The organism is Sphingobium sp. (assembly GCF_035511395.1).
Classification (GTDB): Bacteria; Pseudomonadota; Alphaproteobacteria; order Sphingomonadales; family Sphingomonadaceae; genus Sphingobium.
In genome coordinates this window covers 1-45,164 of sequence record NZ_DATKFP010000225.1, presented here as the reverse complement: position 1 = coordinate 45,164, position 45,164 = coordinate 1, and the positions used below count along the sequence as shown (strand labels likewise).

Genomic DNA, 45,164 nt, shown 5'->3' with positions numbered 1-45,164 from the left:
GGGGAAGCACTTGCCGGCGAACTGGGGGAGGGGGTTCGCTTCTCGCGCCTGAATGTGACCAGTCCGCAAGACTGGCAGCAGACTATCGATGACACCGAAGCCGCGTTCGGCCCGGTGGACGTCTTGGTCAACAATGCGGGTCATTCGGGTCACTGGAAGCCGCTTTCCGATCTCTCGCTGGAAGAATATCGGTTGGTCTGCTCGATCAACCAGGAAGGTGTATTCCTGGGCATCAAGCTGGTGATGCCCTCGATGATCAAGGCTGGTGGCGGGTCGATCGTCAATAATTCGTCGGGCTATGGCCTGGTGGGCGCGGCTAATAATATGGATTATTGCGCATCCAAATTCGCCGTCACCGGCATGACCAAGGCTGCCGCGGTGGAACTCGCGCAGTTCAAGATCCGGGTCAATTCAGTTCATGCGGGCGTGGTGCTGACGCCCATGGTCGAGGAGACGATGGCGCGCCTGGGATCGGACGCGGATATCTACATCGCGCGCATGCCGCTCAATCGCGGCGCGGCTCCGGCGGAAATCGCCAGCGTGTTCGCTTTCCTCGCGTCCGATGCGTCGAGTTTCGTGACCGGCGCCGCTCTGCCAGCAGATGGCGGCCTGACCGCGCAGTAGAGAGCACAAACATCAAAACGGGAGTCGGACGGGCGATCCAGAGGCCAGCATTATCCCGGCGGACGGCGTCATCTACTGTCTGGACAATGTAGTGGCGAAAGAACACTAGGCCTGACCTGAACTGTTTGATCGGGTCGCGCCTGGGGTGGCGCAGCGATGCGCCACCCCCTACAGACTTTCATGACCGCCGGGTGCGCCTGGTGAATGGGACCGCATCCGCACAACCCGGCGAGCGGCCCAACCATAGTCGCTTATCGCATATACACCGGATCGCCCCGATCGCGCCGGGGTCGATGCAGCAACAGGTCATATTGCCCGCCTGTCGCTATTCCGCTGTACGGGGCGACCCGGTTCCAGTCTGGAACGATCCTGCGCCTAAAGATGCGCCATTCCCCACCCCGCCTTTCGAACATGTCGATGTAGCGGCCGCCAAAGATGAACTCGATCACATCCCCGCCTGTGAAGCCCGCCCTGAGTGCATTCTGTTCCCCGATCAGGGCAGCACGGCTTTCGTGAGTCGGATGCGACATATGAAAGGCCGTCAGATAGGTTTCGACAAAGGCGCGATCATCGGCCAGCTCAATCAGGATGTTGGAAACGCTGTGGTGGCTGGTCGCCCACATGTCGCGGACCACGCCGTCCAGCAGGGATGGGATGATATTGAGCGCCGGTCCTTCCGCAGGCCCGCCGTCGAATCCGCCGTCTTCCCAGAAGGTGGTTCTGAACAGATCGGCATCCAGTCGGTCGGTCGCGCGGCAATATCGATGGATGACATCGCAGATACGCTGTCGATCCATCAACTCGGCCAACAGATCGGAGCGTTGGTCGATCATCCCCTCCGGTACGGTCTCGCGCACGGTCAACCGGCCTTCACTTGATCGCTTGTTCTGGCAAAATAGCTTTGTAGGCTGTCGACGATCGCGACATAGACGCCATGTAGCATGGCAGCCTGTTCTTCCCCAAGGTCAGCCGGCATGACGTCGAAGGTGGATGAAATGGTCATCAGGCATCCGCCATCGTCTTGCTCGTCCAAGGCCCAACTGGCGATGTAATTGCGGATGCCCGGCGCAAAGCCATCCGTCGCGTCATAATAGAGCCGATGAGCGACTGGGTCAGCCAACAGCAGGACTTCCCGGTTTTCCTCCGGCGCGCCCTGCTCGACGGCCCCCTGTCCACGTCCCATAACCCTGGTGCGGGGCACGACATCCGGCTGACCTTCCAGCCAGCTTTCCATCAGCCTCATGCCCTCGACATTGCTTCCATCGTCAAACCAGGCAAGGCTGCCCCAATCGGTGATGACGGCCCAGATCGCTTCGATGTCGGCGTCGATCTTCCCCTGATGATATCCGGAAACCCGGTGAACTTTTGCCACAGCCATATCTCCATCGTGGTTTGACGTTGTGAGCGACTGCTTTTCAAACAGCACGGCGCGCGGGCCATCGTCACTTGCCACATGTGGTAGGATATATGTACTAGGCAAGTCAATCTGTGGCGTCGGCCCGCCGTTGGATACCGAGATCGCTCAACCCATGTCAGCCCGACCCGACAATATACAGGCCAAAAAAAATATAGGATCTTTTGAATAGGGTTTATTCCGCCATGTCTGTCTTATCTTAACAAGCAGTGTCATCGCCGCAGCCAACCGAGCCGCTCGACGAAATACATTGGTTTTGCGTTGGGCAAGGCTCGGCCACGGCAGGCATATGTATTTGCTGAATTAACAAGGATAAGAATTATGGATCGAGAGGCGTGGCGCAGGCAAGTTATCGAGACGGCACTGGACCCCGATTTGCCGATCATCGATACGCATCAGCATATATGGATGGAGCCGCCGGGTGCGATGTGGGAACGCTATACCCCGGACCAGATGATGGCCGACATGGCGCATTCCGGTCATAACATAATCGGGACCGTCTATATTGACTCCCGCGCACACTATAGTGAGTTAGGACCCGAACATCTGCGATGTGTGGGCGAAACTGCGTTCGCCGAACAAGTCGCGCAAGAATCTTTGCGTCGTGGTGGCCGCGAAGCAGGGGCCTGCGCCGCGATAGCCACCTATGCGGACTTGATGATGGGCCACGCGGTTGGCGAAGTGTTCGATGCCCATATGGCGGCGTCGCCACGCTTTCGCGGCATCCGCTACATGACCGCCATGGACCAGGATCTGTCGTCCGATCATTGGTGGGCGCCGCAGGGTATCATGAAAGATCCCGTATTCCTGGACGGTTTCAGCGAACTCGCATCGCGCGACCTCATGTTCGATGCGTGGATTTATCATCCCCAGATTCCCGATCTCGTCGAACTGGCGCGACGGTTCCCGGACACGACGATCATTCTGGACCATTTGGGCGGGCCGCTGCTGATTGGACGCTATTCCGGGCGGGAGGAGGAATCCTTTGTCGAATGGCGAAAGAATATGGCCGCGCTGGCCGAATGTCCCAATGTTTCCGTTAAATTGGGAGGGGTGAACAGCAGCACGACTGGCTGGAGCGCACGCGATCTCCCGCTGCCGCCCTCGTCGGAGAAAACCGCCGAAATTCAGCGGCGGCACATGTTCACGGCGATCGATCTTTTCGGTCCTCGGCGCTGTATGTTCGAAAGCAATTTCCCAGTCGATATGGTGTCCATATCCTTTACGGTGCTGTGGAATGCTTTCAAGCGAATGACTGCCGACTTTTCGGATGCAGATCGGCGGGACCTGTTCGCCGGCACAGCATCCCGCGTCTACCGAATTCCTATTGCGGGGTAACATGGGGAGATCCTCTCCACATGCGATAGTCCAACGCGCCGATGCTGGACTGGGCAAGCCTGACATACAGATTTCTGTCAACGAGGTGTCATAGGGAGAGAGCCGACGAGCGTCGGCCACGAGAGGAGCGTTGAGTTGTGACCACCTTGCCTTATCCGGTGCCGGTTTCCAGCCTTTATATACCCACTATCGATCGCCTTCATCATCACCGTTCTTTCGCGGCTGGCCCGTTCGCCACGCGCAACGCTGGAAAGGCACATTCATGGGTTTCGTAATCGGTATCGATGTGGGCGGCACCTTTACCGACGTAGTGTGCAGCGACGGTCAGCAGACGTGGCGCGCCAAGTCGCCGACCAATCCCCAGTTGTTCGCCGAAGGCGTACTTAAAGGCTGCCTATTAATAGCTGAACAGGTCGGCCGCGATCTTTCCGACCTCCTTGGCGATACGGAACGTTTCGGTCTTGGGACGACGGCGGTGACGAATGTCCTTGCCACCAAGCGGGGCCATCGCGTCGGCCTTCTGACAACGGCGGGGTTCGAAAATGAACTTCATACCGCCCGCAACAAGCGCGTGAGCGAGGATGGTTGGTTGACGAAGCCTTGGAATCCGGTCGAGCGGACTTGGATCCGGGGTATCGACGAGCGCATCGACCGCGACGGCAAAATTCTTAAGCCGCTGGATGCCGACGAGATTCGCAAGGTCGTCAGCGATCTAACCGTCGATGAAGGCGTGAACGCTTTCGCCATATCGTTTCTCTGGTCATTCAAAAACCCTGAGCATGAACGCCTGGCTGCGGACATTGTCCGCGCCGAGCGGCCGGATCTGCCCGTTTTCCTGGGCTCCGAACTTCATCCGCTGATGCGTGAATATGAACGTACCACCCTTGCCGTCCTCAATGCATTTACCGCAACGGCGCTTGACGGTGTCGAGGACTTGGAAACGCAACTAAGAGATCTGGGCCTCAAGGCGCCCGTGCTGCTGCTCCATTCGGGCGGCGGCGCCATTTCCGTGAAAGAAGCACGCGCCACGCCGATCGCACTGGCATCGTCCGGGCCGGCCGCAGGGGCAGTTGCTGCGGCAGAAGCTGCAGTGACGGCCGGTATGCCCGACGTACTGTGCTGCGACATGGGCGGGACCAGCGTCGACGTGGCGGTGGTGCGCAACGGCGTGCCTGAACGGCGCCAGCGCGCGGAAATAGAGGGCATCGCCACCGCGCAGTCGGCGGTCGATGTGGAATCGATCGGGTCGGGCGGCGGGTCGATCGCCTGGATCGACAGTCGTGGCCTGCTGCGCGTCGGGCCGCAATCGGCGCGCGCCACGCCGGGGCCGGTTTGCTATGGTCGCGGCGGCACCGAGCCGACCGTGACTGACGCGATGGTCCTCCTGGGCTATATCGATCCAGCGTCCTTCATGGGCGGCCGCATGACGCTGGACGTGGAGGCGGCCAGGGAGGCGTGCGCGCGGCTGGGCAGCAGTCTGGGCATGAACGCGATCGAAGTCGCATACGGCATCCGGGAAATTGCCTTGGCGGAGATGGGCAAAGCCCTTCGTGCGCGCATCGCATCCGGCGGAATCGATATTCGCAAGTTCGGGGTCGTCGCGTTCGGCGGGTCCGGATCGCTCTTCGCGACCGCGATCGCGCAGGATCTGGGTGCACCGGTGGTTCTGACACCGACATCTGCATCGGTTCTATCGGCGTATGGCGCGGCCACCGCCGATATCCGGCGTGAACGCATGCAGTCGATCGATAAACTTCTGCCACTCAATGACGACAGCGCCATTGGAACCCTCCAAAAGCTGCTTTCGCAGGTCGACGCGGAACTTGAGGCGCAGGGCGTATCGCAGCAGGACCGATCGTTCATCTGCGAAGCGGATATGCGCTTCTATCGTCAGAAATCGGAACTCACCATCGCCGTGGAGAGCAGCGATCTCAACACGGACCGCTTGATCGTGAAGTTCCGGGAAATCTACACCGAAAAATATGGCGCGAACAGCTTGACGGCGAACACGCCCATTGAGTTATCGACATTGCGCGTCATCGGCATCGGCCGCACCATCCGGGCCTCACTTCCTTCCACAGGGCCAGCGGCCGACACGGCCTTCATCGCACCCACCCGTGAACGGCCCGTGTGGGTGGAGCGGGCCAAACAGCAGATGGTGCCTGTCTATGACACCAACAGCATAAAGCCGGGGCATGTGATAGAAGGCCCTGCGCTTCTGGATGCGGGCGACACTACGATCTGGGCGCCGCCCCGCACGAGTGTAACGGTGGCTGCAGGACGTACGTTCCTTACCCATCTAAACGCCCAATCATATCGAGGAGAAGTCGCGTGATCGATGCCATCGCCATCGAGGTGATACGCTGCAAGCTGGAATCCATCGCGGACGACGGCGCACGCACTATCGTCCGCACAGCCGTTAGCCCTGCAGTCAGCGAAGCAGGGGATTGTTCATGCAGCATCTATACTGCCGGAGGGGAGTTGATCGTGGGCGGCGGGCATGTTGTCATGCATTTCCACACCGGATGCAACGGCGTCGCAAAAATCCTGGAGGTGCACGGTGACACCATCGCTAATGGCGACATATTCCTGGTCAATGATCCCTATTCCGGGGGCGGTTTCCATGCGCAGGACGTCTTCATCCACATCCCTGTGTTCGTGGAGAATAAGCTGGTAGCGTGGGTTGGCTCCTCGGCGCATATGATGGACATGGGAGGCTCGGTTCTCGGCTCCTTCTCGCCGGCGGCGACCGAATGTTATCAAGAGGCGATACGCTTCCCGCCGGTGCGTCTCTCGCGAAAGGGGGAGGAGCAACTCGATATCTGGGCGATCCTCAGAAATAATATTAGATTGACCGATCTCGTAGAAATCGACATGCGCTCGCTGATTTCGGGTGCCTATGTCACGCAGCAGAACCTCGTTAACCTGATCAAAGATTATGGCTACGAAACCTTTACCGCGGTGGCCAGCGAACTGATCAACCTGACGGAGAAGGAAGTCGTAAAACGCATCGGCGAACTGGAACCGGGTGAATATAAGTTCGTAAGCTGGTCGGAATGGTTCGATGAATATTATAAGATTCCTTGTACGCTTACGGTAGGCGAAGATAAGCTACACTTTGATTTCACTGACGCATCGCCGCAATCGTCGCATTATTTCAACTCCAAGTCCTACGTTATTCAGAGCCTGCTTGGCGTTCAGATGGCCAGCACGCTTGCTTACGACCTGCCGCTTAATGAAGGCGTGTTCCGGGCTTTCGAAGTGAAGTGCAGGCAAGGTTCGATCCTGGACGCCCAGCCTCCGGCGCCGATCGGCGCGCCTCATCTGGAAGTCGGAATGAACGCAGCGGGCGTGGCGATGCATGCGCTCAACCTCGCCATCGCTGCATCACCGGATTCGCGAGCCCGCAAGAATATGGCGGGTCCTTCGGGAGGCTCTGGCATCGGTGTTGCGACTTTTTCGGGGACAGGCATCAAGGGCGATCCCGATGGATGGTTGATGATCGATCCTGGCTTCGTCGGTTGCTCGGCCGGTTACGATCGCGATCCGGGAGATACATATTTCGAAGCGCTCGGCGGAGGTTCCAGCGTCGAAATGATGGACGTGGAAGTCATGGAATCCTGGTATCCTGTCCGCATCGAACAACGCGGCCCCCGGCCCAGCACCGGGGGCGCCGGAGAATTCCGCGCCGGTTCCGGCCTGGAAATGACCTTTTCTGTCTATGGATCGGATAATTTGTCCATGGCTCTGCTGGGAAACCGGGAGCAAATTCCCATCGCGGGACTGGGCGGCGGACTGCCCGGGGCGCTGACGGCATTTACCCTCAAGCGTCATGACCAAGCTAAGGAAATATTGGGTTGCCATCAGCAGGGCATAAAATTGGGGGAGGGTGACTCCATTCACTTTGTCCTCGCCAACGGCGGCGGTTGGGGCGATCCGTTGGATCGCGCCGTCTCCAGCGTCGCCGCCGACGTCCGGTCGCACCGGCTGACGCCCGAGCAGGCTCGCCAACTTTATAACGTCGTAGTGGGAGATGAGCAGGCAACAGAGCGGCTGCGGGCAGACATGCTGGCAGAGCGACTGCGGTGTGCGGAACCGGCGAAGCGTCCATTGACGTGGACGGCGGAGATCAAGGCGGCCGCAGAAGGACAATGCCGACCTCTCTACATCGGTGTGGAGCAGCGCGGCTCAGTGGCCGTAAGTGAACGGACCGGCGCGCCCCTGGCGCTTAGCCCGGATCAATGGACCGATGGCTGTCCTGTCATTCATCATTTCATGCCTGCTGACGCCGGTGTCGATGTCGTGGCCTACCTCGATCCCGGGTCCGGTCATCTTCTGGTTGTCGATGTCGTTGTCGAAGGAACGGAAAGGGCCTTTGAGTCATCGCCGCTGCGCTGGATCAAATCGTCGGCAGGCGGTGCGACGTCCGACGACGTCGTTAGCGCTTTGTAAGCCAAAAGCGAGACGTGAAATAATTGTCGGTCATGGGGTGCGGGTCATCAGTGCGGATTCCTCCCCAAGCAATGCCTCAACATGAACTCTATCGAATTGGGAGAAGGACATGCCGTTGATCGAAGCTCAACTGGAGCAGCTATATGACGAGAAGCTTCTGCAGGACAATCTGATGCTGTACTGCCGTGCGGCGGACCGGATGGACATCGAAGGGGTCAGGGCAACATACTGGCCCGATTCCCACGATGACCATGGTGGCTATATGGGGCCCGGGCAACAATGGGCCGACGCGATTGAAGCCTACAGAGACAATTTGTACAGCTGCAATCATCACTGCAGCAACGTCCTGTGCGAAATTGACGGAAGCCGTGCAAAACGTGAAAGCAGTTTCCTGTGCGTGGCAGTATTCAAGAATCCGGACGTCACCATGACCCATGGCGGCCGCTATCGTGATCTGTGCGAGAAGCGTGAAGGTGAGTGGCGGGTGCTGCGGCGCACCTGCATCTGGGACTGGTGCGACGTCAGAAAGTACTCGACAGGTTGGGACATATCGGGCGTGCCCTACATGTCGAATTGGGGAGACCGTTATCCCAATGACCCGATCTACAAGGACTGGTTCGAAAGCCCCCCGACGCCGCGCCCTTCCCATCATGATACGGTAGAGAGGCCGTAAAGAGCGACCCAATGGGCCGTTCCATTCCAACCGAATACCGCAAGTCGCACGAAACGCAACTCAATGTCTTCTGGAGAACAAGATGTCCGATAGGCTGGAATTCAACAAGGGTCTCGTCAAAAGATATCTAGACGATGGCATGACCGAAAATCGCGTGGCCGTATGGAGCGAAATTCTTCATGAGGATTTCACCTTCTGGGGTGTACCGACCTCCCCAGCTTCGGGCACGCGCAATAGAGAGCAGATGTTGGAGGGATTCGGAAGTCTTTTCGATCGTATCGAGAGTGTCAACCTCTACATTGACGATATGATTGCCGAAGGTGATCGCGTTGTGGTCGAAGCTCATTCGCATTGCCCTTTGAAAAATGGCAAGGTTTACGAAAACGACTATGCATTTCTGTACAAGATAAAGGATGATAAGATCATTGAGATGCGTGAGTTTCTGTCTACCGAAGCATTGAATATTCTGGTTGATTAGGACTCTTATTCCATCATAGCGCAGAATGCGACGGCGCGGACTGATAAACTGCGTGCGAGTTTGCCCTATCGGTTTGGTATGCGACGAAATCCTTGAGCCGACAGAACACGGCTTTGACCACCTAGCGTTTGCGATGATGGTGGCGTTCGTCATATTGGGCCGCTTGTGGTTTCATCTGCCGCTGTATTTGGGCGAGACTTGGCAGGTGCCGGGATGACCCAGATGCGTGCCCTTGAGCTATGTGAACCTTGCGATGCAGGTGACATCTGAGGTGGTGCCGCCTTCTTGGACAGTTTGGCGGCGAAGTTAAGCTAATCCCGGGTGTGATTATGCCGCCAGTTTGGTCACCAGATCATGGGGGGCATGCCCCCCATGATCTGAAGCGTCGATCTGCCCATAGGCCTCTGCCGGGGTTCGCCCTGCCAGTCCCGAGTGCGGTCGCTGCGTGTTGTAATAGGTGATCCAGCGGCCAAGGCCAGTGCGCAACTCCGATCCGGTCTCGAAGGCGTGCAGATAGACGCATTCATATTTGAGGGAGCGCCACAGGCGCTCGATGAAGACATTGTCCATCCAGCGCCCGCGTCCGTCCATGCTGATCCGCACCTCGGCATCCCGCAACACGCTGGTGAAAGCCAGCGAAGTGAACTGGCTGCCCTGATCCGTGTTGAAGATCTCTGGCTTGCCGAAGCGCGACAGCGCTTCCTCCAGTGCCGCAACACAGAAGCCGGCATCCATGGTGTTCGACAGCCGCCAGGCCAGCACCTTGCGCGTCGCCCAGTCCATGATCGCCACCAGATAGAGGAAGCCACGCCGCATCGGGATGTAGGTTATATCCGCGCACCAGACCTGGTTCGGCCGATCGATCACCAGCTTGCGCAGCAGATAGGGATAGACCCGGTGCTGAGGGTTCGGGTCGCTCGTCCGAGGCCGCTGGTAAATGGGCGATAGCCCCATCCTGCTCATCAGCCGCCGCACACGCCGACGCCCAACATCACGCCCGATACGGCGCAGATGGCGGGCCATCTGACGGCTGCCATACCAGGGCATGTCGAGGAACGCGGTATCGATCACCTGCATCAGCGCCAGCGTCTCCCCGGTCTCGGGCACAGGCGCATAATAGAAAGACGACCTGCTTATCGACAGCAGGCGTATCCGCTGTTTTCTCCCCACCTTGTGGAGGTCGCCATGAGCTTTGATTGTCCCGCCCCTCAGACCCCAAGGTGGAGTGGACGGGATGTCATTGGAGCAGGTGATCGACGAGGGCTGTTGTCCGCAGGGAGGGCGCCGACGGCGCTGGTCGACGGACGAGAAGCGCGCGATCGTGGAGTTGTCGCTCGATCCCGAGTGCAGCGTGGCGGAGGTGGCCAGCTGCTTTGGTGTCATACCAGCGCAGATATACGGCTGGCGGCGCGAGCTGCGCGAACTAGAGGACGTGGACGACGCGGAGGCGCCGGTGTTTTTGCCGGCGTTGATCGAGCCGGTGCCCGCCCCAGCGCAGCTCCTGGAGCTGGAACGCAACGATGGTCGCCTGCTGCCCGACACGATGGTGCAGGTGGCGATGCGCGTGCGCGACGTCCCGGTGATGGTCGCGCACGGCGCCAACCCCATGGTGGTCGCTTCGGTGATCGCTGCGCTCAAGGCGGCACGATGATCGGACCCGGTAGCGATGCCAAGGTGCTGATCTACACCAGGCCGGTCGATTTCCGCTGCGGGATCGACACGCTGGTCGCCAAGGTCCAGCACGAGTTGCACATGAGTCCATGGGCCGGGGTCGTTTTTGTATTTCGCTCGAAGCGGAAGGATCGGCTTAAGATTTTGTGGGCTGACGGGACCGGTGTGTGGTTGATGACCAAGCGCGCCGAGTCCGAGCAGGGGTTCGCCTGGCCGCAGCCGAGCGACGGCGTTTTCCGGATCACGGCCGCCCAGATGGCGGCGCTGGTGTCCGGAATGGACTGGCGCCGACACCGTGCTCCACGCCGTGTGATCGGGCCTAAAGTCGAGGCTTGCGCCAGTGCGTGAGCCGATCGCGCCAGCCCGATTTCGACCTGCTGGACGGGTCGTTACGCATGTGATTCGATGCCGTTCGTGGATCCCGTGACGGCCCTTCCCACTGACCTTGCCAGCGCTCAGGCGCTGATCGCGACACTGACCGCGCAGATGGTCGAACGCGATCGCGAGTTGGCGGTGCTGCAGGCTGAACAAGAGGCCGCCGAACACCGGATTGCCGAGGCTGAAGCGCGCGAGCGGATAGCGTTCGCCGCCGCCAAGATGGTCGAGGCAGATGCCGCCAGACGGCTTGCCGGTGCCGCCGAGAGGCTCGCCAACATGGACAATGAGCTGGCCGCCGCGTTGCATGAGGTGAAGCGCCTCACTGACATCCTCGACGCGTTCAAGCGTCACCGTTTCGGCCAGAGCGCCGAGCGTCTCGATCCCGACCAGTATCAGCTCGTGCTCGAAGAGCTCGAGGCAGCGCTCTCGCACGCCGAGGCGGGGCTGGAAGCGCTGATCGACAAGCTCGACGGCAAGACCAGGGAGAAGCAACGCCGCCGCACCAACCGTGGCGCATTGCCCGCTCATCTCGAGCGCGTCGAGCAGTTGATCGATATCGACGACAAGCACTGCACGTGCTGCGGTCACGATCTGCACGTTATCGACGAAGACGTGACCGAGCGTCTCGACGTCGTGCCAACCATATTCCGCGTGCTCCGCACGCGCCGCCCACGTTATGGCTGCCGCGGTTGCGACGAGGCTGGCGTCATTCAGGCGCCGGCGCCGAGTTTCATTGTCGATCAGGGCCTGCCTACCGACGCGCTGGTCGCCCAGGTGCTCGTCTCGCGCTTCGCCGATCACACACCGCTCTACCGCCAGGCGCAGATCTATGCGCGATATGGCCTCGATCTCGACCGATCGACCTTCTCCGATTGGATCGGGCGCGCTGCATGGTGGCTCGAACCGCTTCACCGACACCTTCTTGGGCATCTGCGAAGTTCCGAGAAGCTGTTTGCCGACGAGACCCGGATGCCGGTCCTGGCACCCAGAACCGGCAAAACCCGAACGGGGCAACTGTGGGCCTATGCCCGAGATGATCGCGCGTGGGGCGGCACTGCGGCGCCCGCGGTGGTATACATTTACGCCACCGGCCGCGGCAGCGAGCATCCGGTCGATCATCTCGGCACGTTCACAGGCGTGCTGCAGGTGGACGGCTATGCCGGCTATAACGAGATCGCCCGTCGCAACGGCATCAAGCTTGCGCTTTGCCTCAGCCATGCGCGGCGCAAGTTCTACGACCACCGTGAGAAGGAACCCGTCGCGGCGGAGGTGCTGCGCCGCTTCACGCTCATCTACAAGCTGGAGGCCGGCTGGCGTGGCAAATCGCCTGAAGCACGGGTCGATGGTCGGCAACTCTACCTCAAGCCGCTGTTCGAGGATCTCCACGCATATTTGGTCGGGAAGCTTCCGCGATTCAGCGCCAAGAGCAAGATGGCCGAGGCGATCCGCTACGCGCTCAACAACTGGGACGGGTTGACCTATTGTCTCGCCGACGGCCGTGTCGAGTTGGACACCAATTGCGTCGAGAGAAGTATCCGCCCGATTGCGCTGTCGAGAAAAAATAGTCTCTTCGCAGGGTCCGATCTCGGCGCCCATCATTGGGCGGTGATCGCGAGCATGCTCGAGACGTGCAAGCTTTCTGACGTCGATCCGCTCGCCTGGCTTACCGACACGTTCTCGAAGCTCGCCAACGGTCATCCCGCCACTGACCTTGAATCGCTCATGCCGTGGAACTTCCGCAAAATCGAGCGTCGACCGGTGGCGTTGGCGGCGTGAGATCGCAGCCGCCCAGCGCGGCGTTCACCATCGCCCAGGTGGCCGCGCGGCTCGGGGTAAATGAAGATCTTCTCCACGAGATCTCGATCGACATGTTTTCGGAGCATGGCTGCATGTGGATCTACGACATCGATCGCGAGATCCCGGCATTCACTGATTACGGCATCGAGCATCTCGAATTCGAACTTGAACAATATCATGGCTGGAAACCGGCTGACCATCCCAACCGCCGACCATACGGCGTCCGGAAAATTCCGACGCTGGGATGCCCCCGCCGGAAATCATCGATTGACTGATCACCGACGTGTGCCGCCGCGGTCATCGCTTCGCCGCGCAAGGTGGGGAGAAAACAGCGGATACGAACAGGGCGATGGGCTGGAATCCATATTCGTCATGATGGGCATTGAACAATCGCAACTGCTGGCCGCCGTGCACGGCATCGAAGGTGTCATCGATGTCGAGGACAATGCGTCTGGGCACGGTGCGGAAACTCTCGCAGTACAGATCAACCATCGCTCGGCCCATGCGCAGGAGCGCACGCGTGTCGGGCAGGTTTTCCAGTCGTGAGATTGTCGGCTGCGAGCAAAGTGCACGGTCAGATGGAGTGAGGTCGAGCGCCATCTTGAAGACCGGGTCGATGCGCAGGCTGGAGGCGTCATTGCCGTCTTCATAGCCCGCCGCGATCATCATCAGTCGGAACCGGATAATGTCGACAAGGGAGTGCGTGATATGATCCGGCGCACGGGGATCGTTGATGCAGGCAGCTATGCGATCGGCTACCCCAAGGCGCTGCTCAACCTCGCGCAATAGCAAAATACCGCCGTCCGAGGAGAGCAGACCGCCATCGAATCTGGCGTCAATCCGCTTGCCAGAAACGGGTGACAAACCGGGCAGCGGCAGAGTAGAACCATCCATGGCGGGTGTGGCTTTCCTGAAATGACGTTGATCTGACTAGGCATCTAAATCATACGTTAAATCAGAATGTTACGCTACATCCGCCAACACGCGTGAATTTTCCGGGTTAGGTTCCGGAGCTTCGCACTGCGACCGATCTGGCGAAGCGGTTCGTCTCATTGCTTGGCGGCGCAGAACCCTCCAATCTCAGTACATGGCTTGAACAGGCTGCCAGCAGCGAACTTGCCAGCTTTGCCAATGGTATGGCCCGGGGACGTTGATGCGGGGAGTGCCAGGATTTCCGTGTGCGGGCGGGCATAATGGGTAAAAAGGGAGTCCCACTATGTCTCGACGCAAAGAGCCTGCCATACCGAATGAGCTTCTCGATCAGCTTTTGGCGGGCGCTGCCAGCGCCGCCTTCGAGGAGGGCGGTCTGATCGATTCGCTGAAGAAGGCGCTGACAGAGCGTGCCCTGAATGCGGAGATGGATCACCACTTCGCTGCCGAAGACGGCGCCGCCAACATGCGCAACGGCTACGGTCGGAAGACGGTTGATGACCGACACCGGCAAGTTGGCGATCGACGTGCCGCGCGACCGCCAGTCGAGCTTCGACCCGCAGTTGATCACCAAGTATCAACGCCGCTTTCCTGGCTTCGATGACAAGATCGTGTCGATGTACGCGCGCGTCATGAGCACCCGCGAGATCACCAGGCATCTGCACGATCTTTACGGCGATTACAACTCGCTGGACGACCAGCCCGGTCGAAGGCCAATTTATCAGAGTCAAAGCTATCAAGAGACAGATGTACGGTCGCGCGGGCCTCCCGCTCTTGCGCCAGCGCGTTCTGATCGCCGCTTAAAATCGGTCGGCGAATGGAACAGTCCCACTCGTCCCACCTGCACCAAATGTGCGGAAGACCCCAATCAAGATGAGAATCGCCACCATGCCAGAACTCGGATCGCTCGATAATAAGCAGCCCGCTCGCTCGCCGGCCTTGCCTCCGTCGCGCGACAGTCCGGCCAGTGGAAGGGAAATAGCTTCATCCGCGGCGGCAGGGCCAACGTTCGCCAAGCACTCTATATGTCGGCCCTAGCCGCCGCCCGCTTCAATCCGGACCTGAAGGCCAAATACCACCAGCTCGTCGCATCCGGAAAGCTGGCCAAGATCGCCATCACCGCCGTCATGCGAATGCTCGTCGTCACCGCAAATGCTCCGCTCAAAGCCGATCGCCTTGGGACACAAGATCGCACTTAACCATCACGGATACTCTCATGCCTTCCAATCGGGTGGCCACGACTGACGTCACACGGCGGAATCACCCGAACGGCGTAACGATAGCACTTACGTGGCAGCGCTCGCGGGTGCCAAAATTGCATCGGATAGCCTGCCTCAACCCTAAAAGATGACGATATCGATCGCGCTGTGTCCCGCCGATTCGGTCGAGAGACGACGATTTCAGAACATCTATAGCGGCGCATGCTTGCGAGCATCAAAACCGGGCGCGGAACCCGACCTTGAATTCACGGCCGAGCACGTCATACAGTGCCGCGTTTACGCCGGGGGTGAGGAACTGCTGGTTCTGGCCGGCCACCGGCACGGGGTCGGTATTGAGGACATTGTCGGCATTGATGAAGAATTCGGTCGTGCCGCCCATCCCCGGAACCTTTACGGTCACACCTATGTCTAGATAGGTGGCGCCGGGGATGCGATTATTCGCCAGCGTGGCGCTGGTGAACAGATGATCATAGACCCCTGACGATACGCTGCGGGTCGACAGATAACCTGTAAAAGCGCCCTGCTGATAGTTGACCGTGTTAACGATACGCCATTTGGGGACGCTGCCCGAATTCTCTCCGGCCGCCTCGTCGAGCAGCACCCCGTCGAACGTGCTGCGCGTGTCGATGTGGGTTATCAGGCTGCGCAGGGTCAATGAAGCATTCCAGCTTTCGCTGATCGCGGTGAGATCAGTACGGTAGCTGACTTCGATATCGAAGCCTTTCTCCCGCTCCACGGCCAGATTGACCGGGCGCCGGAATATCTGAGTGATGGTGCCGGCAGCGTTCCGCGTGATTTCCGCGCACAGGCCGGTATTGCCTGCCACACATCGGTCAACCACTTGCTGCGCCGTCAGTGTCTGGATGGCATCACGAATCTTGATATTGAAATAATCGAAGGACAGATTGAAGCTAGGCAAGAAGCGCGGTTGCAACACGACGCCCAGCGTCAGACTGTCCGCCCGTTCGGGCTGCAGATTGGGGTTGCCCACGGTGATTGCGGTTATGCCCCCCGTCTGCGCGCCGGTGGTGCGATCAACGACAGTCTGTCCGGCGGATGTTATGCCGGCCTGAAATAGTTCGCTCAGATTGCCGGCGCGGATGTCTCGTGAGCGGGTGCCACGGAACCGGATGTCGGGAATCGGCTCCCAGGTGAGGCCAGCTTTCCAGGTCGTAACACTGCCGCTGGTGCTGTAATGCGTCTTACGTAGCGCTCCGTTGAAATCCAATTTGTTCAGGAAGGGCATGTCCTTGGCCAGCGGCACGATCACTTCCGCAAAGCCTTCATAAACGTCGTAACTGCCGCGCGTCGGCTTGTAATTGCCGGTGAGATAGATGCTCGACTGGGACCCGGCGTCGACCGTGCTGGACACGCTTTCTTCGCGATATTCGCCGCCGATCGCGAGCGAGACTGGTCCTGCCCAGGTCGAAAAAGGTTCTCCCTGGACCGTGCCGGCGACAACCTTCTGCTCGATCCGCTGCCTCAACGAGGAGGTACCCGAGACGTAGTTAAGAGCCGCCGGGGTATTGACCCCGATGCCGAAGGGGTTGAACGGTACGCAGGAGGGGTCGGTGACAGTCACCTGGTTGACGCGGCATATGATCTGATTGCTGCCGTTGCGCACGGCGTCGATCGCGCGGCGCAGATTGGCGGGGATGGAATCGTGCCGGACATCGACGCTGATGTTGCTGCGACCGTAGGTTCCATAGAGGTCGTAGCGCCACGAACCGCCCAGATTGCCTTCCGCGCCGATCGCATAGCGCTGCAACTCACGGACGTTGAGCGGGCGCATGCGGCCGATGTCGTCGAACGTCGATCCGAAGGTGAAATTCGTCTGCCCGGCCGCTGTCATGCGCGCGCGCAGGTCGTCCGGCAGGAAGGCATTGTCGCGCTGGATCGTAAGATTGCCGAAATAGAAATTGGGAATGGAATCGGGAGTGGCTCTCGATCTGGCGTAAATCGCTTCGGCAAACAGCTTGAAGGCGTCGCTGACCTCGAAACTCGCGCGAGCGAAACCATTATATTGTTCGACGGGGACTTCCAGCGGTATCTGGAAGCCAAGGTCGTTTCTGTCTCCACCGATCGAATACATGCCCGATGCGACGCCGAAAATATGCCGTCTGGTTGCGCCGCCATTGATGAATTCCGTTCCACGCAATATGCCAGTCGTGATAAGGCCACCAGGCGCCGAATTGCCGATATTGACATTTTCGACGTTGATCAGGCTGGGCTGGCCATTATCGGGCGCGAAGGCCGGATTGCCGATGATCTTGCGCCCGCTATACCAGGGCCTGTCTGCTGCAGCCTGCTGCCCGCGCGCATCGGCATAGGTTGCGCTGATGATGAAATGCCCGCGTTGGTCGGCGAAATCGGTTCCGAACGCGCCGTCCGCGCGCCAGCGGAATGCGTCACCATAGGTCGAGATGCCGCTCTGCAAGCCGAGCTTCACCCCTTTGAAGGCCGTGTCTAGAACGAAGTTCACAACGCCCGCCACCGCGTCCGAGCCGTAGGCCGCCGAAGCGCCGCCGGTCACGATGTCGACGCGTGAAATGAGGGCCGACGGAAGGGTGTTGGCATCGACAAGGCCTGCGTCGGTTGCGCCGACGACCCGGCGGCCATCAAGCAGAACCAGGGTTCGGGTCGGCCCCAGGCCACGAAGATTGAGGAAGTTGGAACCGGCCGACCCGCTTGATATGTTCACCGTCGCCGTGCGGGGAGTGCTGCCGGCCGCGAGCTGGGGCAAAGTGTTGAGATAATCCGCCACATTGGGACGCGCCGCCGCCTCAATATTGGCGGTCGTGACGACCGTTTCCGGGGTCGGTGCGCTGTAGCCGTCGCGCTTGATCCGCGATCCCGTCACGACAATGTCCTGGACGGTTGCCTCGGTTGCCGTCGCTTGCGGGTTGAACTGGTCGGGACCGGTCTGCGCGGCCGCTGGTGAAACGAGCGCGCAGGATAGCGTGGCCAGTGCGACGCCTGTTGTCAGGCCGATTGAACGACGTGCGAGTTTCCTCATCATGCCTCTCCCTACGGCCCATTTTTTTTGATGGGCTCGTTTCCCCTGGTTTTTCGATGGCGGACCCGGGTCTATCCAGACCAAGGTTTCGGCCTCCCGGCGAGCCATAGCAATTTCTGATCCACGACATGAGCCATCGCCGCTGACGATCATTGTGATCTGCAGTCGATGCTATTTGACAGCGGGGGCGCTTGGCGACTGTTCTTCCTGGATGGAGGCTGAATGACGACATCATGTGAATTTACGACGGCCGATCTGTGGGACATCCATCATGAAACGGTGAAGATGATCCCGGTCGAATTTCGATCCTACGGCGGCATCAGTCGATTTAGTGGTCAAACTGTGACTCTTGCCACCGCGGACGATCATGACGCAGTGCGCGGCATCCTCGAAAAGCAGGGGCATGGGCGGATATTGTTCATTGATTGTGAGGGTGAGGTGGCCATCGCGATGATCGGGGATCGGCTCGCATCTCTTGCATGTGCCAATGATTGGGCAGGCGTGATTGTTCATGGCGCGGTGCGGGATTGCGAGGCTCTGGCGCGGATCGACATAGCTGTGCTTGCGCTGCGCACGACCGCGATGCGCAGCTTCGCGCGCACTGCTGTACACCGGTGCGGCGAAACGATCACGGTCGGGGGCGTGGCCGTGGCTGAAGGGGGCTGGATATATGCCGATCAGGACGCAATTCTGGTGTCGGCGCTGCCGCTCCTTGCCAGTTCAGCTTGCAGGGATGCTCGTTGAACTCGCATGCTTGGACAGACAAGAGCATAAGGGCGATGCTTTGGCGATTACAAAGCCTTCCAGGTGCCATCCTTGAGGCGCTGCGCCTCCGCGCGCTGACAAGCAGCAAACACACCGGCATAGCGCTGCACACCCTCGACCCCCATCAGCAATGGATTGGGCGCCTGCGGGTCCGCCTTCAGCCGCCGCAGATGCGAAAAAACTGCACCCTGATAGGCGTGCGTATTGATGAACGCATCTGCCCCCTCCCGCAACGCCATAGCGGCGACGAAGTCGGAGGAGATAGCGTAGTCGGCCGCCCGCTCGATGCGATCGTTACCGCTCCAGACCAGCAGCTTGTGCGTGCTGCCGCCATGGACGACCGGCACTATCATCGTCATCTGGCCATCGGTATGGCCCGGTGTCAGCATTGCGAAAACCTCCGTTTTCGGGCCGACCCTGATGCGCTGCGCTCCATTGAGCGATCCGGGATAGGCCCCAATCCGTATGTCGATCCGGTCGGGGATCGCGAGCAGCCACTTCTGCTTGCGTGCTTCGATCTGGGCGGGCGTCCTTGCCTCGATCGGCGGCCCGAAGCGCATGGCTTGCCCGTTTTTAACGCCGGCACGTATCTTCATTACCATATCGGCATCCGGACCGCCCATCACGAACTTGGCCAACGGCGCGAATTTCGTTCGTATGAGGTTGGCGCCGCCGATATGGTCGGGATGCCAATGTCCCATGAAGATATATTTGACCTCGCGCGGATCAAGCCCGGCTTTGGCCATCTGGTCCAATAGCTGACCTTGCATATCGTCCGGCGTCGTCAGGCTGTCGAACATCACCAGTCCGTCCGGCGTGCGAACGACGACCATACCGGTCACATCCGTGCCGAAATACCAAGCATTGTCCATGAAGCGCACGCCTCCGGCCGGCATCGGCCGCCCGTCTGCCGGATCGAGGAATCCCTTGGGGCTTATGAGGTCGGTCGCGAGATCGCGGGGGCGGTCGATGATCTGCCCCGGACCGGCTTCGCGGGTCGTGCGATAGCCGGTTTCGCACCAGACGCGATATGCCCAGTGGATGACGGGATTGTCGTCGACGTCGGCAAGCGCCCTTGCCGCCTTGTCATATGCCTGCGCAAGCGGACGGTCTGGCTTGATCGGTCCGCCAAATGGCGGCTCGGCGCGCGGGGACTGCGATCCGGCTGGCGCGGCAAGCAAGGCGAATGCCAAGGTCCATATGCCTGACGTCATCCTGCGCAAAGGGGATTGTGAATTCCGGCTCATGGCATCCTCTCGACTATCGCTTGATCTATCGAAGCAACCCCTCTTACGGTGAAGAAGGGCGACACAGCGAAGCGCCGCATTTCAGGCCGGGAACGGCAAGCGTCACGATGTCCGCTACAGCCGCAATCCTGGGCCGTTCGCACATATCGGCGATCCTCTCTCAGCTAGCGATGCAATATATGCCGCATGCGTTTGGGAAGCAGGATGCAGCGGCAGACAAAAGAGACAATTCGTCGTTCGCGAGGGCAGGGTTCGTGCGGGCCCTGTTCTTGGTCGGGCGCATCCGTTACGGCGGGCGGTGGTGTGGCGGTTTGGCCCGCAAGCGCCCTTCTTTCGTGCTGGTGAACTGCCGTGGACTGCGCCCGGTCCATTTGCGGAACGCGCGGTAGAAGGCGCTGGGTTCCTCGAAGCCCAGGCTGGCCGCAAGATCGGCGATCGTGCATCGTCCCTGTTCCAGCGCATCGATGGCGCGTTGCTTGCGGATGCCGTCCTTGATCTCGCTGATGGTCGCGCCTTCCGCCTTCAACTGGCGACGCATGGTCGCGCTCGACATGTTCATCAGCGATGCGATCTCCGCCGATCCAGGCCAGGCGACTGGATCGATCCGGTTCAGGTCGGCTCGGATCTTCGTCGCCAGGTCGCTATTGGGCCGGTAGCGCACGATGATGTTGCTGGGCGCGTCGCGCAGGAACAGGTTGAGCGCGGCGGCGCTGCGCCGGATCGGCAGGTTCAGGAACGCCCTGTCGACCGCCAGCGCATGACAGGGCTGGCCATAGCGCACCGCAACGCCGAAAAATTCGCGGTAGGGGCTGGTTTCGGGCGGTTCGGGGTCCTTCGACGCAATCGCCGATATCGGGATCTGCCGGCCGACCAGCCAGCAGGCGAGCCCGTGCAGGATGATCCAGTACATTCTGTGGGCGAAGGGGCGGGTATCGGTCCCGGCATCGGTCAGCGTGACGCTGGCAACGCCCGATTCCACGGTCAGGGTCGCCGACGGATCGCCCAACAGGATGTTGAGAAACTGCAAGGCTCTGGGAAGCGCGCGACGCAGGGTGCCGGCATGCACCACGCAATGGCAAAGCAGCGCGAAGCTGCCCGACGGCATGGGCCGTGCGCCCAGCCCCAGAAATTCATCGTCCATCATGGTCGCCGCGGCGCGCCACAGCGCGGCAAGCTCCGTCGCGGGCACGAGCAGAGGGGTCGGGGCGTCGGGCGATGACGGCATGATGGACGATGGCGCATGTCCCGCTTTCCGTAGGCAGGACAGGATGTCGTCGGCAAAGACCCCGGAGGCAAGACTGCGGTTCATCGGCGGGCTGTCCTGGAGTGGCAAGATCGATCGGCAGATTTGATCCGGTTCGGCACTGAATGCAATAGACGCACGCTGTAGGACGGCCGCAACGAACGACCGCATTTGACTATGGGGATGGATGACATGATGCTGACCGACACCCAATGTGCGATCCGGGATTCGGTGCGCGCATTCGCCCGGGAAAGGATCGCGCCGCAGAGCCGCGGCTTCGAAGCGGCGGGCGGTTTCCCCGATGGCCTGTTCCGCGAAGTGGCGGGCCTGGGCCTCATGGGCATGACCGCGCCCGAAGCCTTTGGCGGGGCGGCGACCGACTATGTCTCCTACGCGCTGGCGTTGATCGAGATCGCCGCCGCCGATGGCGCGCTCTCCACGATCGTGTCGATCCAGAACAGCATCATGGTGGGCGGCCTGCTCAAGGATGGCAGCGCGGCGCAGCAGGCGCGCTTCCTGCCGGACCTGATCGCGGGCCGCATGATCGGGGCCTTCGCCCTGACCGAAGCCGACGCGGGCTCCGACGCGGCGGCGGTCCGCACCCGCGCGGACAAGGTGGAGGGCGGCTGGCGTCTCAACGGATCGAAGCAGTTCATCACCTCGGGTCGGATCGCCGGCCTCGCCATGGTCATCGCCGTGACGGACCCCGATGCCGGCAAGAAAGGGCTATCCGCCTTCCTCGTGCCCACCGACCGCCCCGGCTATGGCGTCGACAAGGTCGAGCACAAGATGGGGCAGGGCGCGTCCGACACCTGCGCCTTGCGGTTCGACGACCTGTTCGTCGAGGATGATCTGCTGATCGGCGCGCCGGGACAGGGATACCGCATCGCGCTCGCCAATCTGGAGGCCGGGCGCATCGGCATCGCGGCGCAATGCGTGGGCATGGCGCAGGCGGCGCTGGAGATCGCGGTCGCCTATGCCAGGGACCGTCGCTCGATGGGCAAGGCGATCATCGAACATCAGGCGGTCGGCTTTCGGCTCGCCGACCTCGCCACCCGGCTGGAGGCGGCGCGGCAACTGGTGCTTTCGGCCGCCGCGCTCAAGGATGCGGGACAAGCAGCGCTGGCGCAGGCGTCCATGGCTAAGCTGTTCGCCTCCGAAAGCGCTGAGGCAATCGTTTCCGGCGCGATCCAGACGCTTGGCGGCTATGGCTATCTGGAGGAATATGGCGTCGCCAAAATCTACCGCGACGTGCGCGTCTGCCAGATTTACGAAGGCACGTCCGACATCCAGCGCATGGTCATCGCGCGCAGTCTTTGAAGGAGCATGTTCATGACCGACGATCCGATCATCATCGCCAGCTATGCCCGCACGCCGATGGGCGGGTTCCAGGGCGTGCTGTCGCCACTGAAAGCCACCGATCTTGGCGCGGCGGCGGTGAAGGCGGCGGTCGAGCGCGCGGGCGTGGCCGCCGACGCCGTCGACCGCATCTATATGGGCTGCGTCCTGGCCGCGGGGCTAGGCCAGGCGCCGGCGCGTCAGGCGGCGATCGGCGCGGGCCTTGGCCTCAATACGCAGGCGACCACCGTCAACAAGATGTGCGGATCGGGGATGCAGGCGGCGATCATGGCGCATGAGGCCTTGGCGAGCGGCGCGGCCGACATCGTGATCGCGGGCGGCATGGAAAGCATGACCAATGCGCCCTACGCCCTGCCCAAGCACAGGGGCGGCGCACGCATCGGCCATGACCGCATCGTCGACACGATGATGATGGACGGGCTGGAAGACGCCTATGAACCGGGCAAGGCGATGGGCGTGTTCGCCGAGGAAGCCGTGCGCAACTATCAGTTCACGCGCGCGCAGCAGGACGCTTATGCCGTCCGGTCGCTGGAACGCGCGAACGCGGCCATCCAGAGTGGCGCGTTCGCGCGCGAGATCACGCCGTTGACGGTCAGCGGCCGGGGCTGCGACATGATCGTCGACACCGACGAGCAGCCGAGCAAGGCGAAGCCGGAGAAAATCCCCTCGCTCAAGCCCGCCTTCGCGAAAGACGGTACGATCACCGCCGCCAACGCATCCTCCATTTCGGACGGCGCGGCGGCGCTGGTGATGACGCGCGCCAGCGTCGCGGAAAAGCTGGGGCTGAAAGCCGTGGCGCGGGTCGTAGCGACCGCCGCCCATGCGCATGAACCCTCCAAATTCACGACCGCGCCAGTCCCTGCGATGCGCAAGCTGCTGGACAAGGCCGGCTGGTCGGCCGCGGACGTCGATCTGTTCGAAATCAACGAGGCGTTCGCCGTCGTCGCGATGATCGCCGCCAAGGAATTGAACATCCCCGACGAGAAACTCAACGTCCATGGCGGCGCGACCGCGCTCGGCCATCCCATCGGCGCGTCGGGCGCCCGCATCCTCGCGACGCTGATCGCCGCGCTCGAGGCAAAAGGCCTCAAGCGCGGCGTCGCCAGCCACTGCAGCGGCGGCGGCGAAGCGACCGCCATGGCCATCGAACTGGTATAGGGAGACAGCGACATGGACATCAATGGACTCTCCGCCATCGTCACCGGCGGCGCATCGGGCCTGGGCAAGGCGACCGCCACGATGCTTGCGGAAAATGGCGCCAAGGTCGCGATCTTCGACCTGAATGAGGAGGCCGGACGGGCGACGGCGGAAGCGCTGGGAGCTGTCTATGTCGCTGTCAACGTCGCCGATGACGCCAGCGTCGCGGCGGGGCTGGATGCGGCGGAGGCGGCGCATGGCGTCGCCCGGATTCTCGTCAACTGCGCGGGCGTCGCGCCGGCGGTGAAGACGGTGGGGAAGGACCATGCGCCCCATCCGCTGGACGGTTTCGCGCGGACCATATCGATCAATCTGGTCGGCACCTTCAACATGATCGCCAAGTTCGCCGCCCGCGCGGCCGCCCTGGAGGAGATGGAGGGCGAACGCGGCGTCATCGTCAACACCGCCTCGGTCGCCGCCTATGACGGGCAGATCGGGCAGGCCGCCTATGCCGCGTCCAAGGGCGGGGTGGTCGGCATGACCCTGCCGATCGCCCGCGACCTCGCGAGCCACAAGATCCGGGTCATGACGATCGCGCCCGGCATCTTCCTGACGCCGATGATGGAAGCCTTCCCGCAGCATGTGCAGGACGCCCTGGGCGCGCAGGTGCCGCACCCCAGCCGCCTGGGCCGCCCGGCCGAATATGCGCAACTGGCGGAAAGCATCATCCGCAACCCGATGCTCAACGGGGAGGTGATCCGCCTCGACGGCGCAATCCGCATGGCCCCGCGCTAAACATCCGTCCGGCAGGCTCCGCCTCCTGAAGGCCTATCTCCATCCGCCGCCGCCCTCAGGCGTGCAAGGCCTTGCCCAGCCCCTTCAGTGCCGCTTCCTGGACGACCTCGCCCATGGTGGGGTGGGCATGGATGGTGTCGGCGATGTCGGTCAGTGTGGCGGCCATCTCGATCGCGAGGCCGAACTGCCCCGCCATCTCCGACACGCCCACGCCCGCCGCCTGGATGCCCAGAATGAGACCGGTCTCGATATCCGACAGGATGCGGACGAAACCGTCGCTTCTTTCCATCGACAGCGCCCTGCCATTGGCCAGGAAGGGAAAGATCGAAGTCTTGGCCTTCCTGGCGTCCACCTCCGTGGGCAGAGCGCCGACGACGACGATCTCGGGATCGGTGAAGCATATGGCCGGAATGACCCGCTTGTCCCAGGCTCGCTTTTCGCCAGCGACGATCTCGGCGACCATCGCGCCCTGCGCCATGGCCCTGTGGGCGAGCATCGGGTCGCCCGTGACATCGCCGATGGCATAGACATCCCGCATCGAAGTCGCGCAGCGATCGTCGATCGCGATGAAGGAACCGTCCATCGCCAGACCAAGCGCTTCGAGGCCGAACCCGGCGATGTTGGGCGTGCGGCCGACAGTTACCAGCACATGGTCCGCGACGATTTCAAAGGTCCCGTCGGCCGTATCGACGACCAGCGCCGTGCCGTCCGCGCTCAGCCCCCGCGCTTTCGCGGCCAGATGGAGCGTGACGCCCAATGCGTCCAGCCGGGCCTTCACAGGCCGCGTCAGTTCCGCGTCATATTGCGGCAATATGCTGCCTGCCGCCTCGACGACAGTGACCTGGACACCCAGCTTTGCCATGGCCGTCCCGATCTCCAGCCCGATATAGCCACCGCCCACGATGGCCAGCGTCTCGGGAAGCCGGGTGAGTGACAAGGCTTCCGTCGAACTGATGACCCGCCCGCCAAAGGGCATGAACGGCAGTTCGACAGGGCTCGACCCGCTGGCGATCACGATGTGTTCGGCACGGATGCGTATCGCGCCATCGCCCGATCCAATCTCGACCGTCTTGCCATCGACCATCGTCGCCTTGCCCTGGACATAGCGCACCCCCGCTTTCTTGAGCAGGCTGGATACGCCGCCGGTAAGACGCTTGACGACGCCGTCCTTCCATTCGACGGTACGGGCCATGTCGATCGAGGGCGGCGGGACGGAAATGCCGAGCGCGTTCGGCCCGGCAAAGCCGCGCACCTTCGCGAATTCGTCGGCCGCGTGGATCAGCGCCTTTGACGGAATGCACCCGACGTTCAAGCAGGTGCCGCCGGGCCTTTCGGCCTCCACCACGATCGTGTCGATGCCCAGTTGTCCGGCGCGGGTGGCGCAGACATAGCCGCCCGGGCCTGCGCCGATGACGAGCAATGCGCAGCTTTGGGTCTTCATGCGTTCTGATCCAGGAAAATGAGGGTCGGTGTTTCCAGAAGCGACTTCATTTTCTGGACAAATACCGCGGCGTCCCATCCGTCGATGACGCGATGGTCGAAACTGGCGGAGATGTTCATCATCTTGCGCGGCTGGAATTGCGATCCGTCCCACATCGGTCGCACCGCCATCTTGTTGATGCCCAATATGGCGACTTCGGGATGGTTGATAATCGGCGTGGTCGCGATCGCGCCCAGCGGTCCCAACGACGTAATTGTGAAGGTGGAACCCGACAGTTCGTCCCGGTTCGCTTTTCCCGCCCTGGCGACGGAAGACAGGCGCGCGATTTCGGCGGCGCTTTCCCAAAGTCTCAAGGCTTCGGCATGGCGCAGAACCGGAACGACGAGGCCCGCGTCCGTCATCGTCGCGATGCCGAGATGAACGGGCCCGTGGCGCGTCACCACGCCCGCCTCATCATCGAAATGGGCGTTCATTTCGGGATGATCGACAAAGGCGCGAGACAGGGCGGCGGTCACGAAGGGAAGGAGGGTAAGCTTGGGTTTGTCGCCGCGCCCGGCGTTCAGCCGTTCGCGCAATTCCTCAAGCGCGGTCACATCCACTTCCTCGATCACCGTGATGTGTGGGATGCGGCTGTTGGCCAGCGCCATCCGCTCGGCGATCTTGCGGCGCATGCCGACGACCTTGATCTGGGTCGAGGCGGTGCGTGGCCCGCGCGAACTGGACGTCCGGGTTACGCCCGCGCCGGCGGGGGCGGCGAAAATGCCGTCCAGATCATCATGCGTGATCCGGCCGGCCGGTCCCGAGCCGGCGACCTGGCGCAGGTCGATGCCGTTCTCCCGCGCCCGGGCGCGCACCGATGGCGAGGCGAGGACCGGCGAGCCTTCAGATCGGGGCGCGCCGGACTGTGCGATGGATGCCCGCGCCGGAAGCGGCCTGCCAGCATCGTCCGCTGCCGATAGGGGCACGGGCGGCGGAGCGGCTGGTGACGGGGCCTTGGACGGCGGCGGCTTTGGCATCTCGATGCCTTGAGGTGCGGCAGCTGTCTTCGTCTCGATGAGGACCAAGTTCGCCCCGACCGCCAGCACCGCGCCGATGTCGCCGCCCAGTTGCACGACCTTGCCGGCATAGAGGGAGGGAATCTCGACCGTCGCCTTGTCGGTCATCACCGCCGCCAGTAACTGGTCCTCCTGGACGTCATCGCCGACCTTGACATGCCATTCCACCAGTTCGGCTTCGGTCACGCCCTCGCCCACGTCGGGCAGACGGACGGGAAGGATCGGGCCAGCCTCGGTTGATGGAAGCCTCTCTGGCTGCTCCATTGGCTCGACCGGGGATTGTGCGATCGCGGCCGCACCGGATGCGGGGCCGCCAACGCCCTTCTCCGGTCGAATGCGGACGAGGTCGGAACCGATGGCAAGAACATCGCCCACCGCCCCTGCGAGCCAGACCACTTCCCCGGAATGAAGGGACGGAATCTCGACCGTAGCCTTGTCGGTCATGACCGAAGCGAGCGGATCGTCTTCACGAACGAACGCCCCCAAGGCTACATGCCATTCGACCAGTTCGGCCTGTGTGACCCCTTCGCCTATGTCGGGCAATCTGACGGATATGTCGCCCATTCAATCCTCCATCGCCTGGGTCAAAGCCCGTGCAAGTCGTTCAGGGCTCGGGAAATAGTCCCATTCATTGGCCAGCGGGTAGGGCGCGTCCCAGCCCGTCAGCCGCACGATCGGTGTCTTGAGGTGCCAGAAGCACGCCTCCTGCACCTCGGCGATCAATTCGGCGCCAAAGCCGCTCGTGCGCGTCGCTTCGTGCACGACGACGCAGCGGCCCGTCTTCTTCACCGATGCCGCGATCGTATCCAGATCGAGCGGCAGCAGGCTGCGCAGGTCGATGACTTCGGCATCTATGCCGGTGCGGCGGACGGCTTCCTCTGCAATGAACACCATCGTGCCATAAGCGAGAATGGTGATCGCCGCGCCTTCGCGCCGGATCGCAGCCTTGCCGATTTCCACCACATAATGGCCCGCCGGAACCTCTCCTTCGGGTCGCGAGGCCCAGCCTACCGCTTCCCCGGTCCCGTGGCCGTAAAACGGGCCGTTGTAGATGCGCTTGGGCTCAAGGAAGATGACGGGATCGGGATCTTCGATCGCGGCGATCAGCAGACCCTTCGCGTCATAGGGTGTCGCTGGCACGATCACCTTGAGGCCGGCCACATGGGTGAAGAGCGCTTCGGGGCTCTGACTGTGCGTCTGTCCCCCATAGATGCCGCCGCCGGTGGGCATGCGGATGACCAGGGGGCAGGTGAACTGCTGGTTCGAGCGCTGGCGAAGGCGGGCGGCTTCCTGCGAAATCTGGTCGTAGGCTGGATAGACATAATCGGCGAACTGCACCTCGACGCACGGTCGCATGCCCTGCGCCGCCATGCCCACGGCCATGCCGACGATGGCGCTTTCATTGATCGGCGTGTCGAACACGCGCTCGACGCCATATTTCTTCTGAAGTCCCGCCGTGCAGCGGAACACCCCGCCAAAATAGCCGACATCCTCGCCGAAGATGATGACCTGCCTGTCGTCGGCCAGCTTGACGTCCATCGCATCCCGGATCGCTTCGATCATTGTCATCGCCGGCATGTCAGTATCCCATCTGCTGACGTTGGCGGCGAAGATGCTCGGGCATGTCCGCATAGACGCCTTCGAATATCTTGGCCGGGGACATGGGTTGCGGATTGACGAAGGTGCCGCGCGCTTCGACCTCTTTCTGCACGGCGACGACCTCATCGAATAGTTCGGCCTGCTTTTGCGCGTGCTGCTGTTCCGACCATTGCTGGCGAAGCATCAAATGCGCCTTCAGCCGTTCGATCGGATCGCCCAGGGGCCAGGCCTCCGCTTCGTTCCGGGGACGGTAGGCGCTCGGATCGTCGGACGTGGAGTGGGCCGCGACCCGATAGGTGAACCATTCGATCGCGATTGGCCCATGGCCCGCCCGGGTTCGCTCCACCGCCCAGCGGGACACCGCCGCCACTGCCAGATAGTCGTTGCCGTCGACGCGCAGCACGGGAATGCCATAGCCGCGCGCGCGCTCCGCATAAGTGCGCGACGCGCCGGTCGCGACCCCGGTATAGGTCGATATCGCCCACTGATTGTTCACGATGTTGAGGATGACCGGCGGCTGATAGACCGATGCGGAAAGAAGGGCGCTGTGGAAGTCGTTCGACGCCGTCGCGCCGTCGCCGATCCAGCCCGCCGCGATCTTGCCGTTGCCGCTCAGCGCGTTGGCCATCGCCCAACCCACGGCCTGTACATATTGCGTGCCCAGATTGCCCGAGATCGAAAAGAAACCATGGTCCCGCGACGAATGCATGATCGGCAACTGCCGGCCCTCGGTCGGATCGAAGTCGTTGGAATAGACCTGGCCCATGAGCGCGTGCAGCGGATAGTCGTCCGCGATCAGCAGGCTTTGCTGCCGATAGGTCGGGAAATTCATGTCCCCTTTTTCAAGCTGGCGCTGAAAGCCGCAGCCGATCGCCTCCTCGCCCGTGCATTGGAGGTAAAAGGATGTCTTGCCCTGGCGCTGGGCGTTCAGGAGCCGCTGATCGATGATCCGCATTTTCATCATGTCGATCAGACCCTGCCGATAGATGGCGCGATCCAGGTCGGCGATATAATTCGCCCATGGGCCTACTGCCTGTCCGTCATCGGCAAGGACGCGGATCATCCCGCTGGCGTAGGGCTGCGCATCGTCGGCGGTGAAATCCACGGGCGGGACCGGCAGTGCCCCGGCAGCCGGGATATCCAGCAACGAAAAGTCGGGCGCTTCCCCGGGCCGGGCCGGCGGTTCTGGAAAATGCAGTCTGGCGGTCCGGGTCATGGGTCGGTTCTCTCCCGATTATCGGAGGTCCGCCGAACGGGAGCGATCCCCGTCCGTCGGCCATCAATGACGGAACTATATGCTGGAAGCGCCGCAAAATCCGCCCTATTAACCTGTAGCGGTCTGGCAATCTTGCATAGTTCATGTCGAGATGGCCCCCTATGAGGTGATTTCATGCAGGCGATCGATGCTACCGATTTGCGGATACTGAAGGTGTTGCAGGAGGATGGCGGGCTGACCGGGACGCAGGTGGCGGAACGGGCCGGCATTTCCCAGTCGCCCTGTTCCCGCCGGATCCAGGCTTTGACGGACGCGGGCATCATCATGGGCAGGACCATCGAACTCGATCGCCGCAAGCTCGGTTTCGATCTGTTGGTGGAGACCCGCATCAAGCTGCAGTCACATGATCCCAAGCTGCTGGAGGCTTTCAAGATCGCAGTCGCCTCGATCGCCGAAATTCAGAGCGCGATGATGATGCTGGGCGAGTTCGATTTTCGCTTTCAGGTCGTGGTGCGCGACATCGGCCACTATCAGGCGCTGCTGCAGAACCGCCTGACGTCGCTTCCGGGCGTCAAGGAAATGCAGAGTTCGGTGGTGCTGGAAACGATCAAATCGACATCGGCGCTTCCATTGTGACGACCGCCGGGAGCGCGTTGACGGCTCCGGCTTCATCCGGGTCGGGCTGCGCCGATCCGGACGATCCGTATCGGTGTAGCGATGCTCAATATTGGTGCGCCAGCCAAGGTGCCTGATCGCGCGTCCGGGCCTCATGCACGGCGATGGCGGCGCTGTCTTCCAGCGTAAGCCCGATTTCGTCCAGGCCGTTCAGCAGGCAGAATTTCCGGAACGGATCGATCTCGAACGCGAATCGGTCCTGGAAGGGGGTCGTCACCGACTGGGTTTCCAAGTCTATCGTGATCGTGCTGTCCTGTGCGACCTGCATCAAACGGTCGATGGCGTCCTGAGGCAGGACGACGGCCAATATCCCGTTCTTGAAAGCGTTGCCGGCGAAAATATCGGAATAGCTCGGGGCGATGACTGCCTTGACGCCCATGTCCGCCATGGCCCAGGCCGCATGTTCACGGCTCGAGCCGCAGCCGAAATTCCTGCCGGCGATCAAGATCGGCGCGTGACGGTAGCGGGGATCGTCAAAGATATTGCCGGGTTCGGCGCGGATGACCTCGAACGCGCATCGTCCCAGACCGTCCCTGGTCACAGTCTTGAGATAGACCGCCGGAATGATGATGTCCGTATCCACGTTCGCGCGACCGAACGGGTAGGCATGGCCCTCAATCCTGGAAATCGCGTCCATCAGGCGGGCTCCTCAAGTGCAAATTGCCGTACATCGGTGAAATGTCCGGTGATCGCGGCGGCCGCCGCCATCGATGGCGAAACAAGATGCGTACGTGCGCCTTCGCCCTGACGACCCACGAAATTGCGGTTCGATGTCGATGCGCAGCGCCCCGCGGGAGGCACCTTGTCCGGGTTCATGCCCAGGCACATCGAACATCCCGGCTCCCGCCATTCGAAACCGGCGTCCAGAAATATGCGGTCCAGCCCTTCGGCCTCGGCCTGTCTTTTGACGAGGCCGGAACCCGGCACGACCAGAGCCTGCTTGATGCCGGGCGCGATCTTGCGTCCCTTCACGAACCGCGCCGCCAGACGCAGATCCTCTATCCGGCTGTTGGTGCAGCTGCCGATGAAGATATGCTCGACGCTGATGTCCTCCATCCGCGTTCCGGGTGCCAGGCCCATGTAATCCAGACTTTTTTCGGCCGAAGCGCGCCGGTTGGGGTCGTCGAACGATGCTGGCGAGGGCACGACGCCATCGATCGGCACCACATCGTCCGGGCTGGTGCCCCACGTCACCATCGGCGTGACGGCGCCGGCGTCGATGACGATGCGTTTGTCATATTGCGCGCCTTTGTCCGTCACCAGGGCGCGCCAGGCCGCCACCGCATGGTCCCACTTCTCGCCCTTGGGCGCGCGCGGCCTGCCTTCCAGATAGGCGAAGGTGACGTCGTCAGGCGCGATGAGGCCGGCGCGCGCGCCGGCCTCGATCGACATGTTGCAGACCGTCAGCCTGCCTTCCATCGATAGCGCGCGGATCACGGGTCCGGTATATTCGATGACATGGCCCGCGCCCCCGCCCGCCGTCAGCCGCCCGACGATGTAGAGCGCCAGATCCTTGGCCGTGACGCCCGCGCCCAGTGCGCCGACGACATGGACTTCCAGGCTTTTCGATCGCCTCAGGAGCAAGGTCTGCGTCGCCAGCACATGCTCGATTTCCGACGTGCCGATACCGAAGGCCAGTGCACCCACGGCGCCATGGGTGGAGGTATGGCTGTCGCCGCACACCAGGACTGCGCCGGGCAGGGTAAAGCCGAGTTCGGGGCCGATGACATGCACGATGCCCTGCTGCTCGTCGACTTCGTCGATATAATCCACGCCGAACGCCGCGCTGTTGCTGGCCAGCAGCGCCAGTTGCTTTGCCGAGGCGGGATCCTCGATCGGCAGGCGGTCGCCCCGCGCATCCACGCGCGCCGTGGTGGGCACATTATGATCCGGCACGGCGAGCGTGAGATCGGGCCGCTTGACCGGGCGGCCGGCGCGCGACAGGCCATCGAAGGCCTGCGGACTGGTCACTTCATGCACCAGATGCCGGTCGATATAAATCAGCGCCGTGCCGTCGTCCCGCTGCATGACGATGTGGGCGTCCCATATCTTCTCGTACAAGGTTCTGGGGCGAGGTTCCTGTGCGTCAGCCATGTCCATCTCAATCCTATCTGTCTGATCAGCGCCGGGCGTCATGCGCCTTACGTCATCGATGCTCGCCCTTTAGCGGTGCGAAACCCGATTGACGAGAATTATAAGCCTGAAAACCTGCATTGTCGGCCAGAGGGCAATGGGCCTGCCAGGCCCAACGTCCAGGAAAAATCCCCCGGAACGATCGATGCCCGGATCGCTTCCTGAAACGAGAATGGTCCGTTCGCCGATTGCGATGCCCGGCGCTCGCCCGTGTCGCTGCCAGTCCAGCAGATGCGCTGCAACTTGCGGGACTGACAGAGAGACGGAAAACCGTGCCTAAAGATCGGTCAGAATTTGCCGCGAACGCCGACCCGGAATTCGCGGCCCACCACATCGTAGAGCGCGCCGTTGACACCCGGGGACAGGAAAGGCTGCACCGTGGTCGGCACCGATACCGGGTCCTTGTTGAAAAGATTGTCGATGTTGAAGAAAAACTCGACCCTTCCTCCGCCTGCGGTGATTTTCTGCGACAGGGCCAAATCGACATATGTCGCACCGGGAATCCGGTTGTCGGCCAGGACTGCCGGCGTGAACAGATAGTCGTATACGCCGCTCGTCACCGTGCGGGCGGTCACTTGGCCCTGAAAACCGCCCTGTTCATAAGTCAGGCTGTTGGTAAGCCGCCAATTGGGAATAGCGCCGCTATTTTCGCCCGCCGTTTCATCCACCAATCGACCATCGGACGTCCTTCTGGTTTTGATGTGGGTCACCAGGCTTCGCAGCGTGAGCGACGCGTTCCAGTTTGCGGACAGGTCGCTCAGATCCTGTCGATAGCTTGCCTCAATGTCGAAGCCCTTGAGCCGTTCACTGCCGATGTTGACCGGACGTCGGTTGACCTGCGTGATCGTGCCGGCGGCGTTGCGCGTGATGTCGCCGCAGAGCACCGTGTTCCCCGCAGCACAGCGATCGACGATGTCTTGAAGAGCAAGGGTAAGGATCGCATCCTTGATCTTGATGTCGTAATAATCGAAGGAGACGCTCAATCCGGGCAGGAAGCGCGGCTTGAGCACCACGCCAGCGGTGATGGTGTCCGCACTTTCCGGCACCAGCGCTTGGTTGCCGACAATGACTGCCGTGACGCCACCGGTCTGCGCGCCGGTGGACCGGTCGATGAGTGTCTGGCCGGCCTGGACGATGCCGGCCTGGAAAAGTTCATTGAGGTTGCCGGCCCTGACATCCCGTGAGCGGGTGGCGCGGAAACGAATGTCGGGGACGGGTGCCCAGGTGAACCCTGCTTTCCATGCCGAAATGTCGCCGCTGGTGCTGTAATGGCTCTGGCGAAGGGCCGCGTTCAGTTCGAGCGAACCGACGATCGGCGAATCCTTTGCAAGCGGCACGATCGTTTCGACAAAGCCTTCGTACAGATCGAATTGCCCCCTCGTCGCCTTGTAATTGCCGGTCAGAAACGCGCTGGCTTGCGAGAGGGGATCGTTGGAACTGCGTACCTGTTCCTTGCGATATTCGCCACCCACGGCGATCGACACGGGGCCGGCCCAGGTGGAAAACAGGTCGCCCTGGATCGTGCCGGCGACGACCGTCTGTTCGACCTTCTGGCGCAGCGAAGATGTTCCGGACACATAGTTGACCGCGGCCTGTGAATTCACCCCGATCCCGAATGGATTGAAGGGGACGCAAGCGGCGTCGGTCACGGCCACCTGATTTACGCGGCACACGATCTGTCCGCCTGGATTGCGAACCGCGTCGATCGCGCGGCGCAGGTTGACCGGGATGGAATTGTTGCCGGCATCGATGGAAACGTCGGTGCGTCCATACTGCCCATAGATATTGTAGCTCCAACTCCCGCCAAGATCACCGTCGGCGCCAATGACGGCCCGATAAAGCTCCCGCTTGTTCCGGGGGTTGAGGCGACCCAGATCTTCGAAGGTGGAGCCGTAGCTGAAGCTCGACTGGTTGGCCACGACGAGCCTTGAGCGAAGCGCGTCGGGAAGAAAGGCGTTGTCCCGCTGGATGGTGAGATTGCCGAAGTAGAAGTTCGGGATCGACTGAATATCCGCGACTGATTTGCTGTATATGCCTTCGGCATACAGCTTCAGGGCGGGGGAAACATCAAAGCTCGCGCGTGCGAAGCTGTTGAACTGCTCGACGGGGGCTTCGAGGGGGACGTAATCGCCCAGGTCGTTCCGTTCGCCGTCGATGGAGTACATGCCGGTTATCGTGCCGAAGACATGTTGGCGGAACGCCCCGCCCTGGTCAAAACGCGTGCCGCGCAGAATGCCCGAAGTGATGAGGCCACCGGGTGTGGATGTCGCCAGATTCACATTGGATGCGTTGATAAGTGTCGGCTGGCCGTTGCCCGCTGCGAAGGCGGGGTTCCCGACGATCTTCTGGCCACGATACCATGGACGCTTCGATGCATGATCCACGCCCTTTGAATCGCTATAATCGACGCTGGCGAGGAAATGACCGCGGCCATCGGCGAACGCCGATCCAAAAGCGCCTTCCAGCCGGACGCGATGGCCGTCGCCATAAGTGGTGAGGCTGTTCTGGGCGAGAAATTTGAAGCCGGTGAATTTGGTGTCCAGCACGAAGTTCACGACCCCTGCGACCGCCCCCGACCCGTAGGCCGCAGACGCACCGCCCGTCACCACATCCACGCGCGATACGAGCGAGGAGGGAATGGTGTTCACATCGACCTGGCCGGTGTCATTGGCTCCCACAAAGCGGCGGCCATCCAGCAGGATGAGCGTGCGGTTGGGGCCGAGTCCGCGAAGATTGAGGAAGTTGGAACCGGCAGAACCGGACGATATGGTGGTCGGGCCTACACGCGGCGTGCTCCCCGCCGATAGCTGGGGAAGAGTATTGACGTAATCGGCGATGTTGGCCTTCGCGGCGGTTTCGATATTCGCGCTCGTAATCACCGTTTCGGGCGTAGGGGCATTATAGCCGTCGCGCTTGATGCGGGATCCTGTAACCACGATGTCTTGGGCCGATGATGTCGATCCGGATGTTTCGACCCCACCCTGGTCCACGGTTCCCTGATCGGCTGGCGAAGAACCGTCCCTGCGCCCGCTTTCCTTGGTGTTGGCGGATAGCTCTACGTCTGCGGAGGCCGGGACCTCTGCGGCGTTCACGCTTACGGCCGACGCCAGGATTGCGACTGTGGAGCAGCCAGCGAGCAATATTCTGTTTACGTTGACCATCCCTATGATCCTCTCCATCTATCGATCGACTGGCCAAAGCGCATGCCGATCGATTCGCTTTTTTCTATGATTTGATTGTGCTGGGCCAATCTGCAGATGCGATCTTATGCATCATCAGGACTTCAACCATTCGCGATCCTGTAAGATAGCCTTCTTGCCGAACGATCAGGCCGACTATCTGCCGTGCGCCGCCTTGATGATCGCGTCGAATAGAGCGTCATCCATGTCCTTCGCCGTCGCGCCGGACGGCTTGGCTGGATCATTGTCCCAGACCGCCCACTTGACGATCACCAGGCGCTCGTCGGGATTTATGACGATGAGCTGGCCGTTCGAGCCGCGTGCATAATAGGTATGCGAGATACCGGGCGCGTCACTTTTCGGAGGGTTGAGCCACCAGTTGAAGCCATAGGGCGTTCCCGCGATCACGGAAGCGCGGGACGGCGTCAGGGCGTCTTTCGCCCAATCCGCAGGCAGCAGCATGTCGCCATCGCCCAGCCGTCCACCCTGCATGACGAACAATCCGAAGCGGCCATAATCGCGCAGAGTGGCGCCTATGCCGGAATTGGCGAATGTCGCGCCGCCTTCGGCTTCCAGATTCCAATAGGCGTCCCGTTCCATGCCAAAGGGGCGCCAGATCCGGCTGGAAAGATACTGCGCCGGCGACATGCCCGTCGCTCGTTCAAGGACCAGCCCGTTCACGATTACGTCGGCCGAGAGGTAACTGAACCGGGTTCCCGGCTTGGCATAGTCGGGACGATCGACGGCGGCGATCGCCTTGAGTTCCCGGATGAAGCAGCCCCGTTCCCGTTTTACTGTGCATGCCTGCAGGGGCAATGCGCTGGGGAATTCGGTATCGGGCATGCCGGATGTCATCTGAAGCGTTTGCCGCAGCGTGACGGGGCCGTAGCGCGTGTCGGCCAGTTCGGGCACATAGCGTTCCACGGCATCGTCCAGGCTGTGAATCTTGCCCTCCTTCAGCGCGATTCCGATCAGGGTGGCCGTCACCGATTTCGCCATAGAACGGGACGCCCAATGGGTGTCGGGGCCATTCCCCCTGGCATAGCGTTCAAAGAGAATGCGATCGCCCTTCAGCACCAGTAATCCGGTGGCGTTGGACCTGGCGAAATAGTCGGCGATCGTCAGCCGCCGGCCATCATAGTCGAAACCGATGGAAATCGGCTTGTCCGCCTTTACGAGCGGCAGAACATGATCGCCAGATGCTATTGTCTCGCTAGGGAAAAGCAGATCAAAGTGCCGATGCGCAACGGTCTTTTCGGCGACCGACCAGCGGAATTGATCCTCCGGTCCTGGCAAGGCGTCCATATCCGCCCCCGAGATCGGCGCGACGCCTGGTCCGCCCCAGGAAGGAGCGGGGACGAGAAAGGCCAGGCTGGCGAGTGCCAGGCGCAGCGGACGCAACATCGCCATTCCTTTCACCTGAAGGCAGGGCGGTCGATCAAGCGACGATCAATGTGCCTGCCGCTATCATCTTTCCGATATCGTCTTCGCTCAGCCCGATTTCCCTCGCGAGTTCGGCCGAATGTTGCCCCGCGCGCGGCGGCTGGCGCGAAAGGGTGCGGCGACCGTTATCGAGCGAAATCGGCAAACCAGGGATGCCCGCGACGGGTTGAACCGCCGGTCCCGGCGCGCTTTCGGCAGTCGCCATTTCCGTGAACATCATGCCGCCGGACGCCAGCATATGCGGATCTTCGAACAGTTCGGACGGGCGCGCGATTGGTGCGAAGGGCAGGCCGAGCTTTTCGACGCGCGCGGATAGCTCGTCCTTTGAAAGCGTCCTGAAGAGCGCGCCGACCTTTGCGATGATCCGGGCGCGATTGGCCGCGAGCATGGGCATGGTCGCCAGTTCCGGATCTTCGAGCAGATTCCGAAAGCCGAACTCCTCGCAAAATGCGCGCCATTGGGCGAGTGTGACGGTTCCCACGAAAATAGGATGATCTTCGTCGGCGGTCTCGAAGATATCGTAGAGCGGCCAGGGCCTGCCCATCGCCGGATCGCCAAAGGAGGGCAGATCCTTGCCGGTGATGGCGGCATAGGCCATATGTTGCGCGACCAGCAGCATGTTCGTTTCGAACAGGCCGGACTGTACATAGCTTCCTTTTCCGGTCTGGTCGCGCTCACGCAGCGCGGCCAGCACGGCGACTGCGCCGAACACCCCACCCATGATGTCGTTCACCGATGCGCCGGCGCGCAACGGGCGACCGGGCGGGCCGGTCATATAGGCAAGGCCGCCCATCATCTGGACGACCTCGTCCAGCGCGGCGCGCTTTTCATAGGGACCGGGAAGGAAGCCCTTGCACGCGCAATAGACGAGCCTGGGATTGAGTTCGATCATGGCGGTCGGTCCCAGTCCCAGCTTCTCCATGGCGCCGGGTCGGAAATTTTCGACGATGACGTCGGCCGTCTTGATCAGCGACAGGGCGAAGTCGAAGCCTTCGGGCGTCTTCATGTCGAGGCATACGCTGCGCTTGTTCCGATTATAGGTCGGATAAAAGCCGAGCGCCGCGCCGGTCAGCCTGCGCGAATTGTCGCCTGCGGGCGCCGGCTCGATCTTGATGACGTCCGCGCCGAGGTCGGCGAGCACCATCCCGCAGCTCGGTCCCATCACCATGTGACTGAATTCGATGACCCGAATCCCGGAAAGCGGGCCGGCAGCGGTGGAAGTGTCTGTCACGTCTTGCTCCAATAAGGCTTGGCTATTGTCGATCATGCGGCCGCCTGGCCGGCATCGGCCTCGACCGGCTCGACGATGGTCAGGAGGATGAGGAAAGCGACGAAGGCGCTTCCCGAGAGCATGAGGAATACCGCGTCCCAGTTGGCGCGATCGAGGATCATCCCGGTCAGGAAGGGGAAGGCTGCCGTGCCCATCTGTCCGCCGGTGTTGGTCAGCGACATGGCGAGCGGGAAAGTTTCCCTGGTCGTCATGCGGGAAGCGTAGATCGTATAGGGTGCATAACCGACGCTGAGCAGAAAGCCGGTGCCAAAGAGCGCGGCGGCGAGAATGATGGCATTCGCCGGGGCATTCACTAAGGCGAACATCGTCGCGATCGTTGAAATCGCGGAAACGAACATGATGGGCTTGCGCCGGCCGCCAAATATGCTGTCCGACAGCCATCCGCCCGCGATATTGCCGATGACGGCGCCCGCAAACGGGGCCGCGGCGACGAAGCCGACCTTGAGGATCGCCATCTTGCGGACTTCGATAAGGTAGGTCGGCAACCAGGTCAGGATAACGCCGATGATACCGGCAAGGCAGAAATAGCCAAGCGCTGCGCCCCATACGTTCCAGGACCGGAACACGCCGCTCGCCGTCCGGATCGGGGCGACGCGGCGCAGCCGGATGATCCGGTCGAGCAGGCCCATATCGCCAAACGCCTGCGAAACGGTGCCGCCCGATCCTGTATCGGCGGAACGGCCGCGCCCCGCGATATGATCGACCTCCGCGCTGTTGCAGTGACGGCTTTCAGCCGGGACGTTCGGCACCATCAGCCACCACAGGCCCGCCAGCAGCAGACCGGGAATCGCGAACACCAGAAAGACGTGGTGCCACCCGAACGCATAGATGATGTAGGCGCCAAGCGGAGGCACGACGACAGGCGCGAATTTGGACGAGGAGATCAGAATGCCGATGGCGCGTCCCTTCTCCTTGGGCGGGAACCAGTTGTTGACCGTGGTCACCGCGCCGACGGCGACCGGCGCTTCGGTCACGCCCAGGATGAACCGGCACAGGCTGAAGCTGGCGGCGGACGTCATGAAGGCCATCGCGCCGCTGACGATGGACGTCGCGCCCATGAACAGCGAAAAGGACTTGCGTATGCCCAGGCGTTTTACGACAAACGCCGCAGGAACCTGAAAAAGGGCGTAAGACAAGGCGAAGAGGGCAAGAATAAGGCCCGCCTCAGTATTTGTAAGGCCATAGTCACGTTTCATGAACGGAATGACGATCCCTACATTAGCGCGATCGGCATAGGCGACGGTGTAGGTTGTGAACAGGAGCGCCAGCACGATCCAGCGGTAACGCGACCTTTGTTCTGGCGCCTGCTCGGCTCGGCTCGACACAGTCACCATGATCTCTCCTACATGCGCTCAACTGGAGCGGAGCGCTGTCTGCGCTTCTTCAACATGGGCCGAGGCTAGTGCCGTCACCCGCCGACGACCATTCCGCTTTCGCGACAGCAGCCTTCGCCGCCCGCGGGCGGATGGACGCTTGGTTAGGCGCCTGCGCTTTCATGAAGCTCTTTCAGCAGGTCGGACGCGCTGATCAGTTGACCGGCCACGGCGCTCGCCGCGACGGTGGCCGGGCTGGCAAGCCATATGCTTCCTGGACCCGAACGTCCCGGGAAATTACGGTTCTGGGCGCTGACGGTCACTTGATCCGAGCGGGACGACGCGCCTGGCCCGAGATTGGCGCACGCGCCGCAGGCCGGCATCAGCAAGGTCGCGCCGATCTGGTCGAACGTTTTCAGATACCCCTGCCTCTCGCAATATTGCCTGACCTCGACCGAACCGAACTGGAGGAAGAGTTGCACGTGCGGCGGTGGTTTGCGGCCGGCGTCGAGCGCCTTGCGGAAGATCAGGTGATATTGGTCGAAATCCGCCTGCTTGCCGCCGGTGCACGAACCGCCATAGGCGATGTCGATCCTGACGATGTCCTCCAGCTGGGAGAGGGGGACGCCATTGCCGGGATCCCCCGGGCGTGCCACCATCGGGGACAGCGCCGCGCAGTCGATCTCGATCCGCGCGTCATAAACCGCGTCGGGATCCGACCGCATCCATGGCTCGATGGCGAAGTCGATGCCGCGCCGTTCCTTGAGGAACCGGCATGTCTCCGCGTCGGGCGCCACTATGCCCGAAAAGCCGCCAAGCTCGGCAGCCATGTTGGTGAGCGTCGTCCTTTCGTCGATCGACAGGGCCGCTACGCCTTCGCCTGAAAATTCGAAGACCTTGCCCAGCCCGCCCCCCTGCCGCACTAGGGGCTGGGCAAGCAGCGCGAGCACGAGATCCTTGCCCGTCACGCCGACCGGCAATGGACCGACAAAATCCACAAGGATAGTGGGCGGCGCGGTCAGTCGCACCGCTCCGGTGAGCATCGCGTTCGCCATCTCCGTCGCGCCGACGCCGAATGCAAGGCAACCGATGGCCCCTGCATGAGGGGTGTGCGAGTCCGTTCCGACGACGATCTGGCCGGGCAGGGCATGCCGCTCGATCATGACCGGGTGACAGATGCCGACCGATCCCTTGCCAGGCAGCCCGCCATAATCCTTGAGCCCATATTCGCGCACGAATGCATCGTGCAACCGGTTCAGGGTCTTGATGCCTTCCAGCAGGTCGCCTTGGCGATGCGCGGGGCTGTCGTCGATGTAGGAAAAATGCTCCGCAAAGCCCAGGATGCTATCGGGTTCGACCAAGCTCACCGGTCGACCGAAGGTGGAATGCATCATCCGGGCGGTCATCGCGGTATAGAATTCAATGATGAAGCGCCAGTCGGCAGCGGCGAATATGGTGTTGCCCGCTTCGACATCTTCGCCCGTCACCGGCGTGGCGAGGACATGACGGGCGAGTATCTTTTGCGCGAGCGTCATCGGCCGATCGACCTGTCGGTCCGCAGGCGGTGCGAGCGCCATCAGATGCCGGCGACCGAAGGGAAGCAGTCCTCCGGAGCGCAGGATGGCGGCGGAAACCGGATCGCGCTCCGCGACCAGATGGTCGACGGTCACGGCGTCGCCGGCTTCGATCCGCGCGAGGAGAGCCATGTCGGTCGAGGTGAAAAGGCCGACATTGTCCGCATTCTGGCGGTAGATACGCTCGAAGCTTTCGGCAAAGACGATGTGGACGCCGGCCAGCTTCTCGGCCAGGGGGCTATGTTCGCGTGAAGACCCCTTGCCATACCGGCGCCCCGCGACCACGATTTCGACGCCTGCCTTTCGAATCGCGCCCTCGTCGATCGGGCGTCGCCCGCCGGCGGTGAAGCCGACATAGGGATAGTCGCCCAACCGATCGTCGATATGGTGCATCACCGTGATGGGGGTGATCTCGTCCGTCGATATGTCGTTGCGAAGCGGCTCCGCGGCGGCTCGCGCGACCCGCAAGCCGGCGAGCTGCTGTTCGATGCAGCCGGGGTTTTCAGACAGATATAATATGCGCGGCGGCGCGCCGACGACCGCTTGCTGTGTCATGGCGGGTTCTACGCCGCCCGTGCTGTCGTCAGGGGCAGACCGGCCCGCGCGATGCCCCCGTAAAGCGGCTCGTCAGGCATGGCCGCTTCCAATATGGCGCGCGCCTGCACCAGCCGGGTCAAATCGACGGGCACGTCGAAGCCCATTTTCTGCGCCAGGAAGATCACGTCTTCCAGCACGATATTCCCGGTCGCGTTGGGCGCAAACGGACAGCCGCCAAGGCCCGCGAGGGACGCATCGAGGATTCGCACGCCCGCATCCAGCGCCGCTGCGGCATTGGCCAGGCCAAGGCCGCGCGTGTCATGAAAATGGAAACCCAGGGGGACATGGCCCAGCATGGGCGTCAATTGTTTGACCAGAGCCGTTACATCCGACGGACCGCCATAACCGACAGTGTCGGCGATGAGGAGAATGTCGGCGCCGGCCTCCAGACTTTGCTCCGCGATGCTCAGCACCTCCTGCATGGGCACGTCGCCGGAGATCGAACACCCAAAGCTCATCGCAATCCCGACCGTCACGATGGCGTCGCGGCCGGATGCGTCGCGCAAGGCCACTGCTTCCTTGAGCTCCACCAGGCTCTGCCCCCGGCTACGACGGATGTTGGCGCGATTATGCTCTTCCGACGCGGAAATGACCGTCACTATCTCGTCCGCATCTCCGGCCAGCGCATGTTGGAAGCCTTTGGGATTGAGCGTCAAAACGGCGGCATAACTGTCAGCGTGCCTTTTCACCGCGGCAACGACATAATCGACGTCGGCGAACTGCGGGGCGGTGGTCACGGGCAGATAGGAGCCGACCTCGAAATGGCGCAGGCCCGCGCCCTGTTCGATCTCGATCCACTCCGTCTTCTGTGCCGTCGTGGGGTAGCGCTTCACGAGTTGAAGCCCGTCGCGCAGGCCTACCTCTCGAATGATCACCTTTTCTTCCGGGTATATTCTGCTGACTGACGAAACCACGGCAAACCTCTCGATATTATGCTCAGACGGGCGTGATTGACGCTATTTTGCACAAAATTTCCGCAACGGTAAATTGGCGACCGCAGAAGATCGCCATCGTCGCCGGAGATGGCTGGACAAGGATGCGATCAGCGGACCGACTGAAGATGTGCTATCATCAGGCGTGCCGGCATCGACAGATTGTCGAATGTACGCACCGCGATTCTCAGCCGACGGGCCGCCCAGCTGTCAGACAGCGGAACGGCCTTGAGACCGATCTCGTCACGATAGGAATCGATGATCCTGATGGGCGCGATGAGCGCTCCAAGTCCTGCTGCTACCATCCGGCATCCGGCATCGAGGCTCGCCACGCGAAACCGCACGCGAGGAGAGGTGCCAAGCTCCATGGCGCTTCTGGATATCAGATATTCCAACGCGCTGACGCGATCCAGGCCGATGAGATCATGGTCCAGCACCTCCCTGAAGGAAATCGAAGGCTCTCCGGCCAGCGGATGGGATATGTGCGTGATCAACGCCAGATGGTCGGTGCAATAATCGCAGGTTTGCAGGCCCTCCACTGACACGCTTTCGTCGATGTAGATGCCGATGTCGCTATGCCCGTCTCGAACCGCCTTGACTATTACGACGCTGTTTTCTTCCTCAAGATCGATTTTCACATCAGGATATTTACGAAGGAATCTGTCGAGATCGTTTGGCAGGCGTTCGACCAGGGAGGATTTGTTGACGAACATCCGCACATGGCCGCGAACGCCCTGGGAGAAATCGGTCAGTTCATTTTCGATACGATTGATGTTGTCGAAGATGGCGCGGGCGTGCTCCGCCAGCTTGTGCCCGGCTGGCGTGAGTTCCATGCCACGCGGCAGGCGGTACATGAGCGCGGTGCCGATCGTGGCCTCCAGATCCGACAGTCGCTTGCTTGCAGCGGAAGGCGCGATATTTTCGCGCTGTGCCGCCTGGCTCAGATTTTCCGTTTCGGCCACGGCGAGGAATATCCGGAGCGTCGTAAGGTCGAGTCGGGTCCGAAGCGGGGGCATTTTTGCCACTTTCTCATATGGGTCGATCAGCGACGTCATGCGCGGAGATAAGCACGCTATGACGAATCCCAATGTGTCGATCAACCCTGGTTCGACGATACTGATGGGCAGCACCAAAGGGGCGGCGTTGCTTTTATTCCCATTGTCGATCATCGATGATGGTCTTGAGGAAGGCGACCAGCGCGTCGATCGGCGCGGGACGACCCTTGCCGCGAAGATGGACGGCATAAACGGCCAGATCACGGGGCGCCTCCCATTCCGGGAGCACGGGCCGCAATGCGCCCGACGCCAGCAAATGTCCCACATCCCATAAGGACCGCAGCGCGATCCCGACACCCGACAGCGCCAGTTCGCGCACCATTTCGCTGGAATTGGTCTCCACTTTGCTCTTGAAGTCTATCACCCGGCGCGTGCGGCCGTTGATCAGCCGCCATGGTGCTTGCCCGGCCGCGGCGATCAGCCGGTGGCTAGTAAGTTCGGACAGGGCGCGGGGCGTTCCGTGCCGCGCGATATAGGCTGGACTGGCGCATAATATCCGCCGGTTGGCGGCGAGATGGTGGCCCTCGCAACTGCCCGGTACGGCGTTGGTGATGCGGATCGCCAGATCGACAGGCTCGACAAGCAGATCAACATAGGTGTCGGACAGATCGACGCTGAGATCGACATCCGGATAAAGCGCCAAAAATTTGCCGATATGGGGTGCGATGTGCAGGCGGCCAAAGGATGTGGGCACGGATACGCGCAGCACGCCCGATACGGTCCGCAGCCGCGCCGTCGCCCGGTCTTCGGCTTCCTGTATCGCGGCCAGTCGGGATTTCGGCAAACCGTGCATGTCGCCCATTTTGCCGCCGCCCTTTGCTTTGAAGAGCTCCAGTGCATGTTCATACCTCACACCATCAGCATCGCCAATCACCATGAAGATGGGAGCTTTGATATTTTTAACCTCTTTCGACCAGTCGTATGGTTTGAGGTCCACACTGATCACTTTTTTTACATAGTCGTCAAATTTAGCAGGATCGTTACCCAGGCTGTCATATTGCTTTTGTATCGGCGTTCCCCTGAATATATCTGGTGTGAAAGTAGCGTAGCTGGCTTCCACATCAGGCCACCAGCCATCATGTGCGTAAGTGCCGGACAGGATCACAAGCCTTCGTAACTGCTCC

At 61.6% G+C, this 45,164-nt stretch carries 36 protein-coding genes and 3 pseudogenes; 17 read left to right on the top strand and 22 right to left on the bottom strand.

Going from position 1 to position 45,164, the window contains the following annotated elements; all coding sequences use genetic code 11:
- The coding region (locus tag VMR39_RS15370) for an SDR family oxidoreductase (protein WP_325416824.1) at positions 1-624 on the top strand (624 nt) is incomplete at its 5' end.
- 251 nt (positions 625-875) lie between these two features.
- Here the strand turns inward: VMR39_RS15370 and VMR39_RS15365 are convergent.
- Positions 876-1,481 carry a nuclear transport factor 2 family protein gene (locus VMR39_RS15365; protein ID WP_325416823.1) on the bottom strand — a complete coding sequence of 202 codons (606 nt, stop codon included), beginning with the start codon at positions 1,479-1,481 and terminating at the stop codon, positions 876-878.
- A 2-nt stretch (positions 1,482-1,483) separates the two neighbouring features.
- A complete protein-coding gene (locus VMR39_RS15360) occupies positions 1,484-1,996 on the bottom strand; it encodes an SRPBCC family protein (RefSeq protein ID WP_325416822.1) in 513 nt (170 codons plus the stop codon).
- A 417-nt stretch (positions 1,997-2,413) separates the two neighbouring features.
- On the opposite strand from VMR39_RS15360, the gene VMR39_RS15355 reads away from it, so the two are divergent.
- The 5 genes from VMR39_RS15355 to VMR39_RS15335 all read left to right on the top strand — a co-directional run bounded on the left by VMR39_RS15355 (position 2,414) and on the right by VMR39_RS15335 (position 8,979).
- Positions 2,414-3,376, top strand: coding sequence for an amidohydrolase family protein (locus VMR39_RS15355; protein WP_325416821.1), 963 nt, complete (start codon positions 2,414-2,416; stop codon positions 3,374-3,376).
- A 262-nt stretch (positions 3,377-3,638) separates the two neighbouring features.
- On the top strand, positions 3,639-5,711 hold the full coding sequence (locus VMR39_RS15350) for a hydantoinase/oxoprolinase family protein (protein ID WP_325416820.1): 2,073 nt from the start codon (positions 3,639-3,641) through the stop codon (positions 5,709-5,711).
- Complete coding sequence (locus VMR39_RS15345; RefSeq protein ID WP_325416819.1) at positions 5,708-7,828, top strand: hydantoinase B/oxoprolinase family protein; 2,121 nt, start codon at positions 5,708-5,710, stop codon at positions 7,826-7,828. The genes VMR39_RS15350 and VMR39_RS15345 overlap by 4 nt, the downstream gene beginning before the upstream one ends.
- A 109-nt stretch (positions 7,829-7,937) precedes the next feature.
- Entirely contained in the window at positions 7,938-8,501 is a 564-nt protein-coding gene (locus tag VMR39_RS15340) for a nuclear transport factor 2 family protein (protein ID WP_325416818.1), read from the top strand.
- Between the two features lie 82 nt (positions 8,502-8,583).
- Positions 8,584-8,979, top strand: coding sequence for a nuclear transport factor 2 family protein (locus tag VMR39_RS15335; protein ID WP_325416817.1), 396 nt, complete (start codon positions 8,584-8,586; stop codon positions 8,977-8,979).
- A gap of 327 nt (positions 8,980-9,306) precedes the next feature.
- Here the strand turns inward: VMR39_RS15335 and VMR39_RS15330 are convergent, their stop codons facing one another.
- The gene (locus tag VMR39_RS15330; RefSeq protein WP_414712527.1) at positions 9,307-10,149 is read right to left on the bottom strand and encodes an IS3 family transposase; all 843 of its coding nucleotides are present in this window, start codon (positions 10,147-10,149) and stop codon (positions 9,307-9,309) included.
- 79 nt (positions 10,150-10,228) lie between these two features.
- Between VMR39_RS15330 and tnpA the strand changes: the two genes are divergently transcribed.
- The 4 genes from tnpA (at position 10,229) to VMR39_RS15310 (ending at position 13,100) form a co-directional block, all read left to right on the top strand.
- Complete coding sequence (gene tnpA, locus VMR39_RS15325; protein ID WP_325416826.1) at positions 10,229-10,630, top strand: IS66-like element accessory protein TnpA; 402 nt, start codon at positions 10,229-10,231, stop codon at positions 10,628-10,630.
- Positions 10,627-10,998, top strand: coding sequence for an IS66 family insertion sequence element accessory protein TnpB (tnpB, locus tag VMR39_RS15320; RefSeq protein WP_325416816.1), 372 nt, complete (start codon positions 10,627-10,629; stop codon positions 10,996-10,998). The genes tnpA and tnpB overlap by 4 nt, the downstream gene beginning before the upstream one ends.
- A gap of 306 nt (positions 10,999-11,304) precedes the next feature.
- Positions 11,305-12,804 carry an IS66 family transposase gene (gene tnpC / locus VMR39_RS15315; RefSeq protein WP_414712530.1) on the top strand — a complete coding sequence of 500 codons (1,500 nt, stop codon included), beginning with the start codon at positions 11,305-11,307 and terminating at the stop codon, positions 12,802-12,804.
- Entirely contained in the window at positions 12,801-13,100 is a 300-nt protein-coding gene (locus tag VMR39_RS15310; protein ID WP_325416814.1) for a hypothetical protein, read from the top strand. The genes tnpC and VMR39_RS15310 overlap by 4 nt, the downstream gene beginning before the upstream one ends.
- Positions 13,101-13,143: 43 nt before the next feature.
- Here VMR39_RS15310 and VMR39_RS15305 read toward each other — a convergent pair.
- Positions 13,144-13,719: pseudogene (locus tag VMR39_RS15305) on the bottom strand (transposase); the annotation flags it as partial.
- Between the two features lie 322 nt (positions 13,720-14,041).
- On the opposite strand from VMR39_RS15305, the pseudogene VMR39_RS15300 reads away from it, so the two are divergent.
- Together VMR39_RS15300 and VMR39_RS15295 are read left to right on the top strand one after the other, a co-directional pair.
- Positions 14,042-14,432, top strand: a pseudogene (locus VMR39_RS15300) (transposase); the annotation flags it as partial.
- Between the two features lie 348 nt (positions 14,433-14,780).
- Positions 14,781-14,954 (top strand): hypothetical protein, encoded by a 174-nt coding sequence (locus VMR39_RS15295; protein WP_325416813.1) that lies wholly within the window; start codon positions 14,781-14,783, stop codon positions 14,952-14,954.
- Positions 14,955-15,189: 235 nt separating this feature from the next.
- Here the strand turns inward: VMR39_RS15295 and VMR39_RS15290 are convergent, their stop codons facing one another.
- Positions 15,190-17,991 (bottom strand): TonB-dependent receptor, encoded by a 2,802-nt coding sequence (locus VMR39_RS15290; RefSeq protein WP_325416812.1) that lies wholly within the window; start codon positions 17,989-17,991, stop codon positions 15,190-15,192.
- A gap of 222 nt (positions 17,992-18,213) precedes the next feature.
- Between VMR39_RS15290 and rraA the strand changes: the two genes are divergently transcribed.
- Complete coding sequence (rraA, locus tag VMR39_RS15285; RefSeq protein WP_325416811.1) at positions 18,214-18,735, top strand: ribonuclease E activity regulator RraA; 522 nt, start codon at positions 18,214-18,216, stop codon at positions 18,733-18,735.
- 47 nt (positions 18,736-18,782) lie between these two features.
- Here the strand turns inward: rraA and VMR39_RS15280 are convergent, their stop codons facing one another.
- On the bottom strand, positions 18,783-19,949 hold the full coding sequence (locus VMR39_RS15280) for an MBL fold metallo-hydrolase (protein ID WP_325416810.1): 1,167 nt from the start codon (positions 19,947-19,949) through the stop codon (positions 18,783-18,785).
- A 340-nt stretch (positions 19,950-20,289) separates the two neighbouring features.
- Complete coding sequence (locus VMR39_RS15275; RefSeq protein WP_325416809.1) at positions 20,290-21,312, bottom strand: AraC family transcriptional regulator; 1,023 nt, start codon at positions 21,310-21,312, stop codon at positions 20,290-20,292.
- 129 nt (positions 21,313-21,441) lie between these two features.
- Here VMR39_RS15275 and VMR39_RS15270 point away from each other — a divergent pair, with 129 nt between their 5' ends.
- Genes VMR39_RS15270 through VMR39_RS15260 form a run of 3 tightly spaced genes read left to right on the top strand, consistent with a single transcriptional unit; the run spans position 21,442 to position 24,537 of the window.
- The gene (locus VMR39_RS15270) at positions 21,442-22,566 is read left to right on the top strand and encodes an acyl-CoA dehydrogenase family protein (protein ID WP_414712529.1); all 1,125 of its coding nucleotides are present in this window, start codon (positions 21,442-21,444) and stop codon (positions 22,564-22,566) included.
- A 12-nt stretch (positions 22,567-22,578) separates the two neighbouring features.
- Positions 22,579-23,763 carry an acetyl-CoA C-acyltransferase gene (locus tag VMR39_RS15265; protein WP_325416807.1) on the top strand — a complete coding sequence of 395 codons (1,185 nt, stop codon included), beginning with the start codon at positions 22,579-22,581 and terminating at the stop codon, positions 23,761-23,763.
- A gap of 12 nt (positions 23,764-23,775) precedes the next feature.
- Positions 23,776-24,537, top strand: coding sequence for an SDR family NAD(P)-dependent oxidoreductase (locus VMR39_RS15260; RefSeq protein WP_325416806.1), 762 nt, complete (start codon positions 23,776-23,778; stop codon positions 24,535-24,537).
- A 55-nt stretch (positions 24,538-24,592) separates the two neighbouring features.
- On the opposite strand, the gene lpdA is transcribed toward VMR39_RS15260, so the two are convergent.
- From lpdA to VMR39_RS15240, 5 genes and pseudogenes are all read right to left on the bottom strand, one after another.
- A complete protein-coding gene (gene lpdA / locus VMR39_RS15255) occupies positions 24,593-25,978 on the bottom strand; it encodes a dihydrolipoyl dehydrogenase (protein WP_325416805.1) in 1,386 nt (461 codons plus the stop codon).
- A complete protein-coding gene (locus VMR39_RS15250; RefSeq protein ID WP_414712528.1) occupies positions 25,975-27,297 on the bottom strand; it encodes a dihydrolipoamide acetyltransferase family protein in 1,323 nt (440 codons plus the stop codon). Before VMR39_RS15250 ends, lpdA begins: the two co-directional genes overlap by 4 nt.
- Before the next feature lie 81 nt (positions 27,298-27,378).
- Positions 27,379-27,597: pseudogene (locus tag VMR39_RS30515) on the bottom strand (biotin/lipoyl-containing protein); the annotation flags it as partial.
- Positions 27,598-28,602 carry an alpha-ketoacid dehydrogenase subunit beta gene (locus VMR39_RS15245; protein ID WP_325416825.1) on the bottom strand — a complete coding sequence of 335 codons (1,005 nt, stop codon included), beginning with the start codon at positions 28,600-28,602 and terminating at the stop codon, positions 27,598-27,600.
- A gap of 10 nt (positions 28,603-28,612) precedes the next feature.
- On the bottom strand, positions 28,613-29,848 hold the full coding sequence (locus VMR39_RS15240) for a thiamine pyrophosphate-dependent enzyme (RefSeq protein WP_325416803.1): 1,236 nt from the start codon (positions 29,846-29,848) through the stop codon (positions 28,613-28,615).
- Between the two features lie 174 nt (positions 29,849-30,022).
- Between VMR39_RS15240 and VMR39_RS15235 the strand changes: the two genes are divergently transcribed.
- The gene (locus VMR39_RS15235; protein ID WP_325416802.1) at positions 30,023-30,484 is read left to right on the top strand and encodes an Lrp/AsnC family transcriptional regulator; all 462 of its coding nucleotides are present in this window, start codon (positions 30,023-30,025) and stop codon (positions 30,482-30,484) included.
- An 85-nt stretch (positions 30,485-30,569) separates the two neighbouring features.
- On the opposite strand, the gene leuD is transcribed toward VMR39_RS15235, so the two are convergent.
- The 10 genes from leuD to VMR39_RS15185 form a co-directional block, all read right to left on the bottom strand.
- Positions 30,570-31,160, bottom strand: coding sequence for a 3-isopropylmalate dehydratase small subunit (gene leuD / locus VMR39_RS15230; RefSeq protein WP_325416801.1), 591 nt, complete (start codon positions 31,158-31,160; stop codon positions 30,570-30,572).
- Complete coding sequence (gene leuC, locus VMR39_RS15225; protein ID WP_325416800.1) at positions 31,160-32,617, bottom strand: 3-isopropylmalate dehydratase large subunit; 1,458 nt, start codon at positions 32,615-32,617, stop codon at positions 31,160-31,162. Before leuC ends, leuD begins: the two co-directional genes overlap by 1 nt.
- 326 nt (positions 32,618-32,943) lie before the next feature.
- Positions 32,944-35,592 carry a TonB-dependent receptor domain-containing protein gene (locus VMR39_RS15220; RefSeq protein WP_325416799.1) on the bottom strand — a complete coding sequence of 883 codons (2,649 nt, stop codon included), beginning with the start codon at positions 35,590-35,592 and terminating at the stop codon, positions 32,944-32,946.
- A gap of 399 nt (positions 35,593-35,991) precedes the next feature.
- The gene (locus VMR39_RS15215) at positions 35,992-37,245 is read right to left on the bottom strand and encodes a serine hydrolase domain-containing protein (RefSeq protein ID WP_325416798.1); all 1,254 of its coding nucleotides are present in this window, start codon (positions 37,243-37,245) and stop codon (positions 35,992-35,994) included.
- Between the two features lie 28 nt (positions 37,246-37,273).
- Entirely contained in the window at positions 37,274-38,509 is a 1,236-nt protein-coding gene (locus tag VMR39_RS15210) for a CaiB/BaiF CoA-transferase family protein (protein WP_325416797.1), read from the bottom strand.
- Positions 38,510-38,541: 32 nt separating this feature from the next.
- Positions 38,542-39,903 (bottom strand): MFS transporter, encoded by a 1,362-nt coding sequence (locus tag VMR39_RS15205; RefSeq protein ID WP_325416796.1) that lies wholly within the window; start codon positions 39,901-39,903, stop codon positions 38,542-38,544.
- A 143-nt stretch (positions 39,904-40,046) separates the two neighbouring features.
- Entirely contained in the window at positions 40,047-42,011 is a 1,965-nt protein-coding gene (locus tag VMR39_RS15200) for an aconitase family protein (protein ID WP_325416795.1), read from the bottom strand.
- A gap of 8 nt (positions 42,012-42,019) precedes the next feature.
- Positions 42,020-42,928, bottom strand: a complete 909-nt coding sequence (locus VMR39_RS15195; RefSeq protein WP_325416794.1) for a hydroxymethylglutaryl-CoA lyase — start codon at positions 42,926-42,928, stop codon at positions 42,020-42,022.
- A gap of 167 nt (positions 42,929-43,095) precedes the next feature.
- Complete coding sequence (locus VMR39_RS15190) at positions 43,096-44,154, bottom strand: LysR family transcriptional regulator (RefSeq protein WP_325416793.1); 1,059 nt, start codon at positions 44,152-44,154, stop codon at positions 43,096-43,098.
- Positions 44,135-45,164: substrate binding domain-containing protein (locus VMR39_RS15185; RefSeq protein WP_325416792.1), on the bottom strand; the 1,030-nt coding region annotated here is incomplete at its 5' end. The genes VMR39_RS15190 and VMR39_RS15185, both read right to left, overlap by 20 nt.

What these genes read in the sequence shown, in the direction of transcription:
- VMR39_RS15350 (WP_325416820.1), top strand. Translation starts at nt 3,639, where the DNA reads ATGGGTTTCGTAATCGGTATCGATGTGGGCGGCACCTTTACCGACGTA.
- VMR39_RS15340 (WP_325416818.1), top strand. Translation starts at nt 7,938, where the DNA reads ATGCCGTTGATCGAAGCTCAACTGGAGCAGCTATATGACGAGAAGCTT.
- VMR39_RS15335 (WP_325416817.1), top strand. Translation starts at nt 8,584, where the DNA reads ATGTCCGATAGGCTGGAATTCAACAAGGGTCTCGTCAAAAGATATCTA.
- tnpB (WP_325416816.1), top strand. Translation starts at nt 10,627, where the DNA reads ATGATCGGACCCGGTAGCGATGCCAAGGTGCTGATCTACACCAGGCCG.
- tnpC (WP_414712530.1), top strand. Translation starts at nt 11,305, where the DNA reads ATGGACAATGAGCTGGCCGCCGCGTTGCATGAGGTGAAGCGCCTCACT.
- VMR39_RS15295 (WP_325416813.1), top strand. Translation starts at nt 14,781, where the DNA reads ATGTCGGCCCTAGCCGCCGCCCGCTTCAATCCGGACCTGAAGGCCAAA.
- VMR39_RS15290 (WP_325416812.1), bottom strand. Translation starts at nt 17,991, where the DNA reads ATGAGGAAACTCGCACGTCGTTCAATCGGCCTGACAACAGGCGTCGCA.
- rraA (WP_325416811.1), top strand. Translation starts at nt 18,214, where the DNA reads ATGACGACATCATGTGAATTTACGACGGCCGATCTGTGGGACATCCAT.
- VMR39_RS15275 (WP_325416809.1), bottom strand. Translation starts at nt 21,312, where the DNA reads ATGAACCGCAGTCTTGCCTCCGGGGTCTTTGCCGACGACATCCTGTCC.
- VMR39_RS15270 (WP_414712529.1), top strand. Translation starts at nt 21,442, where the DNA reads ATGCTGACCGACACCCAATGTGCGATCCGGGATTCGGTGCGCGCATTC.
- VMR39_RS15265 (WP_325416807.1), top strand. Translation starts at nt 22,579, where the DNA reads ATGACCGACGATCCGATCATCATCGCCAGCTATGCCCGCACGCCGATG.
- VMR39_RS15260 (WP_325416806.1), top strand. Translation starts at nt 23,776, where the DNA reads ATGGACATCAATGGACTCTCCGCCATCGTCACCGGCGGCGCATCGGGC.
- lpdA (WP_325416805.1), bottom strand. Translation starts at nt 25,978, where the DNA reads ATGAAGACCCAAAGCTGCGCATTGCTCGTCATCGGCGCAGGCCCGGGC.
- VMR39_RS15250 (WP_414712528.1), bottom strand. Translation starts at nt 27,297, where the DNA reads ATGGAGCAGCCAGAGAGGCTTCCATCAACCGAGGCTGGCCCGATCCTT.
- VMR39_RS15245 (WP_325416825.1), bottom strand. Translation starts at nt 28,602, where the DNA reads ATGACAATGATCGAAGCGATCCGGGATGCGATGGACGTCAAGCTGGCC.
- VMR39_RS15240 (WP_325416803.1), bottom strand. Translation starts at nt 29,848, where the DNA reads ATGACCCGGACCGCCAGACTGCATTTTCCAGAACCGCCGGCCCGGCCC.
- VMR39_RS15235 (WP_325416802.1), top strand. Translation starts at nt 30,023, where the DNA reads ATGCAGGCGATCGATGCTACCGATTTGCGGATACTGAAGGTGTTGCAG.
- leuD (WP_325416801.1), bottom strand. Translation starts at nt 31,160, where the DNA reads ATGGACGCGATTTCCAGGATTGAGGGCCATGCCTACCCGTTCGGTCGC.
- leuC (WP_325416800.1), bottom strand. Translation starts at nt 32,617, where the DNA reads ATGGCTGACGCACAGGAACCTCGCCCCAGAACCTTGTACGAGAAGATA.
- VMR39_RS15215 (WP_325416798.1), bottom strand. Translation starts at nt 37,245, where the DNA reads ATGGCGATGTTGCGTCCGCTGCGCCTGGCACTCGCCAGCCTGGCCTTT.
- VMR39_RS15205 (WP_325416796.1), bottom strand. Translation starts at nt 39,903, where the DNA reads ATGGTGACTGTGTCGAGCCGAGCCGAGCAGGCGCCAGAACAAAGGTCG.
- VMR39_RS15200 (WP_325416795.1), bottom strand. Translation starts at nt 42,011, where the DNA reads ATGACACAGCAAGCGGTCGTCGGCGCGCCGCCGCGCATATTATATCTG.
- VMR39_RS15190 (WP_325416793.1), bottom strand. Translation starts at nt 44,154, where the DNA reads ATGATCGACAATGGGAATAAAAGCAACGCCGCCCCTTTGGTGCTGCCC.